General features: G+C 38.9%; 60 protein-coding genes (2 of these 60 cut by a window edge). 19 read left to right on the top strand and 41 right to left on the bottom strand.

Annotated elements, in window-relative coordinates:
• Positions 1-108, bottom strand: partial view of a serine hydrolase gene (locus tag H5118_RS10725; protein ID WP_024597089.1) — the 5' end (the start) only. The gene continues 1,047 nt to the left of window position 1, outside the view; 108 of the gene's 1,155 nt are visible here — the first part of the coding sequence; the start codon lies at positions 106-108; the stop codon falls past the left edge of the window.
• 112 nt (positions 109-220) lie between these two features.
• Between H5118_RS10725 and H5118_RS10720 the strand changes: the two genes are divergently transcribed.
• The 6 genes from H5118_RS10720 to H5118_RS10695 all read left to right on the top strand — a co-directional run bounded on the left by H5118_RS10720 (position 221) and on the right by H5118_RS10695 (position 6,259).
• Entirely contained in the window at positions 221-1,024 is an 804-nt protein-coding gene (locus H5118_RS10720) for a hypothetical protein (RefSeq protein WP_182748789.1), read from the top strand.
• A gap of 478 nt (positions 1,025-1,502) precedes the next feature.
• Positions 1,503-2,285 (top strand): MipA/OmpV family protein, encoded by a 783-nt coding sequence (locus H5118_RS10715; protein ID WP_259395072.1) that lies wholly within the window; start codon positions 1,503-1,505, stop codon positions 2,283-2,285.
• Complete coding sequence (locus H5118_RS10710) at positions 2,275-2,658, top strand: DUF3019 domain-containing protein (RefSeq protein ID WP_024597091.1); 384 nt, start codon at positions 2,275-2,277, stop codon at positions 2,656-2,658. Before H5118_RS10715 ends, H5118_RS10710 begins: the two co-directional genes overlap by 11 nt.
• Before the next feature lie 24 nt (positions 2,659-2,682).
• Positions 2,683-3,387 carry a response regulator transcription factor gene (locus tag H5118_RS10705; RefSeq protein WP_182748787.1) on the top strand — a complete coding sequence of 235 codons (705 nt, stop codon included), beginning with the start codon at positions 2,683-2,685 and terminating at the stop codon, positions 3,385-3,387.
• A 19-nt stretch (positions 3,388-3,406) separates the two neighbouring features.
• On the top strand, positions 3,407-4,699 hold the full coding sequence (locus H5118_RS10700; RefSeq protein WP_182682682.1) for a HAMP domain-containing sensor histidine kinase: 1,293 nt from the start codon (positions 3,407-3,409) through the stop codon (positions 4,697-4,699).
• Positions 4,700-4,903: 204 nt separating this feature from the next.
• On the top strand, positions 4,904-6,259 hold the full coding sequence (locus H5118_RS10695; protein WP_182748785.1) for a sodium-dependent transporter: 1,356 nt from the start codon (positions 4,904-4,906) through the stop codon (positions 6,257-6,259).
• Positions 6,260-6,337: 78 nt separating this feature from the next.
• Here the strand turns inward: H5118_RS10695 and H5118_RS10690 are convergent, their stop codons facing one another.
• Complete coding sequence (locus tag H5118_RS10690) at positions 6,338-6,787, bottom strand: GNAT family N-acetyltransferase (RefSeq protein ID WP_004335742.1); 450 nt, start codon at positions 6,785-6,787, stop codon at positions 6,338-6,340.
• A gap of 69 nt (positions 6,788-6,856) precedes the next feature.
• Positions 6,857-7,600, bottom strand: a complete 744-nt coding sequence (locus H5118_RS10685) for a sporulation protein (RefSeq protein ID WP_004335740.1) — start codon at positions 7,598-7,600, stop codon at positions 6,857-6,859.
• Between the two features lie 266 nt (positions 7,601-7,866).
• Here H5118_RS10685 and H5118_RS10680 point away from each other — a divergent pair, with 266 nt between their 5' ends.
• Together H5118_RS10680 and H5118_RS10675 are read left to right on the top strand one after the other, a co-directional pair.
• Positions 7,867-9,441: a cation:proton antiporter family protein gene (locus H5118_RS10680; protein ID WP_004335737.1), complete on the top strand. Its 1,575-nt coding sequence runs from the start codon at positions 7,867-7,869 to the stop codon at positions 9,439-9,441.
• A gap of 350 nt (positions 9,442-9,791) precedes the next feature.
• Positions 9,792-10,013 carry a DUF3820 family protein gene (locus H5118_RS10675; RefSeq protein WP_024594942.1) on the top strand — a complete coding sequence of 74 codons (222 nt, stop codon included), beginning with the start codon at positions 9,792-9,794 and terminating at the stop codon, positions 10,011-10,013.
• A 91-nt stretch (positions 10,014-10,104) separates the two neighbouring features.
• On the opposite strand, the gene H5118_RS10670 is transcribed toward H5118_RS10675, so the two are convergent.
• The 6 genes from H5118_RS10670 to ilvY all read right to left on the bottom strand — a co-directional run bounded on the left by H5118_RS10670 (position 10,105) and on the right by ilvY (position 15,749).
• Positions 10,105-11,352 carry an ATP-binding protein gene (locus tag H5118_RS10670; protein WP_024606184.1) on the bottom strand — a complete coding sequence of 416 codons (1,248 nt, stop codon included), beginning with the start codon at positions 11,350-11,352 and terminating at the stop codon, positions 10,105-10,107.
• 25 nt (positions 11,353-11,377) lie between these two features.
• Entirely contained in the window at positions 11,378-12,070 is a 693-nt protein-coding gene (locus tag H5118_RS10665) for a response regulator (RefSeq protein ID WP_024589922.1), read from the bottom strand.
• A 14-nt stretch (positions 12,071-12,084) separates the two neighbouring features.
• The gene (locus H5118_RS10660; protein ID WP_024594944.1) at positions 12,085-12,465 is read right to left on the bottom strand and encodes a DUF3019 domain-containing protein; all 381 of its coding nucleotides are present in this window, start codon (positions 12,463-12,465) and stop codon (positions 12,085-12,087) included.
• A 1-nt stretch (position 12,466) separates the two neighbouring features.
• Positions 12,467-13,279 carry a MipA/OmpV family protein gene (locus tag H5118_RS10655; RefSeq protein WP_024594945.1) on the bottom strand — a complete coding sequence of 271 codons (813 nt, stop codon included), beginning with the start codon at positions 13,277-13,279 and terminating at the stop codon, positions 12,467-12,469.
• Between the two features lie 401 nt (positions 13,280-13,680).
• Complete coding sequence (locus H5118_RS10650) at positions 13,681-14,727, bottom strand: GGDEF domain-containing protein (RefSeq protein WP_024594946.1); 1,047 nt, start codon at positions 14,725-14,727, stop codon at positions 13,681-13,683.
• A 116-nt stretch (positions 14,728-14,843) separates the two neighbouring features.
• On the bottom strand, positions 14,844-15,749 hold the full coding sequence (ilvY, locus tag H5118_RS10645) for an HTH-type transcriptional activator IlvY (RefSeq protein WP_024594947.1): 906 nt from the start codon (positions 15,747-15,749) through the stop codon (positions 14,844-14,846).
• 138 nt (positions 15,750-15,887) lie between these two features.
• Between ilvY and ilvC the strand changes: the two genes are divergently transcribed.
• Together ilvC and H5118_RS10635 are read left to right on the top strand one after the other, a co-directional pair.
• The gene (gene ilvC, locus H5118_RS10640) at positions 15,888-17,360 is read left to right on the top strand and encodes a ketol-acid reductoisomerase (RefSeq protein ID WP_182724519.1); all 1,473 of its coding nucleotides are present in this window, start codon (positions 15,888-15,890) and stop codon (positions 17,358-17,360) included.
• A 192-nt stretch (positions 17,361-17,552) separates the two neighbouring features.
• A complete protein-coding gene (locus H5118_RS10635; RefSeq protein ID WP_182737838.1) occupies positions 17,553-19,472 on the top strand; it encodes a methyl-accepting chemotaxis protein in 1,920 nt (639 codons plus the stop codon).
• 94 nt (positions 19,473-19,566) lie between these two features.
• On the opposite strand, the gene H5118_RS10630 is transcribed toward H5118_RS10635, so the two are convergent.
• Positions 19,567-19,896 carry a GIY-YIG nuclease family protein gene (locus tag H5118_RS10630; protein WP_024594786.1) on the bottom strand — a complete coding sequence of 110 codons (330 nt, stop codon included), beginning with the start codon at positions 19,894-19,896 and terminating at the stop codon, positions 19,567-19,569.
• Positions 19,897-20,003: 107 nt separating this feature from the next.
• Between H5118_RS10630 and H5118_RS10625 the strand changes: the two genes are divergently transcribed.
• Positions 20,004-20,363, top strand: a complete 360-nt coding sequence (locus tag H5118_RS10625; RefSeq protein ID WP_182748783.1) for an outer membrane protein assembly factor BamE — start codon at positions 20,004-20,006, stop codon at positions 20,361-20,363.
• Positions 20,364-20,497: 134 nt separating this feature from the next.
• On the opposite strand, the gene H5118_RS10620 is transcribed toward H5118_RS10625, so the two are convergent.
• Together H5118_RS10620 and H5118_RS10615 are read right to left on the bottom strand one after the other, a co-directional pair.
• The gene (locus H5118_RS10620) at positions 20,498-20,821 is read right to left on the bottom strand and encodes an RnfH family protein (RefSeq protein WP_182748781.1); all 324 of its coding nucleotides are present in this window, start codon (positions 20,819-20,821) and stop codon (positions 20,498-20,500) included.
• Positions 20,818-21,258 (bottom strand): type II toxin-antitoxin system RatA family toxin, encoded by a 441-nt coding sequence (locus H5118_RS10615; protein WP_182715998.1) that lies wholly within the window; start codon positions 21,256-21,258, stop codon positions 20,818-20,820. Before H5118_RS10615 ends, H5118_RS10620 begins: the two co-directional genes overlap by 4 nt.
• A 146-nt stretch (positions 21,259-21,404) precedes the next feature.
• On the opposite strand from H5118_RS10615, the gene smpB reads away from it, so the two are divergent.
• Both smpB and H5118_RS10605 read left to right on the top strand, forming a co-directional pair.
• Positions 21,405-21,884 (top strand): SsrA-binding protein SmpB, encoded by a 480-nt coding sequence (gene smpB / locus H5118_RS10610; protein ID WP_004335699.1) that lies wholly within the window; start codon positions 21,405-21,407, stop codon positions 21,882-21,884.
• 426 nt (positions 21,885-22,310) lie between these two features.
• A complete protein-coding gene (locus H5118_RS10605) occupies positions 22,311-24,902 on the top strand; it encodes a TonB-dependent receptor (RefSeq protein ID WP_182748779.1) in 2,592 nt (863 codons plus the stop codon).
• 88 nt (positions 24,903-24,990) lie between these two features.
• On the opposite strand, the gene H5118_RS10600 is transcribed toward H5118_RS10605, so the two are convergent.
• Positions 24,991-25,596 (bottom strand): peroxiredoxin, encoded by a 606-nt coding sequence (locus H5118_RS10600; RefSeq protein ID WP_007378637.1) that lies wholly within the window; start codon positions 25,594-25,596, stop codon positions 24,991-24,993.
• Between the two features lie 362 nt (positions 25,597-25,958).
• On the bottom strand, positions 25,959-26,672 hold the full coding sequence (gene fadR / locus H5118_RS10595; RefSeq protein WP_004335692.1) for a fatty acid metabolism transcriptional regulator FadR: 714 nt from the start codon (positions 26,670-26,672) through the stop codon (positions 25,959-25,961).
• A 530-nt stretch (positions 26,673-27,202) separates the two neighbouring features.
• Here fadR and dsbB point away from each other — a divergent pair.
• Positions 27,203-27,721, top strand: a complete 519-nt coding sequence (gene dsbB / locus H5118_RS10590) for a disulfide bond formation protein DsbB (RefSeq protein WP_024595347.1) — start codon at positions 27,203-27,205, stop codon at positions 27,719-27,721.
• 1 nt (position 27,722) lies between these two features.
• On the top strand, positions 27,723-28,025 hold the full coding sequence (locus H5118_RS10585) for a DUF6170 family protein (protein ID WP_024595348.1): 303 nt from the start codon (positions 27,723-27,725) through the stop codon (positions 28,023-28,025).
• Positions 28,026-28,049: 24 nt separating this feature from the next.
• Here the strand turns inward: H5118_RS10585 and H5118_RS10580 are convergent, their stop codons facing one another.
• The gene (locus tag H5118_RS10580) at positions 28,050-28,346 is read right to left on the bottom strand and encodes a helix-hairpin-helix domain-containing protein (RefSeq protein WP_024595349.1); all 297 of its coding nucleotides are present in this window, start codon (positions 28,344-28,346) and stop codon (positions 28,050-28,052) included.
• Positions 28,347-28,660: 314 nt separating this feature from the next.
• Between H5118_RS10580 and H5118_RS10575 the strand changes: the two genes are divergently transcribed.
• Complete coding sequence (locus H5118_RS10575; protein ID WP_004335683.1) at positions 28,661-28,978, top strand: YebG family protein; 318 nt, start codon at positions 28,661-28,663, stop codon at positions 28,976-28,978.
• A 272-nt stretch (positions 28,979-29,250) separates the two neighbouring features.
• On the opposite strand, the gene putP is transcribed toward H5118_RS10575, so the two are convergent.
• Positions 29,251-30,729 carry a sodium/proline symporter PutP gene (putP, locus tag H5118_RS10570; protein ID WP_149602304.1) on the bottom strand — a complete coding sequence of 493 codons (1,479 nt, stop codon included), beginning with the start codon at positions 30,727-30,729 and terminating at the stop codon, positions 29,251-29,253.
• A gap of 331 nt (positions 30,730-31,060) precedes the next feature.
• Between putP and H5118_RS10565 the strand changes: the two genes are divergently transcribed.
• On the top strand, positions 31,061-32,287 hold the full coding sequence (locus tag H5118_RS10565) for an EAL and HDOD domain-containing protein (protein WP_004335679.1): 1,227 nt from the start codon (positions 31,061-31,063) through the stop codon (positions 32,285-32,287).
• Between the two features lie 147 nt (positions 32,288-32,434).
• Here the strand turns inward: H5118_RS10565 and H5118_RS10560 are convergent, their stop codons facing one another.
• Genes H5118_RS10560 through ccmA form a run of 10 tightly spaced genes read right to left on the bottom strand, consistent with a single transcriptional unit; the run spans position 32,435 to position 40,155 of the window.
• Positions 32,435-33,166: a VacJ family lipoprotein gene (locus tag H5118_RS10560; RefSeq protein WP_182682688.1), complete on the bottom strand. Its 732-nt coding sequence runs from the start codon at positions 33,164-33,166 to the stop codon at positions 32,435-32,437.
• A 9-nt stretch (positions 33,167-33,175) separates the two neighbouring features.
• The gene (ccmI, locus tag H5118_RS10555; protein ID WP_182748777.1) at positions 33,176-34,429 is read right to left on the bottom strand and encodes a c-type cytochrome biogenesis protein CcmI; all 1,254 of its coding nucleotides are present in this window, start codon (positions 34,427-34,429) and stop codon (positions 33,176-33,178) included.
• The gene (locus H5118_RS10550; protein WP_002959280.1) at positions 34,430-34,891 is read right to left on the bottom strand and encodes a cytochrome c-type biogenesis protein; all 462 of its coding nucleotides are present in this window, start codon (positions 34,889-34,891) and stop codon (positions 34,430-34,432) included.
• On the bottom strand, positions 34,891-35,460 hold the full coding sequence (locus H5118_RS10545; protein ID WP_024595354.1) for a redoxin family protein: 570 nt from the start codon (positions 35,458-35,460) through the stop codon (positions 34,891-34,893). The genes H5118_RS10550 and H5118_RS10545 overlap by 1 nt, the downstream gene beginning before the upstream one ends.
• Positions 35,457-37,427: a heme lyase CcmF/NrfE family subunit gene (locus H5118_RS10540; protein ID WP_182748775.1), complete on the bottom strand. Its 1,971-nt coding sequence runs from the start codon at positions 37,425-37,427 to the stop codon at positions 35,457-35,459. Before H5118_RS10540 ends, H5118_RS10545 begins: the two co-directional genes overlap by 4 nt.
• 2 nt (positions 37,428-37,429) lie before the next feature.
• Positions 37,430-37,909 carry a cytochrome c maturation protein CcmE gene (gene ccmE / locus H5118_RS10535; RefSeq protein ID WP_002959283.1) on the bottom strand — a complete coding sequence of 160 codons (480 nt, stop codon included), beginning with the start codon at positions 37,907-37,909 and terminating at the stop codon, positions 37,430-37,432.
• Positions 37,906-38,109, bottom strand: a complete 204-nt coding sequence (ccmD, locus tag H5118_RS10530; RefSeq protein ID WP_002959284.1) for a heme exporter protein CcmD — start codon at positions 38,107-38,109, stop codon at positions 37,906-37,908. Before ccmD ends, ccmE begins: the two co-directional genes overlap by 4 nt.
• 2 nt (positions 38,110-38,111) lie before the next feature.
• Complete coding sequence (locus H5118_RS10525; protein WP_002959285.1) at positions 38,112-38,849, bottom strand: heme ABC transporter permease; 738 nt, start codon at positions 38,847-38,849, stop codon at positions 38,112-38,114.
• Complete coding sequence (gene ccmB, locus H5118_RS10520; RefSeq protein WP_002959286.1) at positions 38,849-39,535, bottom strand: heme exporter protein CcmB; 687 nt, start codon at positions 39,533-39,535, stop codon at positions 38,849-38,851. The genes H5118_RS10525 and ccmB overlap by 1 nt, the downstream gene beginning before the upstream one ends.
• Entirely contained in the window at positions 39,535-40,155 is a 621-nt protein-coding gene (gene ccmA, locus H5118_RS10515; protein ID WP_182748774.1) for a cytochrome c biogenesis heme-transporting ATPase CcmA, read from the bottom strand. The genes ccmB and ccmA overlap by 1 nt, the downstream gene beginning before the upstream one ends.
• 103 nt (positions 40,156-40,258) lie before the next feature.
• On the opposite strand from ccmA, the gene H5118_RS10510 reads away from it, so the two are divergent.
• Positions 40,259-42,712, top strand: coding sequence for a flagellar hook-length control protein FliK (locus tag H5118_RS10510; protein WP_182748772.1), 2,454 nt, complete (start codon positions 40,259-40,261; stop codon positions 42,710-42,712).
• Between the two features lie 2 nt (positions 42,713-42,714).
• Positions 42,715-43,023 (top strand): EscU/YscU/HrcU family type III secretion system export apparatus switch protein, encoded by a 309-nt coding sequence (locus H5118_RS10505; RefSeq protein ID WP_138488715.1) that lies wholly within the window; start codon positions 42,715-42,717, stop codon positions 43,021-43,023.
• Between the two features lie 29 nt (positions 43,024-43,052).
• Here H5118_RS10505 and H5118_RS10500 read toward each other — a convergent pair whose 3' ends face one another.
• The 15 genes from H5118_RS10500 to flhB form a co-directional block, all read right to left on the bottom strand.
• The gene (locus H5118_RS10500) at positions 43,053-43,454 is read right to left on the bottom strand and encodes a DUF2802 domain-containing protein (protein ID WP_024595394.1); all 402 of its coding nucleotides are present in this window, start codon (positions 43,452-43,454) and stop codon (positions 43,053-43,055) included.
• Positions 43,455-43,471: 17 nt separating this feature from the next.
• On the bottom strand, positions 43,472-43,969 hold the full coding sequence (locus tag H5118_RS10495) for a chemotaxis protein CheW (RefSeq protein ID WP_002959294.1): 498 nt from the start codon (positions 43,967-43,969) through the stop codon (positions 43,472-43,474).
• 24 nt (positions 43,970-43,993) lie between these two features.
• Complete coding sequence (locus H5118_RS10490) at positions 43,994-44,785, bottom strand: chemotaxis protein CheW (protein WP_182692849.1); 792 nt, start codon at positions 44,783-44,785, stop codon at positions 43,994-43,996.
• 3 nt (positions 44,786-44,788) lie between these two features.
• Positions 44,789-45,559 (bottom strand): ParA family protein, encoded by a 771-nt coding sequence (locus tag H5118_RS10485; protein ID WP_002959298.1) that lies wholly within the window; start codon positions 45,557-45,559, stop codon positions 44,789-44,791.
• Between the two features lie 12 nt (positions 45,560-45,571).
• Positions 45,572-46,531, bottom strand: coding sequence for a flagellar motor protein MotB (locus H5118_RS10480; protein ID WP_182748770.1), 960 nt, complete (start codon positions 46,529-46,531; stop codon positions 45,572-45,574).
• Position 46,532: 1 nt separating this feature from the next.
• A complete protein-coding gene (locus H5118_RS10475) occupies positions 46,533-47,297 on the bottom strand; it encodes a flagellar motor protein (protein WP_024606204.1) in 765 nt (254 codons plus the stop codon).
• The gene (locus tag H5118_RS10470) at positions 47,290-48,453 is read right to left on the bottom strand and encodes a chemotaxis response regulator protein-glutamate methylesterase (RefSeq protein WP_182748768.1); all 1,164 of its coding nucleotides are present in this window, start codon (positions 48,451-48,453) and stop codon (positions 47,290-47,292) included. The genes H5118_RS10475 and H5118_RS10470 overlap by 8 nt, the downstream gene beginning before the upstream one ends.
• Positions 48,454-48,511: 58 nt before the next feature.
• Positions 48,512-50,731: a chemotaxis protein CheA gene (locus H5118_RS10465; protein ID WP_182748766.1), complete on the bottom strand. Its 2,220-nt coding sequence runs from the start codon at positions 50,729-50,731 to the stop codon at positions 48,512-48,514.
• 15 nt (positions 50,732-50,746) lie between these two features.
• Positions 50,747-51,520, bottom strand: coding sequence for a protein phosphatase CheZ (locus H5118_RS10460; RefSeq protein WP_182748764.1), 774 nt, complete (start codon positions 51,518-51,520; stop codon positions 50,747-50,749).
• Between the two features lie 17 nt (positions 51,521-51,537).
• Complete coding sequence (cheY, locus tag H5118_RS10455; RefSeq protein WP_004588308.1) at positions 51,538-51,921, bottom strand: chemotaxis response regulator CheY; 384 nt, start codon at positions 51,919-51,921, stop codon at positions 51,538-51,540.
• 40 nt (positions 51,922-51,961) lie between these two features.
• Positions 51,962-52,672 carry an RNA polymerase sigma factor FliA gene (locus H5118_RS10450; protein ID WP_002959310.1) on the bottom strand — a complete coding sequence of 237 codons (711 nt, stop codon included), beginning with the start codon at positions 52,670-52,672 and terminating at the stop codon, positions 51,962-51,964.
• Positions 52,673-52,698: 26 nt separating this feature from the next.
• On the bottom strand, positions 52,699-53,559 hold the full coding sequence (locus H5118_RS10445) for a MinD/ParA family protein (protein WP_002959312.1): 861 nt from the start codon (positions 53,557-53,559) through the stop codon (positions 52,699-52,701).
• Positions 53,552-55,033, bottom strand: coding sequence for a flagellar biosynthesis protein FlhF (flhF, locus tag H5118_RS10440; protein WP_149602297.1), 1,482 nt, complete (start codon positions 55,031-55,033; stop codon positions 53,552-53,554). The genes H5118_RS10445 and flhF overlap by 8 nt, the downstream gene beginning before the upstream one ends.
• Positions 55,034-55,054: 21 nt before the next feature.
• Entirely contained in the window at positions 55,055-57,166 is a 2,112-nt protein-coding gene (gene flhA / locus H5118_RS10435; protein WP_182748762.1) for a flagellar biosynthesis protein FlhA, read from the bottom strand.
• 72 nt (positions 57,167-57,238) lie between these two features.
• Positions 57,239-57,671, bottom strand: the end of a protein-coding gene (gene flhB / locus H5118_RS10430) for a flagellar biosynthesis protein FlhB (protein WP_024596365.1). Its footprint extends 698 nt past the window's final position; the window shows 433 of its 1,131 coding nt (coding positions 699-1,131); the start codon falls outside the window, past its right edge; the stop codon is at positions 57,239-57,241.

The following is a 57,671-nucleotide window of genomic DNA, read 5'->3' as shown; positions in this document are numbered from 1 at the left end:
TTTTACAAATGCATCCCAATCAGGATCTGCTTTTGCTGCAAAACTCACAGAGCTAAACAACAAACACAAAGCAGGTAGGCTATACAATAAAGATTTGAGATACTTCATTTTTATAAATTTTATCTTTTTAACTACATCTATGTAGATAATATCATGAAGTTTTGTTTGGACTAACGTACAATACGACGATTATTTGGTTTTTAGTGAGTGTTTAGTACTTATGCGTTTTTTAGTTGTGTCACTTTTTGTTATATTATCAACTGGTTGTACTCTTACAAAGCAGCCGGCCGAGCCACTGGCTATGCCATTAAAGCCAACATTAAAAAGTCAGACCTACCAGCTTGAGTACACCACAGAACACTCATCCCCAAAAGTTAAATCCGTTCAACTTCCTGCACATAAGGTAGTTAGAAACCAAACAGTAAAAATTATTACCGATAAGGCAAGTGTAACCGATAAACTTTTATCGCAAATTAGCCAAGCACTTAACGATAAACAGCTAAAAGTAACCACTAAAAATAACAGCGACTACACACTAACTATTCAGCAACTTGATTTAACTTTCACTGACGATGTTAAGTACGCAATAAAGCAACCTGAGAACCCTTTTACATTATATTCAGATATTGCTCAGCAATACCCAACTCAGGAATGTGCTGCAATATTTGCACAAGTAAGTATGCGCCTCACACACAAAGCATCGGGTGGTGTTGTTTGGTTTGCTAAATCTTCTATTGATAGTGCAAGTTTTCATCGTGAGCCACTAGTTTATAGTTTCACCGAAGAGCAAAAAATAACTAATGAGCTTGAGGTTGTCGCTTTTGTCCATCAGCAAAATACTGATGAAGCCCGCATGGAAAGACTTGGAAAAGACATTCAAATTCCTCAGTACAAAACGTTGTCAAAGTTATCTAGCCTTGCCAAGCTTAGTGGTCCATGTAACAGAACAGAAGTAAGCGCATTAACGCCTATGATGCAGTTTTACTTAAGCAGTATATTAATCGATAAAATTAAAGTTCAGTAAATTAGGGTCTGTTGATCTTTACGAATTAAAATTTGTTCAAACTAGGGGCTATTTAATCGCGGCGCTAGGTTTGTGACCTAGTGGGCTCGATAACTGCTCCTGCGTTATTCTAATGGCTTACATCCATGTAAGAATAAGTAAAAACCGAGCAACAAAGCGTAAATAGCCCTTAGGAAAAACACTTTGGGCAGCGCCTGTTTGGCATTAATGCTACGTTATCGCCCATTTATGGGGAATAGCCACACTGCATAGGCTCTGCCTTGCCTAAATACCAAACAGACTGCTGAAAATTTAACCTTGAAAGTTCAACAGACCTAACACTTACTACATTTTTTTACAGATTAAAGGAACGAATTAACAATATACTACGCTTAATAACAAATAATAATTAGGCCCCATAGGGATGAAAAACACTTTGCTTAACCATACTTTAGTTAGCATAACATTGCTTTTTTGCTTTATTTTTAGCACCACAAGTATGGCAAGTAATCGCTATTATGCAGACAATACGTTAGAACCAACCCAAGGCTTTGCGTGGGATTGGAGTGCAGGTGCGGGCTTTTATATTGAAGATTCTTACCTAATCGGTATCGAATCTTACGATAAAGGCGTTGAGCTTGATTTAAGTCTTGCTGTTTCTTACGATAAATTTTATCTTGATTTTGATCACAATCAACTCAGCGGTGGTCTTGTAATTGGTTACAGCCTTATAGATAAATTTGATTGGGGCTTAGATATACTTGGCACAAATACTCAAGCCGGGTTTGACGAAAAAGGCCTCGGGTTTTATAACCACGGTGTTATAAAAGAACTCCAAGGTATTAAAAAACGTAATTACGATTTTGATGTTGGTCTTAGGCTCTCGCGCCGATTTGAAAATTCACAATTCTCCTTTGAATACCTTCATGACGTATCTGGTGCCCATAATGGCTGGGTTATAAATAGCTTTTTTACCCACATTTTGCCATGGCGAAACTGGGAGTTTAGATCTGGTGTTGGTTTAAGCGCCTACTCTGCTGACTTTACAAATTATTACTTTGGCATTGATAGCGATGAAGCCACCAGCCTTCGCCCGATTTATAGCAGCAATGCCAGTACTAGTATTATCTTTGAGTTCCATGCTGAATATCCAATAAGCCAAGATTGGGTGTTTTTATCCGGTTGGCTTACTACATGGTTTTCAAAAGAAATTGACGACAGTCCAATTATTTCCCAAGGATATCAACATAAAGCCAAGGTAGGCCTACGTTATGTATTTTAGATGGATCTGGGTATTACTGATCTTTCCCAGTACCTTTACTGTTAAAGCGCAGGACCCCCCTGAAGCACTCATAGCACTACCCGACACTTGCGTTGCACTGCGCGAAGGGCGTAATTGCTATGCCGATGTTACACTTACGTGGGAGCAGCCTATCATTGGTAATTACTGCCTACGCGATGCAACTTCAAAGTACATTATGCAATGTTGGCTAAAGCAACAAAGTGGTACTTTTAATTATGCTTTTGACTCACAGCAAAGCATTTCATTTGAACTATTTGATAGCAATACATCCAAAGTCATCAGTACAGCAGAAGTAAAACTACAGTGGGTTTATCAAAACAGACAAAAAAAACGCCGCTGGCGACTATTTTAATACCAATCGTATTAGGGATATTTTATGGATAACTACGGCACTATTTTACTTGTTGAAGACGATGCATCACTAGCGCAATGGGTTGCTGAATATTTAACAGAGCAAGGCTATACAACGCATGTTTGTCATCGTGGTGACGAAGTTGTTAGCCAGGTCAAAACGTTAAACCCAAATATTGTGCTCCTTGATATTATGCTCCCGGGGCAAGATGGTATTAGCGTATGTAGAGAGCTTCGTAGCTTTTATAATTCGCCTATTATAATGCTCACCGCACGCGATGAAGAGATGGATGAAGTTATTGGTTTAGAAGTTGGCGCAAGCGATTACATAATGAAACCGGTGCGTCCACGTGCATTGCTAGCGCGAATAAAAGCAGCACTGCGTCAAAACAATGAGCCAAATAAGCCACAGGTTAGCCAAAGCATTATTCAAGTTGGTGCACTTAGTATTAATACCGAATCTAGAAATGTGACCCTTAACGAGCAAGATATAAACATATCAAGCGCCGAATATCTATTATTACACTACCTTGCAAGCAATGCAGGTCAAGTTGTCTCACGCGATGCCGTATTTAAAGCAACGAAAGGTAGAGAGTACGACGGGCTTGATAGAAGTGTTGATGTACTTATTTCTGCACTTCGTAAAAAATTTAATGATGATCCACAAAACCCCGAAAAAATTAAAACTATTTGGGGCCGTGGATATTTACTTGTTTCTACCGCGTGGTAATAGAGCGATGAATAAATAAATGAAAAAGTTTTATATATCGCTTCTAGGCAGTGCACTTTTATCTATTGTGGTATTGGGCTGGCTTATTGATGCTTTTAGTCAACAAGCGCATACCCCACAAGATGAATTTAGTCAGCAAAGTAAAATGATCATGGGTTTTAATAAGCAGTTAGCTAACATACCTACATCTGAGCGCAGCGATTATGTAAAACAACTAGCCCGAGAGTTTGATGTTTTAATTGACTACAAGCCAAATGAGTCACTCGCCTTACCACCTTCTTTATTATTACAAATGCACACGCCAGGTGGGCTGATTTTAGAGGATCAGCAAGGCTTTTATATGCTTTATAGTAGCGACGTTTTGAATCCTTTTCACTTATCAATGCGATTAGATAAAATTTTTGATAGCGAGCAGCATAACGACATTATATTAACTCTACTATTTTACGCAGGCCTATGTGTATTTATGGGGTTTATTATCGCGCCCTTAGCTAAACGGCTAACTGTCTTAAATGAAGCCGCTAAAAAGTTTGCCTCTGGTAATGTTCAAGCCCGAATAAAGGTATCGCACTTTACCTATATAAAAGATGTAGAGCTTACTTTTAACCGCATGGCTAGCCAAATAGAGAAACTTGTCGCCGAAAACAAACTAATGGCCTCGAGCTTGTCTCACGACATCCGCACCCCTATCGCGTGCCTGCGATTTGGTTTAGATGCGGCATTAGATAGCCATGATGAGCAAAAAGTAAAACAGTATTTAACCCGTATGGAAAACGATTTAGATCATATGGAATCGATGCTTAGTAGCTATTTAGCATTTGCTACTTTAGAGCAAAACGCGAATAAACTAACCTATTCATCAACCAATATTAAATCCTACCTTGAAGATATTTTAGTTCAACTTGCACCAAAACTTGAAATGCAAATGCTCAACGTACAGCTCAATAGTACAGATAAAATAATAAATGCAGATCTTCACTGGCTGGCTCGTGCAATTACTAACTTATTAACTAACGCATGTGATTTTGCAAACCAACATATTTACCTCAGTGCAAAGTTACACGAGCAACAGCTTATAATAACGGTAGAAGATGACGGCCCTGGTATCGCACAAGAGAACTTTAGTAATGTATTTAGCCCATTTTTTAGAGAGGAAGATCACCGTAACAGAGCCGATAAGAGTTATGGCCTTGGCCTAGCCATTGTTACCAAGGTAGCTGATTGGCATCATGGCAGCGTTAAAGTAAGTAAAAGCACCCAGTTAGGGGGGGCGTGCTTTACTCTCACTATTGCACAGCACCATAATCCGTAAAGCAATAGTTACAGACTGTAATTAACAATTATTAAACAAAATCAACTCGTTATTTTAAACGACTTAATAACAACAATTAAAATCGATGGTTATAACATACACTTTACTTATTAATTTGTGCTAGATCAGCAAATAAGCACTTTTTATTTTTTTACATTTCCAGTAGATTGTCACCGCCGTCACACAATAGAGAAGTACAATAATATGAGCGCAGTTAGAGGCGAGTTTAGCTCTCGCTTTGGTTTTATTATGGCCGCCGCGGGTTCTGCCGTTGGTTTGGGCAATATTTGGGGATTCCCTACACAAACAGCAAGTAATGGCGGTGCTGCATTTTTAGTCGCATATTTAGTGCTTGCGTTCTTTTTAGCCTACCCCGCTTTAATGGCTGAACTGATGATTGGACGTCATGGCCAAGCAAACGCAGTGTCATCACTTCAAAAAATATCTAATAAGCCATGGCAAAAACACTTTGCCTTTGCTGTTGGTTTTGGCGGTATTTTATGTGCTGGCTTTATACTAAGCTTTTACGCCATTGTTGCCGGTTGGATGCTCAGCGCCACAGCTGAACCCATAGCCACTTTAGTTGGTGCCAACACAGCATCTACATGGTTAAGCGAGCAATCACTTACTCGAAATATTATATTCACTATGATCTTTATCGTACTAACAGTCGCTATTATAAGTAGAGGCGTTGAAAACGGTATTGAGAAGTGGTCTAAGCGTTTAATGCCTGCACTTTTAGGCATTTTATTTGCACTTATTGCTTATGTGATGACGCAAGATGGTGCTATGGAAGGCTTAAAAGCCTACTTAGTTCCTGACTTTTCATCTATTTTTGACGCAAAACTATTAGTAAGTGCACTAGGGCAAGCTTTCTTCTCACTATCGCTTGGCACTAGCGTAATGATTATTTACGGCTCGTACATTAGTAAAAAAGAAAACCTCGTTTCTTTAGGTGCCTATGTAACCCTTATTGATGTATTTATAGCCTTTGTTGCAGGTTTACTGATTATTCCGGCTATGTACGTAGCACAAGCTCAAGGCGTTGAAATATTCTCGGCCACAACGGGTAAGCTACTCTCTGAAGATACATTAGTGTTTCAGGTACTCCCCGCTTTATTTGATGGAATGGGCGAAGTTGGCTTATTTGTGGGTTTTTCATTTTTTGCGTTAATGAGTATTGCCGCTTTAACATCATCTATTTCAATGTTAGAGGCGCCAGTATCATACACCGTAGAGCGCTTTGGGATGAAACGCGTTCAAGCAACGTGGTTAATTGGGGCGCTAATCGCTATCGTCAGTATTACAATTGTGTGTAACCTTAGCAGCTTATTTGGCTTAGTAATCACTCTCACTACAAAAGTAGCTCAGCCTTTACTTGGTCTTATGTGTTGTATATTTGCAGGCTGGATTTGGTATAGAGGCTCATTACTAAAAGCAATTCAAGAGGGTAACCCTGAAGTTCACAATACATTGTTTTGGAAAATATGGCCTTGGTATACTAAGTTTGTATGTCCACTTGCTATTGGCATGGTGTTTTTACATTCACTATTGAGCTAAATGATACCTTAGCCTTAAAATAGTTTTAAATAAAATAGCCCACATTAGTGGGCTTTTTTATAGCTGCTTAAATTGGATTTATTGAGTGAGTTTTAAAATCATATCTTGATGAGGTATACCGTCTTCTAGATATTCACTTTTGTAATCTTCAAAGCCAAAGGAGCGGTAAAAATCAAGTAAGTAGGTTTGTGCGCCAATATAAATATCTCGTTCAGGCCACCGCTCTTTACAGCATTCTATAGCTTTACTTACAAGTACAGTGGCGTCGCCTTTGCCACGCGCACTTTTACTTACCAGCACGCGCCCTATTGCGCTGTATTGCTCATTTTTTTCATAGCATCGGGCATAAGTGTGTAGCCGCCCATTGTCTAGTGTATATAAATGCTGTGTATTTAAATCAATATCTACATCATCAAGTTCAGGGTAAGGGCACGCCTGCTCTACAACAAATACGTCTACACGTCCTCGCATAATAGTAAAAAGAGTATGCGCATCTAAAGCATTAAACTGCTCACATTTAAATTGCATTTTAAATCCTATAAACAATAAACCCAGCCTAGGCCGGGTTTAATAAAATTATTCACTTGTTAGTTTATATTAAGCAAATAAGCGCTCTAGTTGGTCGCACAACTGCGATAAATTCACGTGGTCATGCTCTATCGTTAAATCTACATAACCATCGCCTCTAAAGGCCCTGTCTAGCTCTATAAGCACGTGTGTTTTATGTGCCTCTGGTACAAATGACAACTCGATCTCTTGAATGCCAAATAAACTACGGCTATTTGGCTTATATTCAAGTTCCTGATAACAGCCCGATAACGATTGAAATGTTGAAGCGCGCAAATGGCCTTTTTCTACATCAGCTTTCATTAAGCTAAAACCTAGCTTTTCCATCGCCTGCATGCACGTTTTAACAGCTTCATTAGGGTAAATATGTAAATGGTCTTTATCGCTCGGATCAAGTGCTAAATCAATATCTAAACCTGTTTCAAGCCACACATGAGATTGATTGTAACCTGCATTAATTTCTGTAATAGGTGTTTCAGAATGAAGACGTGCTTCAAAAGGGATACTTTTAACTTCGCCAGGCTCAATTGTACCTATATCTGTAATTCGCCATTGGTCAATCACATGATTGGTAAAATAATCGCCATCATCACCTGCCACTTTAACACGGGTCATAAGTAATAAATCTAAGCCTGCAATATCTTGGCTAACATCACCTGCGGTAATGACTATTTGTGCATTAAAAAGCTGACCAGGTTGTAGGTGTTCAGTCTCTAAAACAGTATCTACTTTTGCAGCACCAATACCTACCGACGCTAAAATCTTTTTAAACATATATTTCTCCTTAAGCTGAGCGGTTCTATTATTTGCTCTTGCTTAAACTTCTTCGTTATCTCATCTTAACCATATTTAAAAGCCAATGTCAGTGAAAAAATGTTATTTACATGCTATTTACGATTAAATATATGTTTGATGCGCATTTTTTATACACAGCTAGGCAAGTATTTGATTAGACGCGTTCATTTTTAGGTCTATTTTTATTTTCAATGGTATAAATTTTTCGTTACACTGCAACCCCAAATGAAGTGATATTAAGAATTATGGAACTAATCTATTTTGCCGCCGCGTTTGTGTGTGGCTTTGCTGTTTATCAGTTAAAGCTGCCTCCTCTTATTGGATTTTTATTAGCAGGTTTTGCTTTAAATTTATCGGGTTATAAAAGTACAGAGTTGCTCGATACAATAGCAGCACTTGGCGTAACCCTTCTTCTTTTTAGTATTGGTTTAAAGCTAAAGGTAAACAGTTTAATTAAACCCCAAGTGTGGGCGCCTGCAACATTGCATATTATTTTTAGCAGCGCGCTTTTTAGTGGCTTTATGTTATTGCTTGGTGTTTTCGCTATTCCACTGTTTATTGATTTAAGTTGGCAAAGTGCTTTATTAGTTGGGTTTGCGCTTAGTTTTTCAAGTACTGTATTTGCAGTAAAAGTGCTTGAAGAACGCGGAGAAATGGCAAGCCTTCACGGTAAAATAGCCATTGGTATACTAGTCATGCAAGATATCTTTGCTGTTATCTTTTTAGCGATTAGTACAGGTAAAATTCCAAATGTATGGGCAATTGCATTAATAATTGCTCTGCCTTTATTACGACCTGTCATGTATGGCGTATTAAATCGCTCTAAACATGGTGAACTATTACCATTATTTGGTTTTTTCTTTGCTTTAGTTGCTGGTTATCATGCATTTGAATTTGCAGGATTAAAAGGCGACCTAGGCGCACTCATAATTGGGATGATGTTTGCACCACATAAAAAAGCAGGAGAACTATCAAAATCTCTGCTTAATTTAAAAGACATATTATTAGTCGGTTTTTTCTTAAGTATTGGCTTGAGCGCAGAGCTAACCACTAGCTCATTAATCGTTGCTATTATACTTGTTTTAGTTTTACCTATTAAAATAGCGCTTTATTACGTATTCACAAATATATTCAAACTACGCGCACGTACATCATTACTTACCGCCTTTAGTTTATCTAACTACAGCGAATTTGGGTTAATTGTATGTGCAGTAGCAGCTAGCACAGGCATGATCACTTCTGAGTGGCTGGCCGTAATGGCAATTGCTGTTTCTATTACCTTTGTAATTGCCTCGCCGTTAAATAAGCGCTCAAACGAGCTATACGTAAAAATAGAGCACTGGCTATTAAAGTTTGAAAGCAAAACTCGTTTAGCTGAAGAGCTACCTGTTAACCTAAACGATACTAAAATAGTCATTTTTGGTATGGGACGTATTGGTACTGGTGCTTATGAAACAATCAACGCGACTCACCCAAATGTTGTTGCAGGCATAGATATAAAACCTGAAGTGGTAGATAAGCACGTTAACAGAGGCCGCAACGTATTAATTGCTGATGCAACAGATCCTGACTTTTGGCAACGAGTAAATCATTCGCAAGTAGAAATGGTCATGCTTGCAATGCCAAAGCATATGCAAAATATTTTTGCGCTAGAGCAACTACAAGCCTCAGGTTATAAAGGCCAAGTAACAGCTATTGCAAACTACCCTGATCAACAAAAAGAGCTAGAAGAAATGGGTGTTCATTCTACTTATAACTTTTACTTAGAAGCAGGTAGTGGTTTTGCAGAGCACGTTAAACAAGAGCTATTTAACGAATAATCACTTTTTATAACGTCTATAAATAACAAAGCCTTAAAATCATTAAGGCTTTGTTATTAGTTTTTAAATGAAAAGCAATTCTATTTACATTCCTTTACAAGCCATTTCACCACGACCATAAAAAACAGGTAGACTATCCATGTTGGTTAAATAAAACCCCATGTTCTAATAATAACTTAATTAGATCCCAGCTAATTAAAGTTCAACTAGGTTTATATTAATCAACAAAAAATTATTAAATCAGAGGGCCTACTCCCTCGCAAAATAGGCTGTTTCTTGCCCGTCACAGCCTATTTTATATTTCTAAAATCCCTTACACTTACGCAGACTTTAAAACCTAAGTAACTCTTATGGATCCAAAACAATTAAAAATAGCTGTAAATACAACGATGCCTTTTGGGAAATATGCTGGGCGCCCTTTATTACTACTACCAGAACCTTATTTGGTGTGGTTCAAACAGCAGGGATTTCCTAACTCGAAACTTGGTAGCCAACTAGCGATGATGTATGAGGTTAAACTAAATGGCCTTGAGCAAATGTTAATGCCATTACTTGAAAAAAATAAAAAATAATTGAGAACTTTTTTAAATACTTGCGGTCTATTATATTGCTACTTGTTGATTTTGGTTTTTAACCGCAAAAAAAGCGCCTTAGGCGCTTTTTTTATGTCTTAAATTTAAGAGGTAAATATACAATAAATTTAGCACCACCTAAGCTTGAGCTTTCTGCTTTACACTCTCCTTGGTGCCACGACACAATTTTAGCAACTATAGCAAGCCCTAAACCAAAGCCACCAGTGTCCTTGCCTCTACTTTTATCTAATCGAGTAAAAGGCTTAAATACGTTTTCTCGCTCAACGGGGTCAATCCCTTCACCATCATCTTCAACAATCAATACGATGTGAGTTGCCTCTTGTAGCAATGAAATTTTGACTTGTTGATGAGTGTATTTGAGCGCATTGCCAATTAAATTTTGAAATACTCGCGCCATAAAGTGGCTATCACAGTAGTAGTTTAAATGCTCAGGGAGGTTTATAGAGAGCGTTGTTCTAGCTTCAAAATTTAGCTTTTCAACAGTGGTTTTTACCAGCCCAGCTAAATCGCAGTTTATTGGCTGTAAACTTGGTTGTTGAGAGTCTAATCGCGCGTATTCAAGCATTTCAGAGACAAGTGACTCAAGCTCGCTAATGTCTGTTTGCATGTTTGTTAGGTATTTTTCGCCTTTTTCGTCAAGCATTTGTTCTTGTAGCATGACTATTGCAAACTTTAAACGTGCTAGTGGTGTTCTAAACTCATGCGACACCGATGAGGTAAGCTCTTGCTGCGCACTAAGTAAAAACTCAATACGTTGCTGCATTACCTTTAATGTATCAGTTATAGGTAAAAAGAAAGACTTAGAAGAGTCATTTAGTTGAAAGTCTTGCAAACCCTCTACCGCTTCACACGCTTTACGTAGCTTTGCAAAGTCACGCCAGAGTAAAAAGCTCCATAGCCCAACTGGTATACCTACAATAATAAGTAGTAATAAATACGGCCAAACAGAAGATGATTCTTGCGTTAATACGCCTACCGGTCCTACTTGAAGTAATGAATCATTACCGAGATCTACATACCAAACAATGCGTTGTTGCTTATCATACAAATATAAGTAGTGGTTTTGATTTAGCTGCGATTGTTGTTTTTGAGGAAGTATTAAATCACGTCGTTCAATCACTTTACTTTCAAAGTTATGCTTTAGTTTTTTAAGACCATTTGGGGTTTGTGAAAGCAACCACAGTGATTGCCCAAACTCATCGTCTAAGAAGACCTGCTGCTGCGACTCTTCATAGGGCCACAGCTGCTCAATAACACCACTTACAACAAATAATGAAACAATGATATATAAGTATAAGCTGGTAAACAGTTTTCCCATTACAGCCGATTAACCTTAAATAGTTCTAAAGATCCCATGCATCAGAAACAAATAAATAGCCTTGTCCCCATACGGTTTTTATACGATACGGCTTATCACTATTATCGCCTAATTTTTTACGAATTCGTGATACGCGTACATCCACAGTTCTATCAAGTCCGTCGTATTGACGGCCAATCATATGTTGGTGCACATGTTCTCTGCTTAGTACTTCACCCGCATTTGACGCTAATAGCCATAGTAGTTCAAACTCGTGCGAAGTTAATACAATCTCTGAATCACTTAGTTTTACAATACGGCTTGTTTTATCGATGACTAAATCACCAAACTGCAGTTCTTCACTAGACTTTACTATTGGTTGCCCACGTCGTAGTAATGCATTGATCCGCGCTAGTAATACACGTGGCTCTGCTGGTTTTATTACATAATCATCAGCACCAAGTTCTAAACCAAGCACTTGGTCGAAGTCTTCACCTTTAGCAGTCAACATTAAAATTGGTAGAGTAAATTTATCTCTTACTTGGCGGCAAACGCTAAAGCCATCTTTACCTGGCAGCATAACGTCTAGAATCATTAAATCGGGTGTATTGTTTTCTAGGTAATTAAACACTTCGTCACCACGCTCTAACACTTCGACTTCAAGGCCATTATGTTCAAGGTAATCTTTTGTTAGCTGTTGTAAACCGAGATCATCTTCAACAAGTAAAATTTTTGGCATTAGTTGCTCCTAAATTAAAAAAAGCTCCACGGAGAGCGAAGCCTACGCCTATTTTTTTTAGCATGGGCGCTTTGTACTTCAACCTGTGTTTTTGCTATTAACACACCCGTATGAGGATTGATTAAGGAGTATATGGTCTCCACCTGAACACGCGCTTTATAATTAAATTGCCCAGAACGCTGCTGCTGCCAGCATTGAAGTAGTTGTTCTTGTTGATACAAACAGACATCACTATAGGTGTTTAATAGCCATTTAAACTGTAAATCAAGATCGCAAAAATCCTGCTGTTCGGAAACCACGCAGACCTTTGGAGAAACACTAAAAACAGGGGTTTGTGCCACACTAAAACCACTAAAAAAAGTGGTAATAAACACAACTAATATTGAATACTTCATATTAAAAAGTACGATCGAATCCTATAAATGCAGTCATTGAATAAGTACGTTCAAAGAGCGGACTGCCATCCATAGCCGAATAGTCGTAATATGCTACATGAAAACGAAGAGAGTCAGCCTTACTCAGTGGCCAACGGGCGTCGATTTTAGCATAAGGTTGCCAACTACTACCAACGTCTATTTTGCCAAATTGAGTTTCACCCTCATTAAGTCCATAAAAATAGCTATTTAGTTCCGCAGATTTATAGTTTATTCCAAGTGTTGGCTTTATTTTAAGCTTTCCTAGCACAGTATGATATTGCCACTGCAATGCACCGCGTACACCTCGATAAACATCGGTTATATCATGCAGAGCCTGAACTGAAAAAACATGGTCATCATTTACATAGTGATATGCAATACCCGCATCCAAGGCAATTTGCCGTTTATGCAAATTATCAATATCAGCGTAGCGAGAGGACGAGGCTTCATTTTGCATTACAAACTGATTATTAAGAGCACTACTTTGCAATGCAAATACATTTTTAGGGTGCCAGTCTATAAAAAAGCGAGATTCAGAGTTGAGTTCACTAACTAGATTAAAGTGATGCTTTGGGGATTGTGAAAATGAATAGCCAAGGCGGCCATTATCAAAAAACCATTGCTCTGCATAAAACGCAATTTGTGGAATAAGCACAAGCGGAATATTATCTCCACCATGCAAAGGGTTGGTTATAACTCCAGCCCCAACGCTTAAACTCAAATGCAGGCGATCAGTTGTTATATCTTGCTCTGTATAATCGTCAGCATGCTTGCTTGCCTGTGTTGCTTGCACCGAAAGGCAAGCAAACAAAGTGCTAAAACATAGAGCAGTTAATAAGGAGAAGGAATACCGCATCAGCGTACATCAAAGTATTAAATTAAGTAAGTTCCCCATACTAGCAAGGTCTTTTTAAACTAGCTCTAGCTGGTTACAATTATTCACAATTTGTATACACAAATGTTAACTTTTGTGTTTTTGAAGTGACAAACCCTTAAAATTAGTTATGTGCGTTGGCTAAGCTGGCACTGCTTTGAGAAACTTTGGAAATGAGGGATAACCTCGCAAATGCTTTAATTCAAATAAAATCTGCAGGAAGCCAACTCTAACAACTTTTTTTTATTAACCTTACAAGCTACTAGGTTACCAAAGTTAATAGCGGCTTTAGCCGTAATAAATCAAGCTTCTGATGCTTATTAAATATCAGGGGCTATTTCTATTCGGTTTCGGCCATGTGTTTTTGCGATATATAAGGCTCTATCTGCACGCTCAACTAAAACTGAGCTATTAGTAAATGGACGTAAAATAGCTAAACCAAAACTTGCAGAAATAGCACGTTTAGCTGTTATATCATGCTTTTTACGAATCGCTAATTTCGCAATAGCTAAACGTATACAATCGGCAAACGCTATTATATCGTTAATAGTGTCAAAATAAGCTGTTATACAAAACTCTTCGCCACCGTATCTATATATATTTGCTGTTTCAGTTGTATTTTCTCTCACTTTTTTGGCAACTAACCTCAACACTTCGTCACCCTTTTGATGACCAAAGTCATCGTTAAAACGTTTAAAGTGATCAATATCAAACATAATTAGTACGGCAAGAGAATCTTCCTGTGCTTTCTCTGAGTATTCAAAACAAAATTTTACGATATCTGAATCAAACTTACCTCGGTTATAAAACCCCGTAAGCGTGTCGGTATCAGCTGCTTCTTTTGAAATATTAAGTGCTTCTTTTAAATCTTTTATTTCGTTGTAAGCAACAGCTAACTTAGTTTGAAATTCTCTAGCATAATCCTGCATAGCAATAGAATCGTCGGTTAAGCGCTCTACACAACCTAATATTTCATTATAAGAATTTACATCAGCAAGCATATTTAATTCATTTTGTGAATCAACTAAACTTGTTGTAAAGCTTTTGGAATGCTCAAGCGTGGTGCTTATATCTTGCTGGACTTGCTCCATAGTTGTATGGAACTTTTCAGTCATTTCTTGAAAGAAAGCCAGATCGTCTTGCGTTAAATGCTTATCAAAAATTTCTTTTGCTTTGTCTTGTGAGCATGTTTGTTGCTCAGCAATAACATGGTCTAATTCAGCATTTAATGAAGGGTTACTCCCTTGAATGTAACAGTACCAAATTGCATAGTTGATAGGCGTAACCGGCATGCGGTATTTTACCATCAAAGGAATCGCCTTTTTAAGGCATTGAGCAGAATGAGCAAGTGATACGGCGTGGTTCATAAATAAACTCTCAAGCGTCATTGTTTTTATTATTAGCACTCAATGTTAAGTAATAGTAAACTCATACGCAACCTATATTAATACTATTTAACTAATTTGCTTGCTCTGTGTGCATATTAAATTGCTTTTGCTTCTAAAGTTTGCGCAATATTCCACAACGCACTGATTGCAGGGTCATTTAACTCTTTTCTTAATACCGCTAAACCGATATCAAACCCTTCAGGTGCTTGCATTTTTGGTGTTAGTATTTGTACCTTATCCTGCAGCGGGCTATTATCTAGCACTATTTTAGGGACCATTGCGACGCCTAGCCCTAAGCTCACCATAGATACCATTGCTTCATGTCCTGCAACTTGGGCGTAGATTTTTCCGTGAATATTATTTTTGCGCCACCAGTGCTCTAACCTTTGGCGAGAAAAACCTTGTTCTGGGACAATAAACTCTAAATCAGACCAATTAATGTCATCACTATTTTGTGTAAGCTTTTGTGTGATCGGACATTGAATTTTTGGGCCAATTAATAAAAGTGGTGAGTGCCCAATATCAACAAAGGCAATTTGCGACGGTAATTTATTAGGCTTAGCTGCAATTGCCATTAATTCGTGGCCATCTAGGACACGATTTATAGCAAGTGCTGGGTCACCGGTATTTAATGTTATTTCTATGTACTGATGCTGCGCACGAAGTTGTTCTAATATTTGATGTAAAAAACTATAAGATGCAGTTACAGAACAATAAATACTTACTTTGCCGTAAATATGCTGTTGTGGGTCTTTTACATTCGTTTTAAAACGTTGCCAATTAGCAAGCGTTGCCGTTGCGTAATCAATAAAGGACTCCCCCTCACGCGTTAATTTAACGCTTCGGTTATCGCGGATAAACAATGCTACTCCAACTTCTTCTTCCAAATGTTTTATATTTCGGCTCAAAGTGGGTGCGCTTATGTGGCAAAGCTCACTTGCGCGCCCAAAGTGAAGTGTTTTAGCCAACGCTAAAAAGTAGTTTAAGTGCTTATGTTCCATCCAACCCCCTGCATTTCATATTATGAAACACTTTAATTCAAATATATCATTTTACGCAAGCAACGATTTTACATATGGTGTTTGTAAGCGCAGTAAACATTGCGCATCTAACAAACATGACTTTATAGGACACTAACAATGGCGAATTATTTCAATACCTTACCTTTACGCGAGCAATTAGCGCAATTAGCGCAATGTGAATTTATGGACGCAGGCGAATTTGCCGATGGCGTTGATGCACTTAAAGGTAAAAAACTAGTTATTGTAGGCTGTGGCGCACAAGGTTTAAACCAAGGCTTAAACTTACGTGACTCTGGTTTAGATGTTTCTTACACATTACGCGCATCAGCTATTTCTGAGCGTCGCCAATCATTTTTGAACGCATCTGAAAACGGCTTTACTGTTGGCACTTACGAAGAACTAATCCCAACAGCTGATGTAGTACTTAATTTAACACCAGATAAGCAACATACTGCTGTAGTAAGTGCAATTATGCCGCTTATGAAAAAAGGCTCTACACTTGCCTACTCTCATGGCTTTAATATTGTTGAAGAAGGCATGCAAGTACGTGAAGACATTACTGTAATCATGGTTGCGCCTAAGTGTCCTGGTTCTGAAGTACGTGAAGAATACAAACGCGGTTTTGGTGTACCAACTCTAATTGCTGTTCACCCAGAAAATGACCCTCAAGGTCATGGTTTAGCACAAGCTAAAGCGTATGCAGCAGGGACTGGCGGACACCGTGCAGGTGTACTTAAATCATCATTTATTGCTGAAGTTAAGTCAGACCTAATGGGCGAGCAAACCATTTTATGTGGCATGTTACAAACTGGCTCTATTTTATGTTTTGATAAAATGATAGAAAAAGGCGTTGATGCGGGTTATGCATCAAAGCTAATTCAATACGGCTGGGAAGTAATTACCGAAGCACTTAAGTACGGCGGCGTTACAAACATGCTTGACCGCCTTTCAAACCCTGCAAAAGTAAAAGCGTTCGAACTAAGCGAAGAGCTAAAACTAATTATGCGCCCGCTTTATAATAAGCATCAAGATGACATCATCGACGGCACTTTCTCACGCACTATGATGGAAGACTGGAATAACGATGACGTAAACTTACTTAAATGGCGCGCTGAAACAGCAGAGACTAACTTTGAAAAGACCCCTGCTGGCGATGTAGAAATCTCAGAACAGGAATTTTTTGATAACGGTATTTTAATGGTAGCAATGGTAAAAGCAGGTGTTGAACTTGCTTTTGAAACCATGACAGCAGCCGGTATTATTGAAGAGTCAGCTTACTACGAGTCTTTACATGAAACGCCATTAATTGCTAATACTATTGCACGCAAAAAGCTTTTTGAAATGAACCGTACAATTTCTGACACTGCAGAGTATGGATGTTACCTATATAACCATGCATGTTTACCATTACTTGCAGATTTTATGAAAAAAATTGATACAGATGTTATTGGTAAAGGCCTTGGCGAGCACTGTAACCAAGTTGATAACCAAACATTAATTCAAATTAACGCCGCCCTTCGTGAACACCCAGTTGAAAAAGTAGGTGCTAAATTACGTGGCTACATGTCAGCAATGAAAAAGATTGTTTAACCCTAAACGATAAATGTTTCGCTTGTTAGAAACCAAGCCCATATGCTTTGCTTATGGGCTTTTTTATGCATATTCATAAAAATTTAACCATAACACGCTACCTTCTATTCATTTCACAGTAGGCAATATCTAGCTCTAAATAAATAATGTGCTAGTATAGTCCTCTACTCAGTTGTAAAATTAATTAATATCATGACGATACAAAACCTTTCTATTACTCAAAAAATCACAGCTTTAGGCAGTGTTATTGCTATATGCGTAGCGGCACTGATTGGCTTGACCTCTTTATACAGCTCTAAAGACATAATTGAGCAACGTATGATCGAGTCAGAGCTACCTAGTAAACTGCAAACAATCAGTAATCATATAGGCGGTGAAATTAACGAGTTACTTGGTGCTGCTCAGCAACTATCATCAAACGAATTTGTTTTACAATGGGCTCAGTCTAGTAATCAAGACGACACTTTATTATTAAAAGAATTAAATCGTGTTGCCCAGCAATACGATTTAGCAACAGCATCTTGGGCAAATAGAGACACTGCACAGTACTGGAACCAAAATGGTTTTTTGCGTGTGTTAAAAAACGATACAGCTGATGGCTGGTTTTTTGCGTTCAAACAATCAAAACAACCTTATTCTATCAGTATTTATCAAGAGTCAGCCAATGATGTGAAAATGTTTGTAAATCATCAGCAAGCTAATGGTACTGGTTTAGCAGGTCTTGCAAAAAGCATCACTGATATGCAAAAGCTATTACAGCAATTTAAAATTGAGCAAACAGGTTTTGTATTTATTGCAGATAAAAATGGATTAATTCAACTTCATAAAGATGCCAATAAAGTAGCAAAAGCAAATATTGACGATTTATATACTGCAAATATTCACAGCCAACTATTTAATAGTAATGGCTTTGCACTAGAAGAAATTAGCTTAAATGGCGAACCTACTCTTATAGCTGCAACCCCAATTAAAAACACTGACTTATATGTTGTAGCTCAAGTACCAAAAAGTGAAGTATTCGCAAGTGTAAACACCCTACAATGGCAAATATTTACTTTTACAGTAATTACCGCGTTAGTTGCTAGCTTGATTAGTTACTTACTTGCTCGCTCTCTTTCATCTCCACTTTCTAAAATGGCTGAGTTATTTTCACGCTTAGGCTCTGGCGATGCAAACTTAGCGTACCGCTTACCAGAATCAAGCCAACCAGAGCTCAACAATCTAAGTAATGGCTTTAACCAGTTTATAAATAAAATAGAAACAGCGATTACTCAAGTTGCCAGTGAAAGCCACGATATTCGCCAAAGTTCTGATCATGTATTTGAACAGGCAAAACGAAACTCGCAAGCAATTGATAATCAAAAAGAGCAAACAATATCTGTCGCTGCAGCTATCAACGAAATGGGCGCTACAGTGCAAGAAATAGCACAAAGCGCAGCGAATACAGCTAAGTTAACCGATAACAGCCGTGAGAACACCATTCAAAGCCACAAACAAGTATTACAAAGCCAGGCAACTATCTCAGCCCTAGCTAGCGATATTGATGGCATAACAGAGCAAGTTACTTTGCTTTCTAAAAAAACGGTTGATATAGCAAGTATTGTGGATTCAATTAGAGGGATATCGGATCAGACTAATCTACTTGCTTTAAACGCGGCAATTGAATCTGCTCGCGCAGGTGAGCACGGCCGAGGCTTTGCTGTTGTTGCTGATGAAGTACGCGCTCTGGCAAACCGTACATCGCAATCAACCACCGAAATTCAATCTATGATTGAAGAGCTTACAAGAATATCTGATGATGTAGTTAACGATATTAGCCAATCAAAAGATAAAGCGCAGCAAAGCGTTGGAGCCATGCAAAGCTCAGTAGAATTACTCGATGCGATAGCCGAAACAGCTAATCAAATAAACGATATGGCTACGCTTATTGCAACTGCAACTGAGCAGCAAAGTAATGTGGTTGCTGATGTAGGTCGTAACATAGAGCAAATAAGTGAAATTAGCGATAAAGCAATGAGCGAGCAAATCAATACAGAGCAAGCTATTCGTGACTTGGCAAACAGCGCTCAAACACTCGATGCACTTGTCGCTACCTTTGAAAAACATCGCTAAGCAGCTATAACTGCTATATTTCCTTTGTGAGCAAAAGCTATATTAAAAGCTAGCTTTTGCCCACAGCGAATACGGTTTAATCTAAATAAATTAACTAAATGATTTTAGTGTCGCCGGTATTAAATGCTAAAACGTATGCTTCTTTTTTGGCCCTAGGGAGCTTTTTTAATTGATACTCAAGTTTACTTGCTTCACTTTTATTACCAACTTGTTGTTGATGAATAAGTAAAAGCGGCCCTTTCCCTCTAAGGTTTTTGGCCCCTTTGCCGGCTTGATGAGTTGCAAAGCGTTTTTCAACATTAGTCGTGATCCCTGTGTACCAATGACCAAATCGTGTCTCAACTATATATAAAAACCAAGTAGACTCCGTTTTTAAAATATTCGTTTCGATGTGCTGTAAACTTTTTTCATTATTTATGGTCAAAACATTACCTTAACGCCCTTAACATAAAACAATTGCTTAAAAGGGTTTTACCTTCAGTGACTAATCGGTATCATGCAGATTATAAAAAATAAGGATCACAACTAACAATGCAGTCGTTAAAAACTTTTTCTCTTTGGCTTATCGTTGCTTTAACACTTAGCTCAGCAGCAGGTTGCTCTAGCTGGGTATACCGAATTAACATCCCCCAAGGCAACTTTTTAGAGCAATCGGATGTTGAAAAACTTCGTGTAAATATGACTCGAGAGCAAGTTGTTTACGTATTAGGCAGACCTATTGCCGAGGACACCTTTGATAACAATACTTGGCGTTATATTTACAGCTTTAATAAGGGCCGTAAAAACGAGCAAAATAAAGAGTTAGTAATTAACTTTGAAAATGAAAAGTTAGTTTCAATTTCAGGTGATTATGACCAACCTGAAAACTTTACTACACCGCTCGAGCAATAAATTTCTCAAGTGGTAAAAAAAGGTGAGCATGGCTCACCTTTTTTATTGGTTTATTTAAAAGCTTTTACCATTTTAAACAACGTTAGCGTGTGATTTAATCCGTTAAATTTTTTCCACGTTTATACCGATTTTCGTTACTTTTCGAGTGGGCGGCCACCCGTTATTTTATTTGCACGCCCTTCTTCTTTAGCTTTTTCTGCACGCTTTCTACGCGCATCTTTAGGGTCTGCAACTAATGGACGATATATTTCTATACGGTCACCGTCTTTTAACTCATAGTTAGCTTTTACAGTTCGATTCCACACACCTAAAGTTAGCGATGTAGCATCTATCTCAGGGCACTTTTGTATAATACCTGACTGAATAACAGCCTGTTCTACTGTAGTCCCTAGTGGCACTTCAATTGATAAACACGTGGCCGTGGTTGGTAATGCAAATACCACCTCAACATTAATCATGCTCTCGCTCCATAAACCTGTTTTGCACGTTGAGTAAATGCACTCACCATATTTTTTGCAACATCGTTAAAAATCTTACCAAAGGCAAGCTCTATTAACTTACTTGAAAATTCAAATTCTAGTTGCAAGTGAACTTTACATGCTTTGGCGTCAAGCTCTTGAAAGTGCCAACGTCCTTTTAACATCTTAAATGGTCCATCAACAAGGCTTAGTAACACTGTTTGCTCATCAACAAAGGTGTTTTCGGTGGTAAACCACTTTTTTATACCCGCCTTGGATATTTCTAAACTCGCGGTCATGTTATTATCATGCTGTGAAACAATTTTTGAGTCTGAGCAATTTGGTAAAAACTGCGAATAAGCTTCTACATCATTAACTAGATCAAACATCTCTTTAGTGCTGTACATAACCAGCGCACTTTTTTCTATTTGTGGCATACTCACTCCCAACTGTGTGGGCGAATTTTAGCAAGCTTTGCGCGTTTCCCCAAATTTTCATGCTGCTTAAATTAAAGCTTAATTTTTAAAAGCATTATTAAAAAATCGATGTAAAACATCTCACATTACGTATATTATAGGGCACTATGGCTAAGAAAAATTCATCAAAATCGACAAGTAATACCATCGCGCTAAACAAAAAAGCGCGACATGAGTATTTTTTACACGATAAGTTTGAAGCAGGTGTTGAACTACAAGGCTGGGAAGTAAAAAGTATCCGAGCAGGTAAGGTAAACATCACCGAAACTTATATTCATCTTAAAAATGGCGAAGCATTTTTGCTTGGCGCGCAAATCCAGCCACTTAATAGTGCATCAACCCATGTAATTTGCGATCCGTTGCGTTATCGTAAGTTACTATTAAGCAGACGCGAACTTGACCGTCTACTCGGTGCAACAGAGCGAGATGGCTATTCATTAATAGCTACAGCTATGTACTGGAAAAAATGTTGGGTAAAACTTGAATTTCATCTAGCAAAAGGTAAAAAGTTGCACGATAAACGTGACGACGGGAAAAATAAAGATTGGTCTCGCGAAAAAGAACGTTTAATGAAACACAAAGTATAAGCACAGCGCCTAACTAACAAGTTAGGCGTTTTTTTTATTAAAAAACCAACTATTATTTGTTTTATTAATATACACCAAGATTACTATTCATTCAGAATATACATGTAAATAATTTATTACAATTTTATTGTGAATTAATTAATTTAATTATTACTCGCATTTAGGCTGTATTTGTTATTTCCAAAATAAAGCATATGCGCCTATTTCAACCTTCTTCAGCGCACAACATCTGTTTTAAAATCATCCAAAAACACACAAAAAACCATACTAAAATCACATTTCAGTCTAATTGCTAACACTTAAGTTACATGATATTAATGTCGTCGCTTGTTATATCAATCCGCTTAAATATGGGATTTATTTAACAATTTAAAAAGGATTGGTATAGAGCAACTAAATTTATAACATATCAACAAGGACTTAAGGATGAAGCAATCAACTGCATTTACACCTAGCTTAATTGCAGGTGCTACAATCGCACTTTCAGCAGGTTTTACAACAACAACTTACGCTGCTGAAGAAGCTAAAAAAGTAGAGCGCATTGAAGTAACTGGCTCACGAATCAAACGTTCAGATATCGAAGGACCTTCTCCGGTTCAATCAATCGCAAGAGCTGATATTGAGAACATGGGTTATGACAACCTACAACAACTCCTCGAAAGAATGCCTGTCGCGGGTAGCGGTACTTTCTCAACACGTGGTAACAACCAAGACTCAACTGCAAATGGGTCTGCTGCTGTTAGTTTACGTGGCTTAGGTGCTGATGCTACGCTCGTACTAATCAATGGCCGTCGTGTATCTATTAGTGCATTTGCCGAAGGTATCACAAACTCATTTGTAGATATTAACAGTATCCCAGTTTCTACCATTGAGCGAATCGATATACTAAAAGATGGTGCTTCAGCTATCTACGGCTCAGACGCAGTGGCGGGTGTGGTAAACGTAATCTTGAAAAAAGACATTGACGGTGTTGAAGTTAATTTGGGCTACGGTGGTACTGATGGTCCCAATTATGAAGAAACAACAGCAAGTTTAGTATGGGGTACTACTAGCGAGAAAAGTAGCGCGTCAGTTATTATCGATTACTTTAAAAATACATCTCTTTCTTCTGATGAAATGGGCAGCTTAGGTACAGCAAATCAATCACCTTATGGTGGTGAAGATTTTCGCTCATCTCGTGGCTTCCCTGGATATTTTTATGTAGACGGTGTTAAAACAATTGATCCGGCTTGTCCTGCTGAAAATGCAACTTCAAGCGGCAGTTGTTTATTTGATTACGGCCCCTACGGTTATATCGCACCAGCGTCTGAACGCGTGGGTGCTATTTCTCAATTTGAATATAACTTTGATAATGGCATTACGGGCTTTTTAGAAATGGCAGTACAGCACAATACGTCTGTTGCGGCCGGAGCCCCTACTCCACTTGATGAAGATGCAGGCTTAACTGTCCCAGCTAGCCACCCTAACAATCCATTTGGTGAAGACATTCAAATTGGTCGTTACCGTACAGTTGATGCTGGCGCACGCCAATGGGATATTGAATCAGATACTCTTCGCTTTGTTGCAGGGCTTAGAGGTGAGTTTAATGACTGGAGCTGGGAAACTGCTGTACAAAAAGGCCGAAGTAAATCTTTGCAAACAGGTGATAGAACACAAGGTTGGGTGCGTACTGATTTCTTACAACAAGAAATTGATGCAGGAAACTACAATCCATTTGGTGGCACATACAACGCCCCTGCTGTAATTGATCGTATTACAACAAGCTTAGTGCGTCGTGGTGAGTCTCACATGACTTCCTTTGATGCAAACATTACAGGTGAAGCATTTAGTTTTGGCGATGATGTAGTAATGATGGCTGCAGGTATTGAGTACCGTGAAGAAGACGTTAATGACATTCCAGATGATCAATTTCAACGTGGTTTAATATTTGGCACAGAGTCTGTATCTGCATCTGCAGATCGTGAACAATACGCAGCCTATGTCGAGTTTTCTATCCCTCTTGCTGATAATTTAGAGCTACAACTTGCTGGCCGTTACGATGACTACAGTGACTTCGGTACAACAACAAACCCTAAAGTAGCTCTTCGCTGGGCGCCTACTGATGAAATCACAGTGCGTGGCTCTTGGGCACAAGGCTTTAGAGCGCCTTCTTTGGCACAAGTTGGTTTAGGTCCATCTCAAGAAAGCCAATTCTTTGTAGATACATACCGATGTGAAGCAACGGGCCTTGATTGTGATGCACTTGATTACAACATTGAATTTGCTGGTAACCCTGACCTTGAAGCTGAAGAATCAGAATCATGGAATATCGGCTTTATTTGGGCGCCTTCTGCTGAGTTTGGTTTAAGTGTCGATGTGTGGAGCATCACTCAAGATAACAAAATTGATGAGCAAGAGTTTGGTCCAATTTATAACTCTGAGTGTAATAACCAAGATAGTACTGTATGTGTGCGCTTAACACCTACAGGTGGCGATAGCTTAGGAACAATTCAAAAAATTTACAGCACATTTGAAAACGTTTCTTCGCAAGAAGTATCTGGGGTCGATGTTTCAGCTAACTACAATCACTCACTTGATGACTTAGGTTTATTGAAATTTAATTTAGAATGGGCATACCAAGATAAATTTGAAAAAGATGGCCGCGATTACACCGGTGAGTATGGCTATCCAGAGCACCGCTGGATTTTCTCTACAAACTGGGAAATTGGCGAGTTTAATACAAACGTAAACATCAGTTATGTAGGTGAGTTTGAAGATACCCCAGATATTGATTTTGACGGTAATTTAGACTTTGATAGCAATACATCACGTATGGTTGATTCGCAAACATTGGTAGATTTACAAACATCTTATCGTGTTACTGACTCAACTAAAGTATCGCTAGGTGTAAATAACTTATTTGATGAAGAGCCACCATTTGCAATTGGTGATGGCGACGCTGATCTATACGGTTATGCTTCAGGTGTACACAATCCTAGAGGCCGATACTTCTATACTAAAGTTAGCTTCTCGTTTTAACTTTGCGAGCTTATTTTAAAGTGAGCTAACGCTACAAATAAAAAAACCGCCAATTGGCGGTTTTTTTTATTTAAAACTAAGGGCTAAATTATAGCTCGCCTTCGTTTTCAGATAAGAACTTAGCAACGCCTTCAGGGCTTGCGTCCATACCTTTTTTACCTTCAGTCCAACCAGCAGGACATACTTCACCGTGCTCAGTATGGAACGCTAGCGCGTCAACCATGCGAAGCATTTCGTCTATGTTACGACCTAGTGGTAAATCGTTCACTACTTGGTGACGTACGTTACCTTCTTCATCAATTAAGAAAGAACCACGGAACGCAACACCCGCTTCTGGATGCTCAACGTCGTATGCTTTACAAATTTCGTGTTTAACGTCTGCAACTAGTGCGTATTGAACTTTACCAATACCGCCGTCTGCTACAGCAGTGTTACGCCATGCGTTATGTGAGAATTGTGAATCGATAGAAACACCAATTACTTCTACGCCACGCTTTTGAAACTCTTCAAAACGCTTATCAAATGCAATAAGTTCAGAAGGACATACAAACGTGAAATCTAGTGGGTAAAAGAAGATAACTGCTTTTTTACCTTTAATTGTTTCATGAAGGTTATAGCTATCTACAATTTCACCGTTACCAAGAACAGCTGCAGCGGTAAAGTCTGGTGCCTGGCGGCCTACTAATACACCCATTTTATTCTCCAAATATTTTGAGTTTGTTTTCAATTGCTTTCGCAATGCTGGTACTTATATGGGCGCTAAAAATTAAAAACCAATAGCGCATACATATAATTAATTGGCATTCTAAAGTTATTCACTGCAAAAGAACAATCGCATTTAACGATGTGAGCAATCGAAAATAACGAACACTTGCAACTTGCACTAATATGCTTAAATAATAGGTCTATTTTAAAGGGTAAGTTGCGTTGTAACTAAGTGGAAATTTTAAAAATATCGAAGTGGTTTATACATTAAACTTTTTAGAATTTCATATACAGTGGCGCTAAATTTTACAGATATAAAAAAACCTGCAAATGCAGGTTTCTCGCTTAGACTTAGTCCATTATATCTGAGGGCATATCACCACGGATTTTTTGCCAAATCTCACCTGTTTGATGACCGTATTTACGCATCATCGAAATAGCACCATCATGCTCTTTATTTTCTGCCAAAATGGTTAAATCTTTATAAAACTGACGAGCAAGTTCACGAGTTCCGGCATCAGAGAAGTAATGACAACCAATCTTTGAATAAAAGCCTCTAAAACCATTAAGTATTAATACATAAATACGGTTATTACCCGCAACGGCTAATTCGTGATGCACTTTATAATCATAGTCAGCAAATGCTTGAGCGGTGTCTTCTAGCTCATGGCTTTGTGATAAAATTTCAATCACGCGTTCAGGATTTAACTTAATTGCAGCACGTGTATAAATAGCACTAATATTAGTACGTGCAGATAAAAGCTGATCTGTCAGCTCTGGCATCTTGTCTTCATCTAAGCGCGCTAATGTTTCAAGAATATTTAAGCCAGACGTTTCCCAAAAGTTATTTACTTTTGTAGGTTTACCATGCTGAATTGTTAGCCAACCATCACGTGCTAAACGCTGTAATACTTCTCTCAAGGTTGTTCTTGTAACACCAATTAACTCTGAAAGTTCTCGCTCGGCAGGTAAAATTGAACCTGGAGGGAAATCGCCGTTCCAAATGGACTCAACTATATATTCTTCAGCAAATCCTGCTGGGCTTTTCGCTTTAAAAATTCTCATCCAGTTCCCACTCGAATTAATCAACACTCATCGTTTTACACGAATAACTGACTGATTGTACCAGACGAAGCACAACTAACAAGTAAAGTAATATATATTAATAAAGCAAATGGGTAGAAATTTAAAATTAATAAATAATTAAATTTGGGTTTCTCTAATTTAGCTACAATGCATGAATATCTAGAGTAATATTCATTGTAGGTACATTGTTATTATGGAGATATTTTTATTTACGCAGCGCCTGAGCTTAATTAACTTATCCCGCACTTGCCATAAGAAAAAGTACAAAAAAGTGCAACCATAAAAAACTCTTTAGATGATGCATCACCTTAGTATAAGTAAGCAATATAACTGAGCTTATGTATCGATGGGAAAATAATAGAACGTCATTTAACCTTTGCTAAGGCTGAATTGAGTAGTCATTAATTTCATCTTATAAAAAGCGACTTCGGTAGCTTTTTTTTCCTTTTTGTTGCTGCATACTTTATCCTACGTCATAATCTAACGTCCTATTAAAACGCGGAATTTTTATGAACTGGCTTGCACAATTACCTACCCAACGAACCCCGTGGCTTTTATTTACAGCTATCGTTTTTTTACTTGAAGTTACCGCTCTTTTCTTTCAATACAAAATGGGGTTAGCGCCTTGCATAATGTGTATATATCAACGCACTGCAGTATTGGGGTTATTAGGCGCAGGGATTGTAGGCTCAAGTAAACCACAAAGTAAAACTGTGCGTATGATAGCGTATGTTATTTGGGGAATATCGAGTGTTTGGGGATACTTAATTGCTCGCGAACATATTGATATGCAGACCACCACAGACCCTTTTGCATTTAGCTGCGAGTTTGAACCAAATTTCCCATCATTTATGCCACTACATGAATGGATACCTAGCTTTTTTCAAGCTACCGGGGATTGTGGAAATATAGATTGGCAGTTTGTTGGCATGAGCATGCCTGCTTGGATGGAAGTGATATTTGGGATTTTCTCACTAACGCTATTTATTATAATTATTGCCCGTTTATCAATTAAAAAGTCGATTTGATATGTTTACATTTTTTTCAAGCCAATTAGACCAGCTTAAGCATTTAAAAGTACGCCAGCGTCAAGACGTAATTGCGCTTGCATTAAGTCAGCTATCGCCAACTGATAAAGTTCTATTGCGTATTATAAAACTGCTATTACTTAGCCCACTATTTTTAATATTCACTGTATTTAAAGGTTGGATATTAATACCATTTTTGATACTTGGCGGATTGTGCTATCCACTATTAACTACACCTATTGAGATTAACTTTGCTAAAAAGCACTTAAGCGATGCACTAAAACAATTTAATCAGGGCGCCTAGCACCCTGATTACTATTTAGAAATATTAAAGTGTAAGTTTCCCCTCTAATTTAGCTAAAAGCTTTTTGCCAATCCCTTTAACTTGCGATAAATCACTAACGCTTTTAAATTCGCCATTTTCTTCACGATAATCCACAATTGCCTGCGCTTTTTTCTTACCTATACCAGGTAACTTAGCAAGCATCTCTGCATCAGCATTATTTATACTAATTGTCTCAGCTTGAGGCATTTGCTTAGTTACTTCTGATAATTGTGCATACGCGGTAGTCGCGGGTAGTAAACATAATAAACTTATGATGAGTAAATTTTTTAACGTTTTCATTAAACTTGTCCTTATTCTTCTTTTCTTAATTTTGAGTATTGCTCAGGAAATCAATAAATAAGGAACTGTAAAGTTCATCACTTAAAGTGTACCTAAACGCATTATCACTATGATCCGAAATCCTGAAAATGCAGCTGGTACAACAAAGTGATTGCTTAACTAAAGTAAAGTTACCGTTTTTTGTCAAATTTAAGACACCTAAAAATTAATACTTCGCGCTTGCAAATTTACTTACAAACCATTACTGTACATAAAAACAGTAATCTAATGGTTTTTTAAAAACCACGGTGCCAAGCAATTTTGCAGGAGAAATCATGGCTGTTGTTGTTAAATATGTTGTAGAACGAAACGGAGTCGAGCGTATGACGTTTACTACCAAAAAAGAAGCTGATGCTTATGACAAGATGCTCGATATAGCAGAATCACTTGAGCTGATGCTAGAAAAGGTAGACGTACCGCTTAGTGAGCAACAAATTGAATCACTTGCTTTAGAAATAGCGAAAAGCAAAGATGATTTTATGACCATATTAAAAGGTGGCAAAGATCCAGCTGTTACCAAAGCGCCAGCAAAAAGTAAAAAGTCAGATAACGTTGCATCAATTGAAGATAACAACGATAAAAAAGTAAGTTAATTCATAGAGTGTTCCCTCCTCGAACGGGACAAACTAAATAAAAAAGGGAGCAACTAAGTTGCTCCCTTTTTTATTATACTAATTCACTTAATTAAATGATCTCTTTAGGGTGGAAAAACGTGTTGATAGCTAGGCAAAAATTCGATATTTAGTTGTACTAAATGAGAATTTTTTAACGCCGGTAGCAACACGTTTAGCCCCGCAAAATGATTAAGTATTATTGCGGATTGGTATTAATTACTACTCACTTTAAAATAAGTAGTAATTGCTAATTAAAGCTCTTTTTCTACTTCATCAAATAAAGCAGTGATGTTTTGCTCAGGCTCTTTTGTTACTAAGCTAACAACAACAATTGCAATACTCGCTAAAATAAAGCCCGGTACTATTTCGTACATAAAGCTACTTAAGCTTTCACCATTGATAGTAAATGGTCCATATATCCAAATTAGCACAGTAAATGCGCCTACTAACATACCAGCTAACGCACCAGCAAAGTTCATGCGTTTCCAATAAAGGCTAAACAATACAAGTGGTCCAAACGCAGCACCAAAGCCAGCCCACGCATTACTTACTAGGTCTAAAATAGAGCTATCTCTGTCGTAAGCTAAATAAATAGCGAACATAGCAACTACGGCAACACTTATACGGCCAACAGCAACTAGCTCTTTATCACTGGCATCTTTACGTAAGAATGTTTTATAGAAATCTTCTGTTAATGAACTTGAACTAACCAATAATTGAGATGAGATAGTACTCATAATCGCAGCCAAAATTGCAGCAAGTAAAAAGCCAGCAATAAGTGGGTGGAACAGCAACTCAGAAAGAATTAAGAAAATTGTTTCAGGGTCTTCAACTACAATGTTGTTCTCATAAGTATAAGCTGCACCAAATATACCAGTACCAACAGCACCAATGGCAGCAACAATCATCCATGTCATACCAATACGGCGTGCTTTAGGCATATCTTTAACACTACGTACCGACATAAAACGAACAATGATATGTGGTTGGCCAAAATAACCTAAACCCCAAGCCATTGCAGAAATAATACCTAATGCAGAACCTGCACCAATCCAGTTAAGCATATCTGGATTTACGCTATGTAAAGTTGATTCTAAAGGTTGTTCAAGCAAAGAGTATGCAACCGTTGGTACTAGAATAAGTGCAATGAACATAATACAACCTTGCACAAAGTCAGTTAAGCTTACAGCTAAAAAACCACCAAACAAGGTATATAAAACAACTACGCCCGTTGTAATGTATAAACCCATTTCATAAGTTAAACCAAATGAGCTTTCAAACAATTTACCACCAGCGACAACACCAGATGAAGTATAAAGAGTAAAGAAAACAATAATTACCACAGCTGATACAACACGTAATAGGTTGGATTTATCATTGAAGCGATTTGAAAAGTAGTCTGGGATGGTTATAGAGTCATTTGCTTTTTCAGTGTAAACACGTAATCTCGGTGCAACTAACAGATAGTTTAACCAAGCACCAATCACCAAGCCAATTGCTATCCATGTACTACTAAAACCAGTAACAAACATCGCACCAGGTAGGCCCATTAAAATCCAGCCACTCATATCAGATGCACCTGCAGACAGTGCAGCTACACTTGGAGATAGATTTCGTCCACCTAACATGTAACCAGATACATCGTCAGTAGATTGCTTATATGCATATAGTCCGATACCTAACATTACAATAAAATATAATGCTAGTGAAATAATCATTCCTGTTTCCAAATTAGCCTCCGCATAATTATTAATAATAGGCTTTAATCCAAATAATGACTCTTAAAATTTTATAGTTAAGACACTATTGGGGTAAAAACCATTCTCGCTGACTATATCATGCTTGATAATAAAATCTCCAACTTGTTGCCCTCACCTGATACAAAAATACTCATGTTGAATAATTTTAAAGCGAATTGGTGAAATATAATAAATTAAATACTAGAAAGACCTTAATTTTTAATGATAATTTATTAATCTAGCAAATATACGTAATGCTATTTTGAGTCTTTTGCCATATATTATTACAATAACTAATTAGATTACTCTTACGGAACTGTTTATGTATTTTTACGCTGCACGCCAACCTATTTTAGACAGAGATAAAAAGCTCATCGGATATGAACTTTTATTTCGCGATGGCGTTGATAACGTATTTCCCGATATAGACGGTGACGAGGCAACTACACGACTAATTGAAGGTAGTCAGTTTAATTTCGGCTTAGAAGATTTAACCGACAATAAACCCGCCTATATAAATTTCACCCTAGAAACGCTATCAAAGGGCTACCCAACACTACTGGGCAAAGATACTGTAGTTGTAGAAATCCTTGAAACTGTGCAACCTGGGAAGCGATTATTAGCCATAGTGAAAGATCTAAAAGATAAAGGTTACACTATTGCTCTTGATGACTATATTCATCAGCCTGTTTGGCGCCACTTTTATCCATTTATTGATATTATTAAAATAGACTTTTTAGCATCTGATATAGATACAATAAAAACGGTTCTTAATGATTTAAAACTGCACTCGCATATTAAGTTACTTGCCGAAAAAGTAGAAACCTATGAAATTTACCAACAAGCTCTAGAGCTTGGTTTTGATTATTTCCAAGGATTTTTCTTCTCCAAACCGGAAATGGTACAAAGTAAGGCTCTACCGCCTTCAGAAATGGCATTAGCTGAATTACTTTACGAAACATCAAGCGTTGATATGGATCTTAAAAAAATCACTGATGTGTTTGAGCGTGATGTAAACCTATCTTACAAATTACTTAGGTATTCAAATTCTGCTGCCTTTGCAAGGCGTGCTGAAATAAGTACCATTAAGCAAGCCCTTATAGTGCTTGGCGCTAACGAAATTAAAAAACTATTATCATTATTATTTGCAGCACAAGTATCAGCAGATAAACCTGTAGAGCTAATTAGGCTATCGCTTACGCGCGCTCGTTTTGGTGAGTTACTCGCTATATCCCATGGACAATTTAAAGATACCGGCATGGCATTTTTAACCGGTATGATGTCTCTTATGGATGCTATTTTAGATGAGAGTATGGAAAGCGTTATGAAAAAGCTTCCACTTTCGAATGACATAAAAGCAGCGTTATTAAACGATGAAGGCTTGCTGGCAAAATATTTAAACTTAGTTAAGTATTATGAACAAGCTAACTGGTCAGCCGCAAACGAATTAACGAAAGAGCTAAACCTAGGTGAAAAAGTTCCTGATGCCTATCATGAAGCACTGACTTGGGTTAATGAGCAAATGCAGTTAATAGTTAACGAAAAATAAGTAACCCGAACTCTGGTTAAAACATTTACTAATATATTGAATCATAATGATATCTAAGTTTATTTTTCTCTAGCCAAAGTTCAGATTCTATATAAACAGTAAATAAAAACGCCAGCATTTAGCTGGCGTTTTTATTAGTGGCTTCAATTATAAACTTTCTAAAAAGTCTTCATCAAAATCAGCTGGCTCTTCTTTAACTGGTGGATTGCCATCGTACAGCTCATAAATTTGACGCTGGAAGTAAATATCTTTTACAAATAAGTACGGATCAAGTGAATCATTTAATAGCCCTTCTTGTGGGATTAATGATGCACGCGCCTCAACTGCTTTTAAAACAAATACTAAAATAGTTTGTGGAGTCGTTAGTGCAACTTCAGGTAATACAAAGTTGTCGACTACATCACCGGTCAGGTTACGTGCTGTTGTTGGCCCCATACCTGGTAGCATTAAATAGGCGCCATCACCTACGCCCCATACACCCAACGTTTGCCCAAAGTCTTCATCGACTATTTCAAGACCTAGTGAGCTTGCAACATCAAAGATACCAAAAAGACCGACAGTAGAGTTAACTAAAAAACGTGCTAAGCTCACACTTGCATTACCCGGTTTACCTTGCAAACCCGCATTGATCATATCTACAGGTGCGGTGATATTACCTGTAAAATTAACAATACCGTTTCTTACCGGTACAGGCGTTACTTCAACATAACCTACAGCAACTGGGCGCAATAAATAAGCATCCAGTACATCCATATTAAAGTCATATAATGGACGATTAATACTTTGCAGCGGATCTCTGTCATCTACTTTGCTTTGAGGTACCTGAGCACAGCCGGCTAGTATCAATAAACATAAAAAAGTAAAACTGTGTTTTAACATCTAACGTCCTTAAGGTATTAATGTATCAATTTGAAGTTGGTAGTCACTTACACTTTCACGCTTTAACGCCTGTGAATGACCTTCTAGCTCACCAGAGCTTGGCATAACAGAGTCATCGATAGAAATACGCGCCGAAATAATAATATTTTCTGCACTAGATAAGTTAAGCCCTGCAACCATTGCACTACTATCACTCAACTCAACTGTAATTGGAAATGAATATTTAGTAAGCTTAACAGCAGCCAATGGCATAGGTGAGCCAGTTGCAGCTTTTGCAAATATAAACAAAATACCGTCTTTTGGCTGTTTATCAATAAGCTCTTTTGCAATGTCGACTGTAACTGCAATAGCACCCGTTGTAGTAGTAACTGGCATAACTGAGCCTTCACTTTGCATTTGTTGCTCAATATCAGCAATACGTTCGGAGATCATGTTATAACGTGAATCATTTTTTTCCATGCTCGCCAATAAAACTTCAAATGCAGTTTTAGCTTGCGGCCAATCTTTACGCTCATACGCTATCAGCGCTAGTAACGAAATAGCATCTAAATTAGTAGGCTCAACGTTTAGCACTTTTGAAAGCATACCTGCCGCGCGAGTCATATTAGCTTCGCTACCTTCAAGTAATAAAACCTGACTGTAACTAATAAGAACCTGCATATTATCAGGGTTCATACGTAGTGCTTTATCAAATGACTGCTGCGCCATGTCAAATTCATTAAGCGACATAGCCACTCGACCAAGTAGCATCCAAGCAACTTCATCATCGCCAGAGCGGCTAAGTTTAGTACGAAGCGCCAATGCAAAAGCCTGCAGCTCATTTTGACTAAGCGGCTCACCTTTTTGCATTACAGCACGCTCGCCATAATCAGCTAAATTATCCATTGCGTCATGCCAAGCCGAAATTTGCTGCTGACTGCCTGTAAAACTATAAAAAATCCCTGTAAGTGCAAGAACAAATGCACCGCCTGTTAAAGCAAAAATACGGTTATTACCTTTGCTGTTAAGTGATTTCTCTGGTGATAGCTCGTTCAATAAGCGACGTTTTAATTCAACAATTGATTCTGCGTGGTTTACGCTATCAATGCGTTGATTATCTAAATCAATTTGCAAATCGACTAAACGCTGCTCATAAATACTAATTAATTCAGCATTGGCGTTATGAGTAATCGTTTGAACACGCTCTTTTTTTAAAAAAGGTATCATAACAAAGCTAAGAGCAACCAGTGTGAGTAAGGCAAAACACGCCCACATTAAAATCATTTAGCTTTGCTCCTGACGTTTATTTTGTTCAATTAGCTTCGCTAGCAGCATTTCATCGTCGCTGCTCCATGTTTGTTTTACTGATGCTTTTCGTTGGCGAATAACAATAAAACCAAAGCCAACAATTACAATTAACACAGGTAGTACCCACAGCACTAAAGTAGCGGGTGTAACAGGTGGGTCGTAATGAACAAAATAGCCAAAGCGGTCAATCATATAATCAATCACTTCGTCTTTACTTTTACCTTCTTTAACCAATACGAGTACTTTATCGCGCAAGTCTTTAGCAACAACAGCGTCGGAGTCCGCAATGTTTTGATTTTGACACTTAGGGCAACGTAGCTCTTTGGTTAACTCTTCAAACAATATTGCTTGTTTGTTGTTATCAAATTGATAGCGATCTTGCTGTGCAAACGCACCCATGCTTACAAAAAGGCTAAGCGTAAGTAGTAACCACTTCATTATTTAAGCTCCTGCATAATTGGCGCAAATTTAGCTCGCCATACTCGCGGATTTATATCACCGGTGTGATGTAACAAAATAGTGCCGTTTTTATCGACTAAAAAAGTTTCTGGCGCACCCGACACGCCTAAATCCAACGACAAAGTACGGTGTAAATCTAAAATATTAAATTGGTAAGGGTCACCTGCACGTTGCAGCATATCAGTGACTTCGCTGCGAAGTGATTGCATATCAAACGGGCCATCAAAATCAGAGTCGTAACCTTGTACGTAATATAGTCCAATAATTTTAACGCCTTGCTCACGTAACTTAGTTAAATAACCAAGTTCGACTAAACATGTTGGGCACCACGTACCCCATACATTTAATAAGTAAACTTCACCTTTTAACGACTCGTTGGTCCACTGCTTATTGTCTTGCATTAAATCAGGTAAATTAAACGCTGGCATTTCTTGACCTATCCGCCCTGTTTGAATTTCACGAGGGTTGGCAAAAAGACCTTGGTATAAAAATACACACACAAAAGCAAACACTAAAAGCGGCGCAATAGCTAAAATTTTACGATTCATAAAACACTCTCCGGTACATCTTTACGGGCTATTTTAGCTGATGTACGGTAACGTTTATCAAACAAAATCATGAAACCTGCAAATGACATAAGCACGCCACCAATCCATATCCAGCGTACAAATGGTTTATGATAAATGCGAAGTGACCATGCATCACCACTTAATTGCTCACCTAATGCTAAATATAAATCACGTTTAAAACCGGCATCTATTGCCGCCTCAGTCATAAACTGCATACCAATGTCATATTTACGTTTTTCGGCGTGTAAACGTGTTACTAGCTCATTATTTTTAAGCACAGATACAACGCCCGCATGACCGCTGTAGTTTGGCCCACGAATAGTTTTAACGCCATCAAAGCGATATTCATACTCATTAAGCTGTGCTATTTCACCCGGTTTCATCGATACATCACGCTCTACTGAATAAGCCGAGGTAAGTGTTACGCCCGCAATAATAAATGCAATACCAATATGCCCAAGTACCATAGCCCAGTAACTTACAGTAAAGCGTTTTAAGCCTTCTTTTAAGCTCCCGTGCACAGCTGCTTTGGTGTAAATATCAATCCCTGTTGATATTGCAATCCAAACCGCCAGTGTTGTCGCTAATAACGTAAGTGGTTTTACTAAATCGTAACTTGAGAATAACCAAGCGCAGGTAATCACAACACTTGCTAATACGCCCATTAATATTTTGTTTTGTAAGAAAGCCCACTTGTTTTGCTTCCAACGTAAAAGTGGTCCGATCCCCATCAAAATAGCAAACGGTACTAAAATTATTGCAAACATCTTATTAAAAAACGGTTCGCCAATAGAAATGCTACCTAAGCCCATTTCTTTATGAACCATTGGCAACAATGTACCTAACATAACAATTAATGTAGCAACAACTAAAAATATATTATTGAGCCATAAGGCCACTTCGCGCGATACCAGCTTGTATCGTCCTTCACTGTGAACTTGTGACACACGCATTGCATATAACGCCAAGCCACCACCGACAACGATGCCTAAAAAGGCGAGTATAAATAAGCCTCTATCGGGGTCTGTAGCAAACGCATGTACCGATACAATAATACCCGAGCGTACAATAAACGTACCTAGCAAACTTAAAGAGAATGCTGCAATTGCGAGTAATACGGTCCATGATTTAAATATACCGCGCTTTTCTGTCACACTTAATGAATGCAGTAATGCGGTTGCAACAAGCCAAGGCATAAGCGCTGCGTTTTCTACTGGATCCCAAAACCACCAGCCGCCCCAGCCTAGTTCTGAATACGCCCACCAGCTACCAATAGTAAGACCTAAACCTAAGAAACCCCACGCAGTCATCGTCCACGGGCGTGACCATTTAGCCCATGTGTTATCAAGTTTACCTGTTAACAATGCAGCTATAGCAAAAGAGAAAGCAACCGACAGCCCCACATAACCCATGTACAGTAATGGTGGATGAATAATCATACCTGGATCTTGAAGCAGCGGATTCAAGTCACGCCCTTCTACCGGAAAATAAGGAAGTAGGCGCTCAAACGGGCTTGAAAGCAGTAAGGTGTACATCATAAAACCTACACCTAAAAAACCAAGTACACCCAGTACGCGAGCACGTAATACCCAAGGTAATGATTTAGAACGCGCTGCTACAGCAGCGGTCCAACCCGCTTGCATTACTAACCATAATAAAATAGCACCTTCATGACCGCCCCACGTAGAGGTGATTTTATAGTACCAAGGCAGCGTACTACTTGAATGATACGCTACGTAAGATACGGTAAAGTCGTCTGTTAAACTTGCATAAATAAGTGCAGCAAAAGAGATTAGTACAAAAGCAAACTGGCCTATTGCTAAAGATGGAGCCGCACGCATTAACCGAAGATTACCAGTATGCGCGCCCCAAAGAGGAAAAATACACAGTAAAACGCTTAGCACCATGGCAAGCGTTAAAGAAAAATAACCAATTTCTGGGATCATAGCTAATTACCACTATCTAAGTTGTATTTTGGTTTTTCGTGCTTAATACCTTTAACTGCCTCTGCAACTTCTGCTGGCATATATTCTTCGTCATGCTTTGCTAGTACTTCAAATGCTTCAATAACATTAGGCTCGACTAATACGCCCTGCGCTACAATGCCTTGCCCCTCACGAAACAAGTCTGGCAATATGCCCTGATAACGCACAGTCACTAATGGACCTGTATCTATTAGCTTAAAGCTTACTTGTAAGCTTTGTTCATTACGCTCAACCGTGCCTGGCACAACCATGCCGCCAATACGTAACTTTTGACCTATATGTGGTTTTTCTTTGTTAGGGCCTTTGCCATCAATTAATTCGCTTGGCGTATAAAAAAGATTAATATTTTCTTGCAGTGCATAAAGCACTAAACCAATTGACCCACCAATACCAAACAGTACGGCAATAATTACCAATAGTCGCTTTTTACGTCTTGGATTCATGAGATTTGTTCCTGCTTAGCTTTTTTAATTCGCGCTTCACGTATTATTTGTTGCTCCACTGAAGCCATAATACGTTTGGTGTCTCTCAAAGAGTTCACTAAAATACCGAGTAAAATAAGTGCGCATGTACCAAAAGAAAGCCAGACATAAAATCCATAACCTCCCATTGCAATAAAATCAGAAAAAGAGTCAAACTGCATAATTACCCCTTATTTAACAACGAGCGAACCCACGGTCGGTGCTTTTCTCGTTGCAAAATTTCATTTTTAAGACGAATTAAAGTCACTGTTCCAACAAAAGCAGCAAAGGCTAAAATATTAACCATAAGAGGCCAAAACATACTTGGATCTATTGCTTTTGTATCTAGCTTTGTAATGCTTGCACCTTGGTGTAACGTATTCCACCACTCAACAGAGTAATGAATAATAGGTAAATTAATTACGCCAACAATTGCTAAAATAGAAGCCGCACGCCCTGCTGACTTCTTATCTTCAAATGCATGGTAAAGCGAAAGCACGCCAAGATATAAAAATAATAAAATAAGTTCAGACGTTAAACGCGCATCCCATACCCACCAAGCACCCCACATAGGTTTACCCCATGCAGCGCCAGTAATAAGCGCTATAGCAGTAATACATGCACCAACAGGCGCAATAGCAATAACAGCAAGCTCGGCATTTCGTAGCTGCCATACAAGTGCAACGATAGCGGCAATCGCCATTGATGAGTAAGCCCCCATAGATAAAATGGCAGAAGGCACATGAATAAAGATGATACGGTAGCTGTCTTTTTGTTGGTAATCGGCAGGTGCAAAACCAAGCCCCCATACCCATCCAACAATCATACTAACTACGGTAACTACGGCAAAATATGGCAGTAACGTATTGCATAACTGGTATGCACGCTCTGCTTTAGCATAGGGATGTAACCACTTCCACATTAACTTACACTCACTTTTAAAGCTGACGATATGGCAATTGGTGCGCTTATAATAGCAATAAGTAACATTGCACCAAGGATGGCAAGCTGCCCACTATAATCCAGTGACATTGTACTGGTATCGATAGCCGACGTTGCAAAAATCAAAACAGGAATATACAAAGGCAGTACGAGTAAACTCATCAAAATACCCCCTTTTTGTAACCCCACAGTAAGCCCTGCGCCTATTGCGCCAATAAAGCTCAATAATGGTGTGCCTAATAATAATGTTAAAACGGTTGCTGTTAACGCCGTACTTTCTAGGTTTAACAACAATGCAAATAGCGGAGTCATTAATACAAGCGGTAAACCTGTCACCACCCAATGAGCAGCCACTTTAGCAAGTACGGTTAGCGATAATGGATAAGAGGATGCAATTAACTGCTCCAACGAGCCATCGTTAAAATCATCCCTAAACAACTTATCTAAACCCAACATGGTAGAGAGTAATGCGGCAACCCAAATAATACCTGGCGCCATTCTCGCAAGTAGACCGGGCTCAGGCCCTATTGCTAACGGAAATAATGAAATTACAATTAAGAAGAATAAAATAGGATTTACAATTTCGGCGCGCTGGCGAAACGCAAGTTTTACATCTTTGGTAAATACCGCACTAAATAGCAACCAATAAGAGTGTTGACGAGTCATTAGTGGCGATACTCCAGTGTAACCGTTTGTAAGTTACTAAAGTGGGTCGTTAAGTCTTGGTGGGTCGTTAATAAAATGGCACCACCGCTTTGTAAGTGTTCAGTAAAACGCTGCTGTAAAAAGGCGACACCGCTTTTATCAAGCGCGGTAAATGGCTCATCAAGTACCCATAATTTAGCATCACTTAACCAAAGCCTAACAAGCGCTACACGTCGTTGTTGTCCAGCAGATAGCATTCTAACGGGTACATCTTCAAGTCCAACAAGGCCAAGTTGCGCTAAAATAGGATATAAATCAGGCTCATTTATGTAGCCATTAATTTGTAACCAGTGGCGAACATTTTCAACTGCACTAAGCTGAGTACTTACACCTGTTTTATGCCCTATAAAAAGCAGCTCTCTGGCATACTCTTCATAGTACTTAGATATAGGTTGATCTTGGAACAGAATAGACCCTTCATCAGGCACAGAAAAGCCAGCAATAATACGCAGTAGCGATGTTTTACCAGCCCCATTAGGACCCGCTAATTGCATGATTTGACCGCTATTAAGGCTAAAATTAAGATCCGCAAACAAACAACGATCTTGCTTGATGCAGGTGACGGACTTAATGTGTAACAAGATGACGATTCTCTCTGCCAAAAATTAGGCGTTAGTCTACCATAATGATAGGGTAATACGAATATTGCTTTATAATCGATTAACAAAAACTTGATTTAAAATAATGAATACACCAACGCAAATAACATTATCTAACTCATTGGTTATCAATCAATCTGCTCACAGCCAGACCAATGAGTTACCACAGTTACCTAGTGAGGTACTTGCGGCTAAAAACATCCAATTTTCGAAAGACTCGATTACGCTTGATGTATTTATTGATAAGCATTGGCAAACACTAAGGCTTGGCACTACAAGCGCACCACAAAACCTGCAAAAAATAGTCAGTGCTAACATACAGATCAGCCCTGATGGTAAGCAGCTCAACATCTCGCCAAACAGTACAACCCTTACTTTAAATCAGCCAGTACAATTGCAGCGCTTGTTAAATTATGTAAGCACGGGCACTGAGGTACAAAGCCAACCAATGGATGTACAAGTTGCTGTATCCCCTTCTCCCAAGTTAGTTATTGATAAACTCAACGCAAGTATTGCCATAAATAAAGACGTAGCCCAGTTACTTACAACTGAACAGCCCTTAAAAGTAGTTGTTAGTACGACTAATAAAGGCGCGCAGATTAATATTATTAACCGCTTTGCTGATACGGTTCACTCGCAACCACTTAGCCAAACTAAACTTACTAATTTACTCGCGGCCTTGTTACCCAGTGCACAGCTTCAAGTAACACCAAAACTGGCTATTTTAACTCATCCTCAAAAGTCAGGTTCATTTACAACAACTATCACTAATCAACAACTTGCCGAACTACCGAATACACCTATTAAAGTAAATTTAGTCAACCAGGCAGATAAATTATTTATTAAAACCGATACAAACAATATAAAAGTAACGCTTAACAACTCATTCTCAAAACCATTTAACGAGTTACTTTTAGCGCAAAAAAGCAATGCACCTGAAGTAGCCGTTTCTGCGAGTAATATTAAAGTAAATCCATTATTGACCCTAAATAGTCCAATAAAATCGTGGCTACAAAATAGTTTTAGTGATTTAAAAACGCGAATTAATGATGCGGTTAAATATTTTGAAAATAAACCTTTTGCTACAATAAGTAAATCTGAGTTAACGCAGCTATCAACTTCGCCCGCGCAACAAAAAACGTCTTTAGCTATACAACTGAGTGAAACACCGCTAAATAGAGTTAACATTACTCAAAGTGTGAGTACTGCGTTAAATAACAATACGAGCAATATTTTGCCAGAGCACTTTTCAAGGCTCCCGCCGATTGTACAATTAACGCAACTAGTAAAAGGAAGTGTTAGTGTTTGGCAAACACCTGCAAACACAGCAACAACCTACACGCCAATAACAAATAATACTACCCCAGGTGAAGTGGCGAGCGCTAAGCTAAGTGATTTAAAAGCAAGCCAATTAAAACCCCTTATTACTAGTGAAAACAGTAAACCGAACGCCTTGGTTAACCCTACCAATGAAGTAGTCACTAAGGGACTTACCACCTCCTCAGCACAGCTTGCAATAAACGATAATAATCAAAACAACACAAGCACAGTGAACACTAAAAGCATTACCTTGTTAACTGAGCCGTTATCTAATGCGCCCTCTCGTAGTCAAATGCTACAACCAATAGAAGCAAAACTATTAAGTACATTATTAAAGCTTCCTGATGCCACAACCCCTACAGATAGGCTGGCTTACAATAAACAACTTTTAAGCAGTCAAATTACTGATATTACAGATAAGGCAACAAAAGACACCCCTGATTTAACTCGCTTAATTAATCAGGCATTTAACCGTATGGTTTCAAGTAATAACATAAACCCTGCAACCATACAGCGTGAGATACTTGCTACTTTACAGCCCACTCAACTAGCGGGTGATATGCTGCAAAGTAGTTTCACTAAAGGGCTTGAACAGGTGGCTGTGAGTATTTTAGCTGCGCCTCTCATTAGCCAATCAGCAACGCCTATCAGTTTTAATAATCAAACTGGCTTAGATGCTCTCTTACAAGTACTTATACCTACTTTTAAAATGGGTAACACGGGAGCAAAAATGCTTGAACAGCTTCAACAAGCTCAAGTACAAGCTTTGGCCAGCGAAATCGTACACGTTAAAAACACACTTACCCAAGTAAGTGTCTCAACACCAAATCAACAGCCAGACACAAACCCGCTTGCACAATTTTTATTACCGATGAGATTACCTCCAGAAGCAGCCCAAACAGAAATAACACTTGGACAGTATAAAAAGCCAAGCGCCGGTAAATTAGAAGATAAAAATGTATGGTTTGTCAGATTAAACTTTGATTATGCCCAACTTGGGCAGCTACAAATTACTGCTGAGTTAATGAATAAAGCACTCGATTGCCAGCTATTAGCCTCGAGCCAAGAAGTAAGTGCAATTGCTCATCCTCACTTAGATAATTTAAGATCAAAACTAGCTAAACATGGCTTACAAGTTGGCGAGCTCAACTTAAAGAGAGGCGATGCCAACAATCAGGCATTCTATAAATCTCACGCAATTATTAATATTAAGGTTTAGCTATGAGTGAAACACCGATTAATAAATCAGCCATTGGGCTTTTGTACGAAGCTGGAAACACACCCACTGTAAGTGTTAAAGGGTTTGGTGAATTAGCTGATGAAATAATAGCAGCGGCTAAACTAAAAGGAATTATGATCCACGAAGATGCAGCACTTGCTAAAACGTTGTCACATTTAGAGTTAGGAGAAGAAATTCCCAAAGAGCTTTATTATGTTATTGCAGAGCTTATTGCGTTTTCGTATGTATTAAGAGGTCAATTTCCGCCAGGTTGGCAGGATTTTCAAGGTAAGTTAAATATTAAAGCTTGAGCCAATTTATTCGCACATAAAAAAAGGCGCTAAGCACCTTTTTGTTTATGTAATGAAAATAGTAATTCGGCTTCTGCTCGTGGTAGTTCGCACTCGCGTATTACTTCATCAAGGTCTGCACCTAACTCAACCATTTTTACAGCACGAGAGTAAATTTTAGCATCAGGGTCATCGTATTTTTGCGCCGCTTGCTGTTGCATTAAATCTTGGTTTTGTTGTTCGACTTCAAGCACTCGCTTACCAATACTTAAGAGCCCGGTTCTAATCTCCGAAATTTCACTGCGCAAAATATGAGTCTGCTCAGAGCTATCTTTAAGCTGCTGCGATACAGCATTAATTTCATTCGCGTGTTTATTTTTTAATGCAATAATTAACGCCAGCGATATAAGTCCTACCGCTAACGCTGATATAGCTATACTAAGTAACACCATAATTTATTTGGTAAAGCTTATATATCGCTTAACTCATCCCATTCGTCATCACTGAGTAACTTATTTAAATCAACCAAAATCAGTAATTCATTATCGCGGTTACAAACACCTTGAATAAACTTAGCGCTTTCTTCAGTACCAACATTTGGCGCACTGTCGATTTCAGAGCTGCGCAAGTAAACCACTTCCGATACGCTGTCGGCTAAAATACCAATAACTTGCTCTTCTGCTTCAATAATTAAGATGCGAGAGTTGTCAGTTGCATCAGCAGCTAGCAAACCAAAACGTGCGCGAGTATCAATAACGGTAACAACGTTGCCGCGTAAGTTAATAATACCAATCACATATGAAGGTGCACCTGGTACAGGAGCTATCTCTGTATAACGAAGTATTTCTTGTACTTGCATTACATTTACGCCGTAGGTTTCTTCCTCTAGCTTAAACGTAACCCACTGTAAAATTTCATCGTTATTATCTGCGTTTTTATTTGCTGACAGTAATTTATCTTGATTCATGCTATTACCCCGTAATGGTCATTACTACTGACGGCTATCTAAGCCTTTCTCTAATAATATATTTAAATTATCTACGTCTATCAAAGCACACATTTTTTCTTTTATAACGCCAGCAAGCCATGGGCGCTTGCTTTTATTTGTACGCCATTTTACATCTTCTTTACTCAATGTAATGTTATTTATCAACTTTTCAGCTAATAAACCCCACTGGCTATCACCTAGTGTAATCAAATATTGATAATCTAAAGATGCCTCTAATTTATCATCATATTTTTCTGGCATAACCCAACGCGCAGTATCAACAACATTAAGCTTTTCTTCTCTGTTGAGCATAACGCCTTTAAACCATTTCGGCTTACCAAACAAATGATTTACTTCACCTAATTGATGTATTCCACCAAGTGCTTTTAATGGCACAGCCAAGGTCAAGCCAGCAACTTCAAAAAACAATGCCTGAAATTCACCATCAAAATAGTCTGATTGGCTAGTAGTTACAATCTCCAGCTCTGGCTTTTCTATAGTAGTAATTGCAGGTGCTATTACTTCCTCGTCAACCACTTCATTAACTTTTTCAGTTTCAAACGCTGGCTCAGCTATTGGCTCAATTTCAACATTGAGCAAGTCATTATCAAATGTACTCTCTGCTGCTTTTAATTGTTCTATAGGTTTTGAATGAATATGCTGTTGTGAATCATCTGGGATTTGCTCAAGTAATTTTGCAACTGGCTCAAGGTTATCTACAGGCTCATCTTCACATAACAAAGCCCCGAGGTATTGTTTCATTACTTTTTCATTAGCAAACAATTGCTTACTCATTCATTAACCTTGTTCAATTAAATATTCTAGCAGTGCTTTATATGCGTATACACCGCGCGAGCGAGGACAATACTCTACAGGTACTTTTTGTGCAAAGCTTGCATCTCTAAATTTGGTATCCACCGGTATCACACCTGGCCAAACTTTATCACCATATGTACTTTGCAATGTTTTGTATGCTTCTAACGATGCTTTGGTACGTTTGTCGTACATGGTAGGAATTATAGTATATTGATAATCTTTTGCTTGAGAGGATTGCATCAAATCCATAGTACGCATCATTCTATCAAGCCCTTTGAGTGCTAAAAACTCCGTTTGCACTGGCACTAAAATTCGCTCACTTGCTGCAAGCGCATTGACCATTAACACCCCTAAAACTGGAGGGCAATCTAAAATGGCATAATCGTAATGTTCGCTAATTTTTGCAAGCGCTTTTTTTAGTATTAACCCCATCCCTGTTTTATTACCCATACTTCGATCAAGTGTAGCTATTGCCATAGTCGCAGGTAAAATATCCAAGTTTTGAAGTGTTGATGGACACAAAGCTTGGAGTATCTCTTCACTTTGCATACTTGTACCACGGGCAAAAATATCGTACACACTGACTTCTAAATCCTCTGAGTCAATGCCAAAGTAATAAGTGAGTGACGCATGAGGGTCTGTATCTATAAGCAATACACGTTTACCTTGTAATGCCAAAATACCGGCAAGGCTCACTGCGGTTGTTGTTTTACCAACCCCTCCTTTTTGATTAGCGACAGTCCAAATCTTCACATTACATCCTAATTACTGTTCATTGCGCGTTGTTATGCGAATACCGCCATGAGGCAAACGAATTACTTTTATTGTATCGTCATCTGAAGGAAGTTCAATTTCAGGTTCAATCACTGCAGGCTCATCAGCTTGCCCGTCACTTTTAACCTCTTGTTTTGGCGGTAATCCATACTTAGAAAGTGCGATAACAACTTTACGATTTTCTGCGCGCCCTTGTTCTGTATCGTTACTTGCAAAAGGTGAATATTGGCCATAACCTTCTATCGCCATTCTAGCTGAATTAATGCCTAATGCTTCCAGCTCTACTAAAATTGACGTGGCTCTAGCTACCGACAGTTCCCAGTTCGAACGAAATATCTCATTACGAATACTTTCATCATCAGTATAACCTCGTACTCTTACATAGTTATCTACTGGTGCAATAATATCTTTAACAATCTTGACGACCTGCTTTGCTCGAGAGTGTGCAACTGAACTACCGCTTGAAAATAACATACCTGAGCTTAGCTCTATAATCAGCCAATCTTGGTTAAGCTCTAAACTGGCTTCTCCATCACGGATTTCATCAATAAGCGCTGACTGTAATTTAATTAATAAACTATCAAGAGGTTTGCCTAAATACTTTTGCTGGATATTGCTTGTATCACTTTGGCCGTCGAGTAGCTCAGGACCTTGCTCTTCTTTTAATATACTTTCGCCATAAAGAACTTCTTGTTCAGGTGTCACTCTATCTGTCAATATTCCATTACCGTTGACACCTTCACCTTGCTGGGAGTATTGGCGAGCTGACTTATCAAAAACCTGTTCAAGGGAATCTGACAATATTTGGAATTGTTCGTCTTTATTAATCGCTATCGCATACAGAACCACAAAAAAAGCAAACATAATAGTCATGTAATCGGCATACGATACAAGCCAACGTTCGGTATGTTGACTTTTAGCAGCAGAGTGACGAAGTCGTCGGCGTAACATGTTATTCGTCCACTAAATTAGGGCGCTCTACACGATAGGCTTCAAGCTTTAATTCTATATTTACTGGGCTTTCACCTATGCTTATTGCAATAACGCCTTCAGCAAGCATTTCATGGTAAAGCATTTTTTGCTCTACACGCTGTTTTAACTTATTTGCCATAGGTAAAAACAATAAATTAGCTAAGCCAACACCATAAATGGTCGCAATAAATGCCGTTGCAACGCCGGCACCAAGCATTTGTGGATCGGTAATAAACGACATTGCCTGTATTAAGCCAAGCACCGCACCTAAAATACCAATGGTAGGGCTGTAACCCCCCATTGCTTCATAAACACGCGCGGCTTCAAGCAAACGATCGCGTTCTAGCAGTAAATCAATTTCAAGCGTGTCTCGTAGTTTTTGCTCTGAGCAGCCATCGACAAGTAAGCTTAAACCTTTTGCTGCATACGCATCTGGGTGAGCTAAGGCTTCATTCTCAAGCGCTAAGTAACCTTCTTGACGTGCTTTATGAGACCATCGTTTAACTTGCTCTATTGCGTCTTCAATATCGTATTGTGGTGCAACAAAAACCCACGAGCTCATATTTAGCATTTTTTTGAATGTGCTAGCAGAGGTTTGCAACATAACAGCGCCAAGCGTGCCACCAAGTACAATAATAAGCGCAGGGCCATTAAATAAAGCTGAAACAACACCGCCTTCTAAAGAATAACCTAAACCTATTGCACTAAGTGCTACCAATAGTCCAAATATTGAGAGTTTATCCACAACCTACCTCTCTCATTATACGTGCTGCAACATCGCTCAATGCTAAGCTTTCACTTGAAAGCCCCGCATTAGCAATTGCTTGAGGCATTCCATAAACGACACAGCTTTTCTCATCCTGTGCCCAAATAGTTGCACCCGTTTGTTTTAACATTCTTGCACCATCACGACCATCAGCGCCCATACCTGTTAAAACAATAGCAAGTACATCACCTTGGTACGTTTTAGCTGCACTAGCAAACGTTACATCTACGCTTGGTTTATAACTTATTCTCTCGCTATGATCTTCAAATACGCGCAGCGTTCTATTTGCTCCACGCCCCTCTACCATCATCTGCTGCCCGCCAGGCGCTAAATAAGCAGTTCCTGGTTGTAAGCGATCGCCCTGTTGTGCTTCTTTCACTTTTATTTGGCACAAACCATTTAAGCGCGCTGCAAACGCGGGTGTAAATGCAGCTGGCATGTGCTGAATAAGTAAAATAGGGTGAGGAAAATTAGCAGGCAATTGAGTCAATATAGTTTGCAAAGCAACAGGACCACCTGTAGAAGTACCAATAGCTAAAAGTTGATATTGTTTTCCACTTGCTCGCATTGAGGCAACATTTGAACTTGTCGATGCAGCAGGCGCAGCTCTTTGAAAGCTTCTATCAGGCTGCTTGATTTGAGTTGTTGATGTGCTTGTTCTTTGCGAAAGTGAACTTGTTGGTTTCGTTGAAATGGATGGTTTAACTGGTGTTGCCGCTCTAAATGTTCGCGGTAAACGTCTTCGCCCTATATCTTTTACTTTACTTTGCAAAAGCTTAATTGCATCTTCATTATTGCGTGCAATATCTTCAAATTTTTTCGGTAAAAAATCCATTGCGCCAGCATCTAACGCATCAAACGTTGCTGTTGCACCATCACGTGTAAGTGATGAAAACATTAAGATAGGAGTTGGGTTACTCGCCATTATCTCTTTAACTGCGCTAATACCATCAAGCACAGGCATTTCGACATCCATGGTGATCATGTCAGGACGCAATTGAGCTGCTTTCTCAACAGCCTCTCTGCCATTAACAGCAAAGCCTATAACTTGTATATCGCTATCTTGCTCAAGGATTTCGCTTACTCTACGGCGAAAAAAGCTTGAATCATCAACAACTAAAACTTTAACGGCCATTTAGCTCTCTTATTAAATTTATGCGTAGGTATATATTAAATATATACCTACTTTATTATTAGCCTGCGTAATGTTTTAACATGTTTGGAACGTCTAAAATCAGTGCAATGCCACCATCCGAAGTTATTGTAGCCCCTGCCATACCTGGCGTTCCTTGAAGTAACGCATCAAGCGGCTTAATCACTACTTCTTCTTGGCCAATTAATGAATCAACAACAAAGCCTATTTGTTGCGTACCAATTTGTACAATAACGACGTGACCTTTAGATTTTCGCTGAGAACGATCTGAGCCTTTTACTAACCAATGCTCAAGGTAAAATAACGGTATCGCCTTTTTACGCACAATAATTGTTAATTGCCCATCAACTACATTCGTCTTCGTTAAATCTAAATTGAATATCTCACTAACACCAGCCAGTGGTAACGCAAATGTTTGTGCGCCAACAATGACCATTAATGTCGGTAATATAGCCAAGGTAAGTGGTACTTTTATTTCTAAAATAGTACCGACACCAAGTTCAGACTGAATGCTTACGGAGCCATTAAGTTGCGTGATCTTAGTTTTAACTACGTCCATCCCTACACCCCGGCCTGAAATATCAGATATTTCTTCTTTTGTAGAAAAGCCAGGTGCAAAAATCAGGTTATATGCTTCGGTGTCAGAAAGTCGACTCGCTTGGTCATGATCGAGTACGCCTTTACTAATTGCAATTTTTTTCAGTTTTTCAGCATCCATACCTGCACCATCATCTTTGATGGTTAGCAAAATATGGTCGCCCTCTTGAGATGCTGATAAAGTAACATTACCTGTTCTAGACTTACCTGCAGCTTCACGAACAGCGGGCATTTCAATACCATGGTCAACTGAGTTTCTAACTAAATGCACAAGCGGATCGGCAAGTGCTTCAACTAAGTTTTTATCTAGATCGGTTTCTTCACCAATTAGCTTTAAATCAATATCTTTATTTAAGCTACGTGCTAAGTCGCGTACAACGCGAGGGAAGCGACCAAATACTTTCTTAATTGGTTGCATTCGCGTTTGCATAACCGCACCTTGAATATCCGCAGTCACTACATCTAAGTTAGAGATTGCTTTACCCATCGCTTCACTGTCTGAGTTAGTCGCTAAACTAACCAAACGATTTCGTACAAGAACTAACTCACCAACCATATTCATAATTTGATCGAGTCGTTTTGTATCTACGCGAACGGTGGTCTCTGCTGCTGGTGGCGCTGATTTTTTTGGAGCTGCTGCTGGTGGTGCTTTAGCTGCTGGCTTCTCTGGCGCTTTTTCAACTGGTTTTGGAGTAGGAGCTTTAGCTGGCGCAGCTTTTTTTACTGGTTCACTCACTTGTTTAGCTGGCGGTGAAACAGGTTCAGGTTGTTTTGCAGCTGGCGCACTTTCTATCGATTTAGGAGCAGTGCCTTTACCATGAAGTTCATCAAGAAGCGCTTCAAATTCGTCATCACTAATTTCATCATCTGATGAATTAACTGCATTAGCCGCTGGTGTAGCTGGTTCTACAGGTGTTTTATTGGCATTATTTTGTTCAGGTTTGCTAGTAACTTCACCAAAACTGCCAACACCATGTAACTCATCTAATAAGCTGTCAAATTCATCATCAGTAATATCACCATTAAAATCACTACTACTTGCTACTGGTTTTTCAACTGCAGGACCTTGTCCTTTACCGTGCAGCTCATCAAGTAAGCTTTCAAATTCGTCTTCAGTGATTTCATCTATTTCAGCATCGCTAACCGAAGGCGCCCCGCTAAATAGTTCATCAAATGCAAACGGATCTTCATCATCAGCTACCGGTGTATCCACCACTTCATTATGAGGTTGTTCAACCTCTGTTTGTGAAGAGGCTTCAGTGGCTTCGGCTTCTGTTGGAGGTAGACCTAAGATATGAAGAGTATGAAGTAATTCAGGATCTGCAGGTTCAGGCTTGTCTCTGTTTTGGATAGTCGCAAACATCTCATTAATGGTGTCTAGTGCTTGTAAAATAACATCCATTAACTCTGAGTTGACTGTTCGCACGCCTTGACGTAGTAAATCAAATACGTTTTCAGCACCGTGACAAGCATCAACAAGTTCTGTCATAGCTAAAAAGCCTGCACCACCTTTTACAGTGTGAAAACCTCTAAATATAGCGTTTAGTAACTCGGTATCTTCTGGATTATTTTCCAGCTCAACTAACTGTTCAGATAAAAGCTCTAGGATTTCTCCAGCCTCTACAAGAAAGTCTTGTAAAATATCTTCATCGACTTCAAACATGCAGTTACTCTCCTCTTAGAAGCCCAAACTTGATAAAAGATCATCAACTTCATCTTGATCAGATACAACATCATTACGCGATTCTTTATCAATAATAGGGCCTTCAGGACCTGCTAAAGTTTGTGTGGCAACTGGTTCTTTTATTTTTTGTTGTTCTACTTTATTCGCGGTGCTGTTAGTGTCGTCTTGTTCAGCAAACGCAGTTAAAAGATGAAGTAAACTTTCTTCTACTTCCCTAACAAGTTCAATAACACGGCGAATAACTTGACCTGTTAAGTCTTGATAGTCTTGAGCCATTAGTACATTTGTCATTAAGCTTTGAAGCTCATCAGTCTTATGATGAGAGTTGTTCATAAACTTATCGATGCTATGGCAAAGTTGCTTAAACTCACCAAGCTCAATCTCGCGGCTCATTAAACGATCCCATGTCGGTTTGATATGAGATATTTCGTTCGCTAACTGTTGGGCTATAGGTAAACTGGCCTCCACTGCATCCATTGTTTTATTAGCCGCATTTTCTGTCATTTCTATAACATAATTAAGCCGCTTTTTAGCATCTGGAATCGCATCTGTCGTTATATCAGTTAAGCGAGTATCAAGCTCAAAACTTTTAAGGGCTTCGTGCAGTTGACGAGTCAACTTTCCAACTTCAGCAAATAATTCAGACTGCTCTTTAGATGCAGCCTCTAAAATCAACTGATTTGCTTTATCTTGCTCATCATTTTCTAAAAAAACAACGAGCTGACGAGCTTGTTCTAACGTTATTTGAGGCGCAGCTGGTGCTGGCATAAGCCTCTCCCCCATCATTAGCCTAAGCGTTCAAATACTTTTTCTAATTTAGTTTTTAATGTTCCAGCCGTAAATGGCTTAACAATATAACCATTCACGCCAGCTTGCGCTGCAGCTATTATTTGTTCTTTTTTAGCCTCTGCCGTTACCATTAATACAGGGATATGTTTTAACTTCTCGTCTGCACGTATTGCCCTTAAAAGATCAATACCCTGCATTCCAGGCATATTCCAATCCGTAACTACAAAATCAAACACTTGATTTTGCAACATAGGCAAAGCTGTAGACCCATCATCAGCTTCTTGAACGTTAGTGAAACCTAAGTCACGTAACAGGTTTTTTATAATGCGTCTCATTGTTGAAAAATCATCAACTACAAGAATTTTCATGTTTTTATCCAAAACATCCCCCAGTGAGGTATTAACCTTTGTTTACTTACTACTAATTTATCCAGTCATTGATTTTAGCTTTAAGCTTAATCATCGCCTGACCATGTATCTGACTTACACGCGATTCACTTACATCGAGTATATGTCCTATTTCTTTTAAATTCATTTCATCGTTATAGTACAAAGAAAGCACCATTGCATCACGCTCTGGTAATGACTTAATTGCACTTAGCAAAGACTCATTAAACCTATCATTTTTAACATTATTAAAAGGTTTATCTTGTGCTAAATCTTGGCCTACGGGAGTAATAACATCCTCATCTACACCAAGGTCTTCAATACCTAATATTTTACTCGTATTCGCATCATTTAAAATATGATGGTACTCATTGAGCGAAATTTCAAGTTTTTCAGCAACTTCTATATCCGTTGGTTCGCGGTTCAGACTACTTTCGAGCTCAGTAATTGCTTCTGCAACTTGCCTGTTTTTACGGTGAACTGAACGAGGAGCCCAATCACCACGGCGCATTTCATCAAGCATAGCACCGCGAATACGAATACCGGCAAAAGTTTCAAAGCTTGCGCCTTTTGTTGCATCAAAGTTTTTGGAAGCTTCTATTAAACCTATCATTCCTGATTGAATTAAATCATCAAGTTGAACGCTAGGTGGTAATCGAGCAATTAGATGACATGCCACTTTTTTAACAAGTGATGCATGCTTCTCAACAATCACATTTAAATTTTGTGTTGATTGATATCCCATAGCTCTATTCACCAGTGTTGTCATAATTAACCGTTTACTAGTTTCTCAATGAAAAACTCTAAATGCCCAGATGGTTGGTTGGGTATTGGCCATTTAACTGCTTTTGTTGCCAGCGTTTTAAACGCAAGAGCGGCTGGCGAATTTGGAAAGAGCTCTACTATTACTTTTTGACGACGTGTTGCTTTGCGCATATTTTCATCATAAGGAACCGTTGCTACTAGCTCCATTGATACATCTAAAAAGCGGTCGGTAACTTTAGATAGCTTTGCAAACAATTCAGTGCCTTCACGCATACTGCGCACCATATTGGCAACAATTTTAAATTTATAAACGCCGTGCTCACGACTTAATACTTTAATAAGTGCGTAAGCGTCGGTGATTGATGTCGGCTCATCGCATACAACAACCATTACATCTTGCGCTGCACGCGAGAAGCTCAGTACCATGTCTGAAATACCAGCAGCTGTATCTACAATTAAAATATCAAATTCGGTATTCAATTCGCTAAACGCACGAATTAGCCCAGCATGCTCAGATGGTGATAATTCAACCATACTTTGCGAACCCGATGTAGCGGGTACAATTTTAATTCCTGCAGGGCCTTCAACTAAAATTTCATCAAGCTCACATTCACCAGACAAGACATGTGACAAGTTACGCTCTACACGTAAACCAAGCATCACATCACAGTTTGCTAAACCCAAGTCAGCATCCAGCACTAATACTCGATTACCTTGCTGCCCAAGTGCAATAGCTGTATTTAGAGAAACATTTGTTTTCCCTACTCCACCTTTACCACCGGTTACAGCGATAACTTTTACGCCGTTGTTATTGTTTTGACTCATTTTGCGCAGGCCGCTTGCTTGATCTAATACTGTGTTAATCATACATCCCTACTGTGCTTGACGCCACTGCTTGGTGCCTTGAATGTTGTGCTTTTGTTCTTTTTAAATATAATTGCTCAGCCTTTTTAACTAGTTTCTCAGCATTTGCAACACGAATATCCTCTGGTACTCGTTGACCATTAGTAAGATACCCTATTGGAAGGCGATTTTGAATCGCAATACTAATAATCTCGCCCAAACTTAATGATTCGTCTAACTTAGTGAAAATACAGCCACTTAACTGTACTTTTTTAAAGTGGCGTACAGTTTCTTGCAATACATTAATCTGTGCTGTCGCGCTAAGTACTAAGTAGCTGCGAATATCTACACGTTGGTTACGCATTAATGTGTTTAATTGCTCAGTTAAACGTAAATCTCGCTGGCTCATACCTGCTGTGTCAATTAATACTAGACGTTTATTTCGTAAATGATATAAAACTTCAGCTAATTCATTAGCATCTTTAACTTGCTTAACACCACAACCAATAATACGACCATATGTTGCAAGTTGTTCATAAGCACCAATTCTGTATGTATCAGTGGTTATTAACGCCACTTTATCGGCACCATATTTTTGTGCGCCTAGAGCTGCAAGCTTAGCAACAGTCGTTGTTTTACCCACACCTGTTGGACCCACTAACGCATATACACCACCTTGGCGAAGTATTTCATTATTGGTTGTTTGCATTTGATCTTCGACCATAGTTAACAATGCTTTCCAACCTTGCTTACGAGACACATCATCAGGTACAAAACATGCCATTTGCTGTGCTACTTCTTTATCGATACCCATACCGACTAAACGGTCAACCATACAAGCGCGTGTTGGATCGCGACGCGCCATATCTTGCTGCATCAAGCCTGATACTTGGTGCTCAAGTAATTGACGAATTGCGTTCATTTCTTCACGCATTGTTGTCATTTCTTCGCTTTCATTATTAGGTGCTTGTTGGCGAGTGGTTACGGGGCTATCTAAATCATCAAAGTCGCGGTCTAAATCATCAAAACCTAAGCTATCCGCTTGAGTTTGTGGACGAACTGGCGCAGCAGCTTCAGGAGCAAACATATTTTTAGTACGCTGCCCCATATCAGGTTCTTGATAGTTATCAGTAGTATCAATACCCGATTGTGAAAACATTGATGCAAGCTCAGGAGAACGAGGACGCGGTGATTGACGCTCTAATAATGCTTGTAGGCTGTCAGCAACTTTTGCTTGAGGCTCAGGCTTGGCACGCTGTGGCTCTGGTTTTACAAAGTTATGCATGCTTTGTTGTGGCGCCTGAGTACGCGGCTCTGCAGGGCGTTGTGGTTGCGCTGCTACTTTAGGGGCTGCTTTGTCATAATCAACTGCCGCTACAATTTCTACACCGTTAGCCAGTTTTTTATTTGACATAATAACCGCATCAACACCTAACTCATCTTTAACTTCTTTAAGTGCTGTGCGCATATCTTTAGCAAAAAAACGTTTAATTTTCATGATTCAACCCCTGTTAAAATCTTATTGTTGGCCTACCGAGCTTACAATTTTGATCTGTCTTTCGTCTGGTACCTCTTGATAAGACATCACTCTCAATCCTGGAATGGTGTACTTAACAAAACGAGATAACACAGTGCGTAACATTCCTGACGTTAGCAATATAGAAGGTTCGCCGGCCATTTCTTGATTTTGATGCGCTTGTGTCAATGACACTTGAAGTCGCTCTGCAAGTCCTGGCTCAATACCGGCACCTTCATCGCCTGCATTTTGTAATGACTGATGCAACATCTGTTCCAACTCAGGCGCCAAGGTTATGACAGGGATTTCTGATGACATTCCCACCGCATCTTGAACAATTAATCTACGCAGTGAAATACGCACTGCAGCCGTTAATACATCAGGGTCTTGACTACGTGGGCCATACTCAACAAGGGTTTGAACAATTGAGCGCATATCGCGAATAGCCACGCCTTCATTTAATAAATTTTGTAGTACTTTTACAATAACAGTTAATGGCAATACATCAGGTACTAGTCCTTCCACTAAGCGAGGATGGCTTTTAGCAAGCATATCAAGTAGGTTTTGAACTTCTTCATGCCCTAGTAATAACGCTGCACTGTTAGTTAATAACTGGCTAATATGAGTGGCAACTACCGTGGCTGAATCTACAACGGTATAACCTAGTGATTGTGCTTCATCTTTTTGATCTGGCTTGATCCATACTGCATCAAGGCCAAACGCAGGATCTTTTGTTTCAACCCCTTTAATTGGACCAAATACTTGTCCTGGGTTAATCGCTAGCTCGTCGCCATGCTTAAGCTCGCTTTCACCGGTTGAAACCCCCATTAGTGTTATTCTGTAAGCGTTAGGGTCAAGCTCTAAGTTGTCGCGTATATGTACCGGCGGCACTAAAAAACCAAGCTCTTGAGAAAGCTTTTTACGCACCCCCTTAATACGATTAAGTAGCTCACCACCTTGTGATTGGTCCACTAACGGAATTAATCTATAACCGACTTCTAAGCCAATTACATCAACCTGCTGAACGTCATCCCAGCCTAGTTCTTTTTGTTCTTGTTTATTAGCAACACCCGTTGCAACGCTTCCGCCATTAGCGGCCTCTTCAGCTTCTGCCGCAGCAGCTTTTAATTTACTTTGCTGTGTGTAGTAAGCTAAGTAACCCAGTAACGCACCTAAACTTAAAAAAGCAATATGCGGCATACCAGGTACTAAGCCCATGATGATCAAAATACCAGATGCAATAAAGAGTGACTTTTCGTTGCCTAGTTGTTTCTTAAATTGGTCCCCCATATTGAGCGACTCATTTTGGCGTGTTACAACAATCGCGGTACCAATTGAAAGCAGTAAAGAAGGGAGTTGAGCAACTAAGCCATCGCCAATGGTAAGTAATGTATATACTTCCATTGCATTGCCAAAACTCAAATTGTGCTGGATCATACCGACAAATAAACCACCAACAATATTGATGATTAGTATAACAATACCTGCAATCGCATCACCTTTTACAAATTTACTCGCACCATCCATTGAGCCGTAAAAATCAGCTTCGCGAGTTACTTCCTCGCGGCGGTCACGCGCTTGTTCTGCGCTGATAAAGCCTGCGTTCAAATCGGCGTCAATTGCCATTTGTTTACCCGGCATTGCATCAAGGGTGAAACGCGCAGATACCTCAGAAATACGACCAGCACCTTTAGTAATTACTACAAAGTTAATAATGATCAGAATTAAAAACACAACCAAACCAACAGCGTAGTTACCACCAATAACAACTGAGCCAAACGCTTCAATTACTTTACCGGCAGAGTCACCACCATTATGGCCTTCAAGTAACACAACTCGAGTACTGGCAACGTTAAGTGCTAAGCGCATAATTGTAGCGATTAGTAATACAGAGGGGAAAATACCAAATTCAACTGGCTTCATCGTGTAAACAGTTACAAGTAAAACCACTAACGCGAGAGCAATATTAAACGAGAAAAGGATATCGAGTAAAAATGGCGGTAGTGGTAAAATCACCATTCCCAAGGCAGCAAGCACAAGCAAAGGTGTACCTACCCCTTTGGCATAGTCTTTTTTGTCTCTGTTAAGTTGTTGTAATACCGCTTTAAAACTCATAATTCTACAATTTCAAAAAATTGACACTACGTAGAATTTGCAATAACTATTCCAAGTTACTCAGTTAACGGTTTAATACTTGTAGGCATCAGGGATTGGCAGCTTTTTATTGAGCTTAGTTGGACGTTTACCGCGCCCTTTATTAAAGCGCTTAAGCTGAAATACATACGCTAAAACTTGCGCTACTGCGGTAAATAGCTGATCGGGTATTTGCTCTCCTACTTCAGCCGTATGATAAAGCGCTCGGGTCAACATGGGGGATTCTAATATAGGTACTTCATTCCCTATTGCTACTTTTCGAATTTGCATCGCCATTTCATCAATGCCTTTAGCAAGCACTATAGGCGCACCTGCGCGCTCCGTGTCGTATTTTAATGCTACAGAGTAGTGAGTTGGGTTCGTAACAATAACATCAGCGTCAGGAACATCTTGCATCATGCGGTTTTGCGACATTTGCCTTTGTGTTTGCCTAATGCGCGCTTTTATTTGTGGGTCACCTTCAGAG

The sequence above is a fragment of the Pseudoalteromonas sp. SR41-1 genome (assembly GCF_014164015.1).
GTDB lineage: Bacteria > Pseudomonadota > Gammaproteobacteria > Enterobacterales > Alteromonadaceae > Pseudoalteromonas > Pseudoalteromonas distincta.
This window is presented reverse-complemented; position numbering and strand designations above follow the sequence as displayed.

Coding starts and splice junctions, on each gene's coding strand:
- ilvY (WP_024594947.1), bottom strand. CDS start 15,749: ATGGAACATAAGCACTTAAACTACTTTTTAGCGTTGGCTAAAACACTT.
- H5118_RS10660 (WP_024594944.1), bottom strand. CDS start 12,465: ATGAAGTATTCAATATTAGTTGTGTTTATTACCACTTTTTTTAGTGGT.
- H5118_RS10695 (WP_182748785.1), top strand. CDS start 4,904: ATGAGCGCAGTTAGAGGCGAGTTTAGCTCTCGCTTTGGTTTTATTATG.
- fadR (WP_004335692.1), bottom strand. CDS start 26,672: ATGAGAATTTTTAAAGCGAAAAGCCCAGCAGGATTTGCTGAAGAATAT.
- H5118_RS10680 (WP_004335737.1), top strand. CDS start 7,867: ATGGAACTAATCTATTTTGCCGCCGCGTTTGTGTGTGGCTTTGCTGTT.
- H5118_RS10615 (WP_182715998.1), bottom strand. CDS start 21,258: ATGCCACAAATAGAAAAAAGTGCGCTGGTTATGTACAGCACTAAAGAG.
- H5118_RS10560 (WP_182682688.1), bottom strand. CDS start 33,166: ATGTTAAAACACAGTTTTACTTTTTTATGTTTATTGATACTAGCCGGC.
- flhF (WP_149602297.1), bottom strand. CDS start 55,033: ATGAAAATTAAACGTTTTTTTGCTAAAGATATGCGCACAGCACTTAAA.
- H5118_RS10470 (WP_182748768.1), bottom strand. CDS start 48,453: ATGGCCGTTAAAGTTTTAGTTGTTGATGATTCAAGCTTTTTTCGCCGT.
- H5118_RS10505 (WP_138488715.1), top strand. CDS start 42,715: ATGAGTGAAACACCGATTAATAAATCAGCCATTGGGCTTTTGTACGAA.
- H5118_RS10650 (WP_024594946.1), bottom strand. CDS start 14,727: ATGAACCACGCCGTATCACTTGCTCATTCTGCTCAATGCCTTAAAAAG.
- H5118_RS10625 (WP_182748783.1), top strand. CDS start 20,004: ATGCAGTCGTTAAAAACTTTTTCTCTTTGGCTTATCGTTGCTTTAACA.
- H5118_RS10525 (WP_002959285.1), bottom strand. CDS start 38,849: ATGTGGAAGTGGTTACATCCCTATGCTAAAGCAGAGCGTGCATACCAG.
- H5118_RS10690 (WP_004335742.1), bottom strand. CDS start 6,787: ATGCAATTTAAATGTGAGCAGTTTAATGCTTTAGATGCGCATACTCTT.
- H5118_RS10565 (WP_004335679.1), top strand. CDS start 31,061: ATGTATTTTTACGCTGCACGCCAACCTATTTTAGACAGAGATAAAAAG.
- H5118_RS10450 (WP_002959310.1), bottom strand. CDS start 52,672: ATGGGATATCAATCAACACAAAATTTAAATGTGATTGTTGAGAAGCAT.
- H5118_RS10700 (WP_182682682.1), top strand. CDS start 3,407: ATGAAAAAGTTTTATATATCGCTTCTAGGCAGTGCACTTTTATCTATT.
- H5118_RS10500 (WP_024595394.1), bottom strand. CDS start 43,454: ATGGTGTTACTTAGTATAGCTATATCAGCGTTAGCGGTAGGACTTATA.
- H5118_RS10480 (WP_182748770.1), bottom strand. CDS start 46,531: ATGTTACGCCGACGACTTCGTCACTCTGCTGCTAAAAGTCAACATACC.
- H5118_RS10685 (WP_004335740.1), bottom strand. CDS start 7,600: ATGTTTAAAAAGATTTTAGCGTCGGTAGGTATTGGTGCTGCAAAAGTA.
- ccmD (WP_002959284.1), bottom strand. CDS start 38,109: ATGCAGTTTGACTCTTTTTCTGATTTTATTGCAATGGGAGGTTATGGA.
- H5118_RS10635 (WP_182737838.1), top strand. CDS start 17,553: ATGACGATACAAAACCTTTCTATTACTCAAAAAATCACAGCTTTAGGC.
- H5118_RS10620 (WP_182748781.1), bottom strand. CDS start 20,821: ATGATTAATGTTGAGGTGGTATTTGCATTACCAACCACGGCCACGTGT.
- H5118_RS10720 (WP_182748789.1), top strand. CDS start 221: ATGCGTTTTTTAGTTGTGTCACTTTTTGTTATATTATCAACTGGTTGT.
- dsbB (WP_024595347.1), top strand. CDS start 27,203: ATGAACTGGCTTGCACAATTACCTACCCAACGAACCCCGTGGCTTTTA.
- H5118_RS10665 (WP_024589922.1), bottom strand. CDS start 12,070: ATGCCAAAAATTTTACTTGTTGAAGATGATCTCGGTTTACAACAGCTA.
- H5118_RS10545 (WP_024595354.1), bottom strand. CDS start 35,460: ATGAATCGTAAAATTTTAGCTATTGCGCCGCTTTTAGTGTTTGCTTTT.
- H5118_RS10605 (WP_182748779.1), top strand. CDS start 22,311: ATGAAGCAATCAACTGCATTTACACCTAGCTTAATTGCAGGTGCTACA.
- H5118_RS10715 (WP_259395072.1), top strand. CDS start 1,503: ATGGCAAGTAATCGCTATTATGCAGACAATACGTTAGAACCAACCCAA.
- H5118_RS10445 (WP_002959312.1), bottom strand. CDS start 53,559: ATGATTAACACAGTATTAGATCAAGCAAGCGGCCTGCGCAAAATGAGT.
- H5118_RS10710 (WP_024597091.1), top strand. CDS start 2,275: ATGTATTTTAGATGGATCTGGGTATTACTGATCTTTCCCAGTACCTTT.
- ccmB (WP_002959286.1), bottom strand. CDS start 39,535: ATGACTCGTCAACACTCTTATTGGTTGCTATTTAGTGCGGTATTTACC.
- H5118_RS10600 (WP_007378637.1), bottom strand. CDS start 25,596: ATGGGTGTATTAGTAGGCCGCCAGGCACCAGACTTTACCGCTGCAGCT.
- H5118_RS10550 (WP_002959280.1), bottom strand. CDS start 34,891: ATGAAGTGGTTACTACTTACGCTTAGCCTTTTTGTAAGCATGGGTGCG.
- H5118_RS10490 (WP_182692849.1), bottom strand. CDS start 44,785: ATGAGTAAGCAATTGTTTGCTAATGAAAAAGTAATGAAACAATACCTC.
- H5118_RS10675 (WP_024594942.1), top strand. CDS start 9,792: ATGGATCCAAAACAATTAAAAATAGCTGTAAATACAACGATGCCTTTT.
- H5118_RS10510 (WP_182748772.1), top strand. CDS start 40,259: ATGAATACACCAACGCAAATAACATTATCTAACTCATTGGTTATCAAT.
- ccmE (WP_002959283.1), bottom strand. CDS start 37,909: ATGAATCCAAGACGTAAAAAGCGACTATTGGTAATTATTGCCGTACTG.
- flhA (WP_182748762.1), bottom strand. CDS start 57,166: ATGAGTTTTAAAGCGGTATTACAACAACTTAACAGAGACAAAAAAGAC.
- H5118_RS10705 (WP_182748787.1), top strand. CDS start 2,683: ATGGATAACTACGGCACTATTTTACTTGTTGAAGACGATGCATCACTA.
- H5118_RS10540 (WP_182748775.1), bottom strand. CDS start 37,427: ATGATCCCAGAAATTGGTTATTTTTCTTTAACGCTTGCCATGGTGCTA.
- H5118_RS10670 (WP_024606184.1), bottom strand. CDS start 11,352: ATGGGAAAACTGTTTACCAGCTTATACTTATATATCATTGTTTCATTA.
- ccmI (WP_182748777.1), bottom strand. CDS start 34,429: ATGATTTTAATGTGGGCGTGTTTTGCCTTACTCACACTGGTTGCTCTT.
- H5118_RS10575 (WP_004335683.1), top strand. CDS start 28,661: ATGGCTGTTGTTGTTAAATATGTTGTAGAACGAAACGGAGTCGAGCGT.
- ilvC (WP_182724519.1), top strand. CDS start 15,888: ATGGCGAATTATTTCAATACCTTACCTTTACGCGAGCAATTAGCGCAA.
- H5118_RS10495 (WP_002959294.1), bottom strand. CDS start 43,969: ATGAATCAAGATAAATTACTGTCAGCAAATAAAAACGCAGATAATAAC.
- smpB (WP_004335699.1), top strand. CDS start 21,405: ATGGCTAAGAAAAATTCATCAAAATCGACAAGTAATACCATCGCGCTA.
- H5118_RS10585 (WP_024595348.1), top strand. CDS start 27,723: ATGTTTACATTTTTTTCAAGCCAATTAGACCAGCTTAAGCATTTAAAA.
- H5118_RS10460 (WP_182748764.1), bottom strand. CDS start 51,520: ATGCCAGCACCAGCTGCGCCTCAAATAACGTTAGAACAAGCTCGTCAG.
- H5118_RS10580 (WP_024595349.1), bottom strand. CDS start 28,346: ATGAAAACGTTAAAAAATTTACTCATCATAAGTTTATTATGTTTACTA.
- H5118_RS10465 (WP_182748766.1), bottom strand. CDS start 50,731: ATGTTTGAAGTCGATGAAGATATTTTACAAGACTTTCTTGTAGAGGCT.